This is a genomic window from Winogradskyella alexanderae, from assembly GCF_020166335.1.
GTDB lineage: Bacteria > Bacteroidota > Bacteroidia > Flavobacteriales > Flavobacteriaceae > Winogradskyella > Winogradskyella alexanderae.
The window spans coordinates 1-57,671 of the sequence record NZ_JAIUJR010000002.1 but is presented as its reverse complement, the minus strand read 5'-3'; the positions used below and the strand labels follow the sequence as shown (position 1 = coordinate 57,671).

The 57,671-nt window shown below is 34.8% G+C and carries 55 protein-coding genes and 1 other RNA gene (1 of these 56 running past the window's edge); 34 read left to right on the top strand and 22 right to left on the bottom strand.

What is annotated here, in order from left to right; genetic code table 11:
* The 3 genes in view from LBU54_RS03685 to rlmD are tightly spaced (at most 2 nt apart) and all read right to left on the bottom strand, a layout consistent with a single transcriptional unit that may run on beyond the window.
* A protein-coding gene (locus LBU54_RS03685) for a DUF6048 family protein (protein WP_224526071.1) crosses the window boundary here: on the bottom strand, positions 1–94 show its 5' end (the start). It extends 668 nt beyond the left edge of the window; 94 of the gene's 762 nt are visible here — the first part of the coding sequence; it begins with the start codon at positions 92–94; its stop codon lies off the left edge, out of view.
* Positions 60–602, bottom strand: coding sequence for a DUF6452 family protein (locus tag LBU54_RS03680; protein WP_224526070.1), 543 nt, complete (start codon positions 600–602; stop codon positions 60–62). The genes LBU54_RS03685 and LBU54_RS03680 overlap by 35 nt, the downstream gene beginning before the upstream one ends.
* Before the next feature lie 2 nt (positions 603–604).
* A complete protein-coding gene (rlmD, locus tag LBU54_RS03675; protein WP_224526069.1) occupies positions 605–2,056 on the bottom strand; it encodes a 23S rRNA (uracil(1939)-C(5))-methyltransferase RlmD in 1,452 nt (483 codons plus the stop codon).
* 230 nt (positions 2,057–2,286) lie between these two features.
* Here rlmD and rocD point away from each other — a divergent pair, with 230 nt between their 5' ends.
* Positions 2,287–3,567, top strand: a complete 1,281-nt coding sequence (rocD, locus tag LBU54_RS03670) for an ornithine--oxo-acid transaminase (RefSeq protein WP_224526068.1) — start codon at positions 2,287–2,289, stop codon at positions 3,565–3,567.
* Between the two features lie 60 nt (positions 3,568–3,627).
* On the opposite strand, the gene LBU54_RS03665 is transcribed toward rocD, so the two are convergent.
* Complete coding sequence (locus LBU54_RS03665) at positions 3,628–3,960, bottom strand: CCC motif membrane protein (RefSeq protein ID WP_224526067.1); 333 nt, start codon at positions 3,958–3,960, stop codon at positions 3,628–3,630.
* 19 nt (positions 3,961–3,979) lie between these two features.
* Positions 3,980–4,273 (bottom strand): DUF2752 domain-containing protein, encoded by a 294-nt coding sequence (locus LBU54_RS03660; RefSeq protein WP_224526066.1) that lies wholly within the window; start codon positions 4,271–4,273, stop codon positions 3,980–3,982.
* Between the two features lie 95 nt (positions 4,274–4,368).
* Here LBU54_RS03660 and LBU54_RS03655 point away from each other — a divergent pair, with 95 nt between their 5' ends.
* Both LBU54_RS03655 and LBU54_RS03650 read left to right on the top strand, forming a co-directional pair.
* On the top strand, positions 4,369–4,581 hold the full coding sequence (locus LBU54_RS03655; protein WP_224526058.1) for a hypothetical protein: 213 nt from the start codon (positions 4,369–4,371) through the stop codon (positions 4,579–4,581).
* Positions 4,571–5,128: a Smr/MutS family protein gene (locus LBU54_RS03650; protein ID WP_224526056.1), complete on the top strand. Its 558-nt coding sequence runs from the start codon at positions 4,571–4,573 to the stop codon at positions 5,126–5,128. The genes LBU54_RS03655 and LBU54_RS03650 overlap by 11 nt, the downstream gene beginning before the upstream one ends.
* Here LBU54_RS03650 and LBU54_RS03645 read toward each other — a convergent pair whose 3' ends face one another.
* Complete coding sequence (locus LBU54_RS03645) at positions 5,129–6,031, bottom strand: hypothetical protein (protein WP_224526054.1); 903 nt, start codon at positions 6,029–6,031, stop codon at positions 5,129–5,131.
* An 86-nt stretch (positions 6,032–6,117) separates the two neighbouring features.
* Here LBU54_RS03645 and LBU54_RS03640 point away from each other — a divergent pair, with 86 nt between their 5' ends.
* Positions 6,118–7,263: a cysteine desulfurase family protein gene (locus LBU54_RS03640; protein ID WP_224526051.1), complete on the top strand. Its 1,146-nt coding sequence runs from the start codon at positions 6,118–6,120 to the stop codon at positions 7,261–7,263.
* Positions 7,264–7,301: 38 nt separating this feature from the next.
* Here LBU54_RS03640 and LBU54_RS03635 read toward each other — a convergent pair whose 3' ends face one another.
* Complete coding sequence (locus LBU54_RS03635; protein ID WP_224526049.1) at positions 7,302–9,767, bottom strand: TonB-dependent receptor; 2,466 nt, start codon at positions 9,765–9,767, stop codon at positions 7,302–7,304.
* 9 nt (positions 9,768–9,776) lie between these two features.
* The gene (locus LBU54_RS03630) at positions 9,777–11,465 is read right to left on the bottom strand and encodes a M23 family metallopeptidase (RefSeq protein WP_224526045.1); all 1,689 of its coding nucleotides are present in this window, start codon (positions 11,463–11,465) and stop codon (positions 9,777–9,779) included.
* Positions 11,466–11,644: 179 nt separating this feature from the next.
* On the opposite strand from LBU54_RS03630, the gene LBU54_RS03625 reads away from it, so the two are divergent.
* From LBU54_RS03625 to rny, 4 genes are all read left to right on the top strand, one after another.
* Positions 11,645–11,935: a hypothetical protein gene (locus tag LBU54_RS03625; RefSeq protein WP_224526042.1), complete on the top strand. Its 291-nt coding sequence runs from the start codon at positions 11,645–11,647 to the stop codon at positions 11,933–11,935.
* An 18-nt stretch (positions 11,936–11,953) separates the two neighbouring features.
* Positions 11,954–12,241: a cell division protein ZapA gene (locus tag LBU54_RS03620; RefSeq protein ID WP_224526039.1), complete on the top strand. Its 288-nt coding sequence runs from the start codon at positions 11,954–11,956 to the stop codon at positions 12,239–12,241.
* Between the two features lie 59 nt (positions 12,242–12,300).
* A non-coding RNA gene (gene ssrS, locus LBU54_RS03615) (6S RNA) lies at positions 12,301–12,429 on the top strand.
* Positions 12,430–12,486: 57 nt separating this feature from the next.
* Positions 12,487–14,064: a ribonuclease Y gene (gene rny, locus LBU54_RS03610; RefSeq protein WP_224526037.1), complete on the top strand. Its 1,578-nt coding sequence runs from the start codon at positions 12,487–12,489 to the stop codon at positions 14,062–14,064.
* Between the two features lie 53 nt (positions 14,065–14,117).
* Here the strand turns inward: rny and xerA are convergent, their stop codons facing one another.
* Entirely contained in the window at positions 14,118–15,026 is a 909-nt protein-coding gene (gene xerA, locus LBU54_RS03605; RefSeq protein WP_224526032.1) for a site-specific tyrosine recombinase/integron integrase, read from the bottom strand.
* 72 nt (positions 15,027–15,098) lie between these two features.
* Positions 15,099–15,473, bottom strand: coding sequence for a TM2 domain-containing protein (locus LBU54_RS03600; protein WP_224526029.1), 375 nt, complete (start codon positions 15,471–15,473; stop codon positions 15,099–15,101).
* A gap of 129 nt (positions 15,474–15,602) precedes the next feature.
* On the opposite strand from LBU54_RS03600, the gene LBU54_RS03595 reads away from it, so the two are divergent.
* The 5 genes from LBU54_RS03595 (at position 15,603) to LBU54_RS03575 (ending at position 18,972) form a co-directional block, all read left to right on the top strand.
* Positions 15,603–16,472, top strand: coding sequence for a hypothetical protein (locus LBU54_RS03595; protein WP_224526025.1), 870 nt, complete (start codon positions 15,603–15,605; stop codon positions 16,470–16,472).
* Positions 16,473–16,603: 131 nt separating this feature from the next.
* Entirely contained in the window at positions 16,604–17,227 is a 624-nt protein-coding gene (locus LBU54_RS03590; protein WP_224526023.1) for a porin family protein, read from the top strand.
* 170 nt (positions 17,228–17,397) lie between these two features.
* Complete coding sequence (locus tag LBU54_RS03585) at positions 17,398–17,997, top strand: porin family protein (protein WP_224526021.1); 600 nt, start codon at positions 17,398–17,400, stop codon at positions 17,995–17,997.
* A gap of 75 nt (positions 17,998–18,072) precedes the next feature.
* The gene (aroQ, locus tag LBU54_RS03580) at positions 18,073–18,492 is read left to right on the top strand and encodes a type II 3-dehydroquinate dehydratase (RefSeq protein ID WP_224526019.1); all 420 of its coding nucleotides are present in this window, start codon (positions 18,073–18,075) and stop codon (positions 18,490–18,492) included.
* Between the two features lie 3 nt (positions 18,493–18,495).
* A complete protein-coding gene (locus LBU54_RS03575) occupies positions 18,496–18,972 on the top strand; it encodes an outer membrane beta-barrel protein (protein ID WP_224526016.1) in 477 nt (158 codons plus the stop codon).
* 47 nt (positions 18,973–19,019) lie between these two features.
* Here LBU54_RS03575 and lpdA read toward each other — a convergent pair whose 3' ends face one another.
* The 3 genes from lpdA to msrB are packed head-to-tail and all read right to left on the bottom strand — an operon-like array spanning position 19,020 to position 21,491.
* Positions 19,020–20,396, bottom strand: coding sequence for a dihydrolipoyl dehydrogenase (gene lpdA, locus LBU54_RS03570; protein WP_224526013.1), 1,377 nt, complete (start codon positions 20,394–20,396; stop codon positions 19,020–19,022).
* A 56-nt stretch (positions 20,397–20,452) separates the two neighbouring features.
* Positions 20,453–21,004 (bottom strand): DinB family protein, encoded by a 552-nt coding sequence (locus LBU54_RS03565; protein ID WP_224527057.1) that lies wholly within the window; start codon positions 21,002–21,004, stop codon positions 20,453–20,455.
* Entirely contained in the window at positions 20,997–21,491 is a 495-nt protein-coding gene (gene msrB, locus LBU54_RS03560) for a peptide-methionine (R)-S-oxide reductase MsrB (protein WP_224526010.1), read from the bottom strand. The genes LBU54_RS03565 and msrB overlap by 8 nt, the downstream gene beginning before the upstream one ends.
* A gap of 242 nt (positions 21,492–21,733) precedes the next feature.
* Here msrB and glgA point away from each other — a divergent pair, with 242 nt between their 5' ends.
* The 9 genes from glgA (at position 21,734) to LBU54_RS03515 (ending at position 35,677) form a co-directional block, all read left to right on the top strand.
* Complete coding sequence (glgA, locus tag LBU54_RS03555; RefSeq protein WP_224526007.1) at positions 21,734–22,936, top strand: glycogen synthase; 1,203 nt, start codon at positions 21,734–21,736, stop codon at positions 22,934–22,936.
* A 5-nt stretch (positions 22,937–22,941) separates the two neighbouring features.
* On the top strand, positions 22,942–24,210 hold the full coding sequence (locus tag LBU54_RS03550; RefSeq protein WP_224526005.1) for a glucose-1-phosphate adenylyltransferase: 1,269 nt from the start codon (positions 22,942–22,944) through the stop codon (positions 24,208–24,210).
* 126 nt (positions 24,211–24,336) lie between these two features.
* Positions 24,337–26,274 (top strand): alpha-1,4-glucan--maltose-1-phosphate maltosyltransferase, encoded by a 1,938-nt coding sequence (locus LBU54_RS03545; RefSeq protein ID WP_224526003.1) that lies wholly within the window; start codon positions 24,337–24,339, stop codon positions 26,272–26,274.
* Positions 26,275–26,276: 2 nt separating this feature from the next.
* A complete protein-coding gene (locus LBU54_RS03540) occupies positions 26,277–27,908 on the top strand; it encodes a trehalose synthase (RefSeq protein ID WP_224526001.1) in 1,632 nt (543 codons plus the stop codon).
* 5 nt (positions 27,909–27,913) lie between these two features.
* Entirely contained in the window at positions 27,914–29,824 is a 1,911-nt protein-coding gene (gene glgB, locus LBU54_RS03535) for a 1,4-alpha-glucan branching protein GlgB (protein ID WP_224525999.1), read from the top strand.
* A gap of 152 nt (positions 29,825–29,976) precedes the next feature.
* Entirely contained in the window at positions 29,977–32,385 is a 2,409-nt protein-coding gene (locus tag LBU54_RS03530; protein ID WP_224525997.1) for a glycoside hydrolase family 31 protein, read from the top strand.
* Between the two features lie 78 nt (positions 32,386–32,463).
* Positions 32,464–33,294, top strand: a complete 831-nt coding sequence (locus tag LBU54_RS03525) for a M48 family metallopeptidase (protein WP_224525995.1) — start codon at positions 32,464–32,466, stop codon at positions 33,292–33,294.
* Positions 33,295–33,361: 67 nt separating this feature from the next.
* Positions 33,362–34,705: an MFS transporter gene (locus LBU54_RS03520; RefSeq protein WP_224525993.1), complete on the top strand. Its 1,344-nt coding sequence runs from the start codon at positions 33,362–33,364 to the stop codon at positions 34,703–34,705.
* A gap of 39 nt (positions 34,706–34,744) precedes the next feature.
* The gene (locus LBU54_RS03515) at positions 34,745–35,677 is read left to right on the top strand and encodes a hypothetical protein (protein ID WP_224525991.1); all 933 of its coding nucleotides are present in this window, start codon (positions 34,745–34,747) and stop codon (positions 35,675–35,677) included.
* 54 nt (positions 35,678–35,731) lie between these two features.
* On the opposite strand, the gene LBU54_RS03510 is transcribed toward LBU54_RS03515, so the two are convergent.
* The 4 genes from LBU54_RS03510 to LBU54_RS03495 are packed head-to-tail and all read right to left on the bottom strand — an operon-like array spanning position 35,732 to position 38,668.
* On the bottom strand, positions 35,732–36,457 hold the full coding sequence (locus LBU54_RS03510) for a head GIN domain-containing protein (RefSeq protein WP_224525989.1): 726 nt from the start codon (positions 36,455–36,457) through the stop codon (positions 35,732–35,734).
* A gap of 19 nt (positions 36,458–36,476) precedes the next feature.
* Positions 36,477–37,565 carry a hypothetical protein gene (locus tag LBU54_RS03505; RefSeq protein ID WP_224525987.1) on the bottom strand — a complete coding sequence of 363 codons (1,089 nt, stop codon included), beginning with the start codon at positions 37,563–37,565 and terminating at the stop codon, positions 36,477–36,479.
* A complete protein-coding gene (locus tag LBU54_RS03500; RefSeq protein WP_224525985.1) occupies positions 37,543–38,106 on the bottom strand; it encodes a hypothetical protein in 564 nt (187 codons plus the stop codon). The genes LBU54_RS03505 and LBU54_RS03500 overlap by 23 nt, the downstream gene beginning before the upstream one ends.
* A gap of 10 nt (positions 38,107–38,116) precedes the next feature.
* Positions 38,117–38,668, bottom strand: a complete 552-nt coding sequence (locus LBU54_RS03495) for an RNA polymerase sigma factor (RefSeq protein ID WP_224525983.1) — start codon at positions 38,666–38,668, stop codon at positions 38,117–38,119.
* Positions 38,669–38,897: 229 nt separating this feature from the next.
* Here LBU54_RS03495 and lon point away from each other — a divergent pair, with 229 nt between their 5' ends.
* From lon to cmk, 4 genes are all read left to right on the top strand, one after another.
* Positions 38,898–41,351 carry an endopeptidase La gene (gene lon / locus LBU54_RS03490; RefSeq protein WP_224525980.1) on the top strand — a complete coding sequence of 818 codons (2,454 nt, stop codon included), beginning with the start codon at positions 38,898–38,900 and terminating at the stop codon, positions 41,349–41,351.
* Positions 41,335–42,069, top strand: coding sequence for a LysM peptidoglycan-binding domain-containing protein (locus LBU54_RS03485; RefSeq protein WP_224525977.1), 735 nt, complete (start codon positions 41,335–41,337; stop codon positions 42,067–42,069). Before lon ends, LBU54_RS03485 begins: the two co-directional genes overlap by 17 nt.
* Positions 42,070–42,141: 72 nt before the next feature.
* On the top strand, positions 42,142–43,161 hold the full coding sequence (gene porQ, locus LBU54_RS03480) for a type IX secretion system protein PorQ (protein WP_224525974.1): 1,020 nt from the start codon (positions 42,142–42,144) through the stop codon (positions 43,159–43,161).
* Positions 43,161–43,862, top strand: a complete 702-nt coding sequence (cmk, locus tag LBU54_RS03475) for a (d)CMP kinase (RefSeq protein ID WP_224525971.1) — start codon at positions 43,161–43,163, stop codon at positions 43,860–43,862. The genes porQ and cmk overlap by 1 nt, the downstream gene beginning before the upstream one ends.
* Positions 43,863–43,898: 36 nt before the next feature.
* On the opposite strand, the gene LBU54_RS03470 is transcribed toward cmk, so the two are convergent.
* Entirely contained in the window at positions 43,899–44,276 is a 378-nt protein-coding gene (locus tag LBU54_RS03470) for a LysM peptidoglycan-binding domain-containing protein (RefSeq protein WP_224525956.1), read from the bottom strand.
* 194 nt (positions 44,277–44,470) lie between these two features.
* Between LBU54_RS03470 and LBU54_RS03465 the strand changes: the two genes are divergently transcribed.
* Together LBU54_RS03465 and rpsA are read left to right on the top strand one after the other, a co-directional pair.
* Complete coding sequence (locus tag LBU54_RS03465) at positions 44,471–45,076, top strand: hypothetical protein (protein ID WP_224525954.1); 606 nt, start codon at positions 44,471–44,473, stop codon at positions 45,074–45,076.
* A gap of 247 nt (positions 45,077–45,323) precedes the next feature.
* Positions 45,324–47,159, top strand: coding sequence for a 30S ribosomal protein S1 (gene rpsA, locus LBU54_RS03460; RefSeq protein WP_224525952.1), 1,836 nt, complete (start codon positions 45,324–45,326; stop codon positions 47,157–47,159).
* 76 nt (positions 47,160–47,235) lie between these two features.
* Here rpsA and glgP read toward each other — a convergent pair whose 3' ends face one another.
* Positions 47,236–48,879 (bottom strand): alpha-glucan family phosphorylase, encoded by a 1,644-nt coding sequence (gene glgP, locus LBU54_RS03455; protein ID WP_224525949.1) that lies wholly within the window; start codon positions 48,877–48,879, stop codon positions 47,236–47,238.
* A 194-nt stretch (positions 48,880–49,073) separates the two neighbouring features.
* Here glgP and pyrR point away from each other — a divergent pair, with 194 nt between their 5' ends.
* From pyrR to LBU54_RS03425, 6 genes are all read left to right on the top strand, one after another.
* Positions 49,074–49,613: a bifunctional pyr operon transcriptional regulator/uracil phosphoribosyltransferase PyrR gene (pyrR, locus tag LBU54_RS03450; RefSeq protein ID WP_224525946.1), complete on the top strand. Its 540-nt coding sequence runs from the start codon at positions 49,074–49,076 to the stop codon at positions 49,611–49,613.
* Between the two features lie 24 nt (positions 49,614–49,637).
* On the top strand, positions 49,638–50,561 hold the full coding sequence (locus LBU54_RS03445) for an aspartate carbamoyltransferase catalytic subunit (RefSeq protein WP_224525944.1): 924 nt from the start codon (positions 49,638–49,640) through the stop codon (positions 50,559–50,561).
* Positions 50,562–50,571: 10 nt separating this feature from the next.
* On the top strand, positions 50,572–50,904 hold the full coding sequence (locus tag LBU54_RS03440) for a ribonuclease Z (RefSeq protein ID WP_224525941.1): 333 nt from the start codon (positions 50,572–50,574) through the stop codon (positions 50,902–50,904).
* Between the two features lie 3 nt (positions 50,905–50,907).
* Positions 50,908–51,816, top strand: coding sequence for a ribonuclease Z (locus tag LBU54_RS03435; RefSeq protein WP_224525932.1), 909 nt, complete (start codon positions 50,908–50,910; stop codon positions 51,814–51,816).
* Between the two features lie 42 nt (positions 51,817–51,858).
* Complete coding sequence (gene pdxH / locus LBU54_RS03430) at positions 51,859–52,506, top strand: pyridoxamine 5'-phosphate oxidase (RefSeq protein WP_224525930.1); 648 nt, start codon at positions 51,859–51,861, stop codon at positions 52,504–52,506.
* Positions 52,507–52,703: 197 nt separating this feature from the next.
* On the top strand, positions 52,704–53,201 hold the full coding sequence (locus tag LBU54_RS03425; RefSeq protein WP_224525928.1) for a CAP domain-containing protein: 498 nt from the start codon (positions 52,704–52,706) through the stop codon (positions 53,199–53,201).
* A 309-nt stretch (positions 53,202–53,510) separates the two neighbouring features.
* Here the strand turns inward: LBU54_RS03425 and LBU54_RS03420 are convergent, their stop codons facing one another.
* The 3 genes from LBU54_RS03420 to LBU54_RS03410 form a co-directional block, all read right to left on the bottom strand.
* Positions 53,511–55,415 carry an OmpA family protein gene (locus LBU54_RS03420; protein WP_224525915.1) on the bottom strand — a complete coding sequence of 635 codons (1,905 nt, stop codon included), beginning with the start codon at positions 55,413–55,415 and terminating at the stop codon, positions 53,511–53,513.
* Between the two features lie 12 nt (positions 55,416–55,427).
* Positions 55,428–56,363, bottom strand: coding sequence for a PorP/SprF family type IX secretion system membrane protein (locus tag LBU54_RS03415; RefSeq protein WP_224525914.1), 936 nt, complete (start codon positions 56,361–56,363; stop codon positions 55,428–55,430).
* Between the two features lie 9 nt (positions 56,364–56,372).
* A partial coding sequence (locus LBU54_RS03410; protein WP_224525911.1) for a gliding motility-associated C-terminal domain-containing protein occupies positions 56,373–57,671 on the bottom strand: 1,299 nt, incomplete at its 5' end.

Sequence of the window (57,671 nt, the reverse complement as noted above, 5' to 3'; positions counted from 1 at the left end):
GCTGTTGCTCTTGCGCTGTCGCATATAATGAAAAGACCAAAAGCAAAATCAAGATGCACCTAGTGGAAAAGGCGAACATGTACTGTGTTTTCATTATTTACTGTTGGTTCAACGATTTCAATATTATTAATCCAAACTTCATCATCCGATTCTACAATTGAAGACAGGCCTATGAATTGACTTTTATAACCGCAGGCTCGAGATACGTAAATAAATTCTGGAGTATAGCGTATCTCTAAAATATCAACATTTGAATTTTGCGGGTTGTTTTCGTCTAATCGCCTATTGGTATCTTTCTCAAAAATATACCTCGTGGTAGTCGATACATTTTCCTCGCCAATTAACAAAGGGAGTTCTATACGATTTACATTTGAATTAAAGACTAGTGTTTCCACTGTTTCACTCGTTGGAGGCTCTAACAATAAATCTTCTCCATAGACTGTTAGTCTAGTGACGCTTTTCAGTTCTTCTGTATTTATGATGTCATAAAACTCTACAATTAATCGTGGTGTTGTTGAAGTAGTAGCTGCGCAAATATCGTCTCGCTCACACGAAAATAAAACAGTAGTAACACTGAGTATTAATAATTGTAATCTTTTCATATTTATTTTTCGAACAAAACGACAGTTTCAATATGTGCTGTATGCGGAAACTGATCTACTAAACTCAGCTTTTTTAAATTGTATCCAGCAAGAATTAGTTGTTCAGTATCTCTTGCCTGTGTTGCTGGATTGCAAGATACATAAACCAAACGTTCTGCATTGAGGTTTATTATTTTTTTAAGGGTCTTTGGTGCAATTCCTGCACGTGCAGGATCTAAAATTATAGTCCTTATTTTATTTATGTATTCAGGATGATCTGTCAGGAATTTACCTACGTCAGATGCAATAAATTTTAGACCATCTATCCCATTGCGCTTTGCATTTTTTTTAGCATCTTCAATTGCCTCACTAACTATATCTACACCCACAATTTGAGTATTTGTGGCCTTGCTTGCCAATATTTGACCAATTGTGCCTGTCCCACAAAACAGATCCAAGACCACATTGTTATCAATGGAGGATTTATCCTCTAATGCGTAATCAACCACTTTATTGTATAACTTTTCTGCACATTTTGGATTTGTTTGAAAAAAGCTTTTGATACTAATTTCAAAATTCAGGCCGCACAGTTCTTCTACAATTTTGTCATCGCCATATACCAAATTTACAGAACCAGTTGTGGCAATAGTACGGTCGCCAATCTCATCGTTTATTGTATGCAAAAAGCCTGCTACACGATTACCAAATAAGTCAACTAAATAATTTGCAAAATTGTCTAAATCAAATTGGGCTAAACTATGTGTTGTTGTAACAAGATTAAATAGAAGTCTATTTGTTTTGTATGATTTTCTTACCACAAAATAACGAAAGAATCCCTCTTTTTTAGGACCATGCCAAGGAGATAATCCGGTCTCTTTACAATATTCGCGAATGTTTTTAAGTTTATTTTCGACTTCTTCATCAAAAAGACCTGAATCTGTGTTTAGGTTTTCACCACACCACCAAAGACCACGTCTTTTAAAGCCCAAGGTAAATTCGTCCACATCTGCTTTTAAAGCGCTATCATATCCAATTGCTGAGAATCCATACTCCATTTTATTCCTATAATGAAAGGTGTTTGGCGAGCTTATAAATTCGTCAAACTTATGGTTAATGTCATGAACCTTTCCTATACGTCTAAAAAGTTCTAAGGTACTTTGTTTTTTATATTGGTGCTGTTTTTCTATTGGTAATTTAATGTAAGGAGCACCTGGTATTTCTTGGTATGGAATTTCTATTTCATCTTCTGATGGTATTATAACTTCAATTAATTTGCCTTCGGCGTATTTTTTACTCGATTTTTTTATCTGAGCTTTTACGAGTTGACCAGGAAGTGTATTCGGAACAAAAATTACAAATTCACCATATTCATTACGGATACGGCCAATTCCTTTGCCTCCAAAAGCATAATCTTCGATTCGTATTTCTATAGTCTGACCTCTTTTTACAAACTGGTTACGTTCTCTTCTAGGCATGAATTGAAAAATTAGAGTGCAAATATAGTGGCATTTTATGATTTCTTAACAGGATGAAACACATACTATTTAAAAGATATGGACACTTTTTATTATTTTTGTAGCTCCTAGGGATGATTTCTTTCCCACGCTGAATTTTCGGAACTTCTTCGAAAGGATAAAGGTAGATAAGGAATAGTTGTTTTAGATATCCAACCAATTTGGATAGTAACCTTTTAATATGATTTAAAATGGCTGTTTTAGACCACATTTCATCGCAAGAAGCGATGGCTTTAGAAAACAAATACGGAGCACAAAATTACCATCCCTTACCAGTAGTATTAAGTAGAGGAGAAGGTGTTTATGTCTGGGATGTCGAGGGAAAGAAGTATTTTGATTTTCTCTCTGCCTATTCATCTTTAAACCAAGGACACTGTCACCCAAAAATTGTTAAAGCGATGACAGAGCAAGCGCAGCGCTTAACCTTGACTTCAAGAGCATTCTATAATGACATGCTTGGACGCTATGAAAAGTATGCAACAGAGTATTTTAAGTTTGATAAAATGCTACCGATGAATTCCGGAGCGGAAGCTGTTGAAACGGCATTGAAGCTATGCCGAAAATGGGCTTATGAGGTTAAGGGCATAGACTTGAACAAAGCCCAAATAGTGGTTTGCAAGAATAATTTTCACGGCCGGACTACAACAATAATTTCATTTTCTAATGATCCTGTTGCGAGACAGCATTTTGGACCATTTACTGAAGGGTTTGTTAAGGTTGAATACGACAATCTTAAGGAGTTAGAAATAGTATTAAGCGCAAATAAAAATATAGCTGGCTTTTTGGTCGAGCCAATCCAGGGAGAAGCTGGTGTTTATGTCCCGAGCGAGAATTATTTGAAAGAAGCTAAGGCATTATGTGAGAAATACAATGTTTTATTTATTGCAGATGAAGTACAAACGGGTATAGCACGTACCGGAAGACTACTCGCAACCTGTGGTAATTGTACTTGCGAAAATAAAGACTGTTCTGGGACTCCAGATGTTAAACCAGATATTTTAGTTTTAGGAAAAGCTTTAAGTGGTGGGCTTTATCCAGTATCTGCTGTGATGGCGAGCAATGAAATAATGAATGTAATACGTCCAGGTAACCATGGCAGTACGTTTGGAGGTAACCCAATTGCAGCTGCAGTAGCTATTGCAGCCTTAGAGGTTGTTAAAGAAGAAAAGCTTGCAGATAATGCAGATTACCTTGGGAAAGTCTTTAGAGCTGAGATGAACAAATACATTAAAAATAGCAATGTGGTAAGTTCAGTAAGGGGAAGAGGCTTGTTAAATGCTATTGTAATAAATGATGAGGAGGATAGCGATACAGCCTGGAATATCTGTTTACGACTTCGAGATAATGGACTATTGGCCAAACCTACACATGGTAATGTTATTAGATTTGCACCTCCATTGGTAATGACTGAAGATCAATTGTTGGAGTGTGTAGCTATCATAACTAAAACATTAAAAGAATTCGAAGAATAAGAATTAAAACCATAAAAAAAGCGGCCAATGAGCCGCTTTTTTATTGTTAATTATTTTCAATTACTGATTTTGCATTTCTTCCATTTTCTTCATAAGTGCTTCAGGATCTTGTAAGGCTTCCCAACCCACTTGACCAATAAACCAAGCCATATATGCAGCAAATAATACTCCGAGGATAACACCAATTATACCCATTATTTTTCCGGCTTGTACATTACCGTAACCAAGATAGTTTTCAGGTTCTTCTTTATATAATTTTGTAGCCTTACTCGCTAAAATAATCGCAACTATACCAAAAATAATTCCTGGTAAGCCATAGCAACAGCATCCAACAATAGATAAAATACCCATTACTAAGGTAAGTGTTGCGTTAGGTAACATTTGTTTTTCCATATGAGTTGATTTAAAAAGGTTAAAGAGTCTTGATTAAAAAACTAATTACAATAATACTAATATTTAATATAAATAGGCCAAGAATTACCTTATGCCCATTTTTAAAATGAAATTTTAGATGAAATAATAGATAAGCAAACATTGCAATGAGTGTGTAAATTGCCGGATACATAAAAAAAGCCTCAACAAAATCACCTTTTAAGATCAGCGCAATGGCTCGTTGCATGCCACAACCCATGCAATCTACATTGAATGTTTTTTTCCACATACATGGAAGCATATATTCTTCAACGTTATTTAGAGCTAATAACATGGTGCTAATTTAAGAATTGAAATATACTTTTTTAGCAATAGCGATTTAAAAATAATCTAAGGCTGTATTTTTGTAGTGTAAATATTAATGCAATTATGAATTTTTCTAGAATTATAAACATACTAGCCATTACAATTGGAGGTGCCATTGCTATTTACGCTCAGGCTGAAGAAAAACAAGACACTTACCTCTTGATTGGTGGGATTATTTTGTTAATGTTTGGTATTTATAGAACATCGAGAAATATTCCTAGCAAATTTGAAAAACAGGAAGAAGACTCATTTATTAAATCAGAAGATGAAGATTAAAATAGGAGATACGGTTGAGACAATAGATGATAACATAAAAGGTACAGTTACAAAAATTGAAGGAAATGTAGTTTTTATTGAGGATGAGGATGGTTTTGAAGTTCAATTTCAGACAGAAGAGTTGATGCTTACCAGACCTGATAATAGCATAAGACATTCTGTTATCAATGCGGATATAGATAATATTATAAAGGAAAAATCGATAAAAAGAAAAAAACAATCCCAAGTATCAAAACCAAAACAGCGGCATGCTCCAAAAATTGTTGTTGACTTGCATATACATCAGTTAACTGATTCTACTAAGGGCATGACAAATTTTGATATGCTTAATTTACAATTAGATACCGCAAGGCGTCAATTAGAACGCGCAATAGAAAATAGAATCCCAAAAATAGTTTTTATACATGGTGTAGGCGAAGGCGTTCTTCGTCAAGAATTAGAAACGCTATTTAGGCGATACAACAATGTTGAATTTTATGATGCAGATTATAAAACCTATGGTCTTGGCGCTACAGAGGTTAGGATATTTCAAAACTTACAGCCCTAATTAATCATTTTCAATGGTATCTTCAATAATATAATTGCCCAATTGAATAACTGTTGCATCTATGATGTCCAATCCGATATCTTCTAAAACAAAATTACTGGTGGTTGTACGCTTGTAAGAATTGCCAATAAAACCAAAATCTGCAAATTCAGTGTTTGCACTAGGATGATTGTATAGATAACGCAAGACATTTATACCTTCTTCATTAGGTACAAAATCGTTTAGCGGATTAGGAGTTGGGCCCTCGTCTTCTAAACGCGTTAATGCGCCGTCACCGTCATCGTCCACATCCAAATAATTAGGACTACCGTCATTATCAGTATCGTCATTAGTTGGGTCTCCGTCATTATCAATATCCTCATTTATTGTAGGTACATTGTCATTATCGTCGTCTTTGTCCAAATAATCTGCGATACCGTCCATGTCAAAATCGTCATTTGTTGGGTCGCCATCGCCATTTCGGTCTTCCAATTCAGTTGGTATGCCGTCTTCATCATCGTCTACAATTGTAACTGTAACTTTTACGTTTCCACCATCAGTTTCGTAATCCTCAATTACAACTAAACTTGGGTCCGATAATTCATTGCACAACACATTACTGCCAATAACATTACTATATGTTCTATAATTAAAACGGATTCCGGTTCCAGGTCCAATTTCTACATTATGTGGTTCTCCTTCTGGTGTTACTTCGGTAAAAAGGTAGTCATATGTTGGTTTGGGAAGTGTGAGAATGAGTGCTTCACTGGGATCTTCTCGGGTATTGTATAGTAAGTAAACCGACTCAAAATTATCACAGCGCTCTAGTTCGTCATCAAAATCTAATGATATATTTAGTATATCACCATCATCACATGCAGAAAAAATTAGACATATAAAGACAATACAAAAACGACGTATCATAGATTCAATTTTCAACAAAAATAAATCATTTGCGAAATTATAACGCTCAAGTATTTAAATAATTTTATTTGCAATATTTTTGCACCATGAAGTCCGTTTATTTAGATAACGCAGCAACAACAGCAGTAAGACCAGAAGTTATTGAGCGAATGACAAACGTTTTAAAAGAAAACTTTGGAAATCCTTCTTCAACACACAGTTTTGGTCGTTCATCAAAAGTACTTCTGGAGCAATGCAGAAAAAACATAGCCAGTTATTTTAATGCAAGTGCACAAGAAATAATATTTACCTCTGGAGGTACAGAGGCTGATAATCTTGCAATGAGAAGCGCCGTTAGGGATTTAGGAGTAAATGAAATCATTACATCTAGAATAGAGCATCATGCGGTATTGCATACAGCCGAACAGTTAAAAGATGAGTATGGAATAAAGATCAGTATTGTTGAAATTGATAGTATTGGTTTGGTTGACTATGCACATTTGGATACGTTGCTAAAAGCTAGCGATAAGGCACTTGTTAGTCTCATGCATATAAATAATGAAATTGGAACCATGCTTGATTTAGAAAAAGTGGCTACCCTATGTCAGTCTCATGGTGCACTTTTTCATACTGATACTGTGCAATCGATCGGTCATTTTAAACTCGATTTAGAAAAGCTCCCTATTGATTTTATGGCTGCAAGCGCACACAAATTTCATGGCCCTAAGGGCATTGGATTTTGCTTTGTTAGAAAGGAATCTGGTCTTAAGCCTATAATTTTTGGAGGGGAACAAGAGCGAGGTGTAAGAGCTGGCACAGAATCTGTTCATAACATTGTGGGTATGGATGAGGCACTTAAGATTGCATATGCGAATATTGATACCGAATCCAAGTACATTTTAGGTTTAAAATCCTATTTTATCAAAAAACTTAAAACTGAGGTTCCCGGTGTAACCTTTAATGGTGCATGTTTAGATTTTGACAAGAGTACTTATACACTTGTTAATGTGTGTTTGCCAATTGCACCAGAAAAAGCGCCAATATTACAATTTCAACTCGACTTAAAAGGAATAGCATGTTCTAAAGGAAGTGCATGCCAAAGCGGTAGTGGCAAGCAATCACATGTATTAACGGCAATTCTAAGTGATGAAGACCTAAAAAAACCGTCGGTTCGTTTTTCGTTTAGTGTTTATAACACTCGGGACGAATTAGATTATGTGATTGATATTCTGAAAGAGTTTGCGAAATCCTAACAACTATATTGTAATTGTATATTTAGGCTAAGAAAAATTTATAAACGTGCAGATAATCTTATATTAAATACTCTAGGTGTAAGGAAATTAGGGATGGCAAATTGACGCTTGCTATAAACATCTCTAACCCAAGTGTTGGTTATGGTGTTTTGGTTGTTAAACATGTTGTAAATCTCAAAACCAATAGACAACTGTCTGAACGCCTTTTTCCAGTTGTTTTTGTATCTGCGTTCAGGATTAACAAGTTCATAAGAAATTCCTAAGTCAGCTCTGCGATAATCTCTCAGTCTAATTTGAAAATCGTAAGGATCTGCGTAGCTTGGAGAACCACCAGGAACACCAGTATTATAAACGAGATTTAAATACATTTTTAAATCTGGCATATTTGGTACGTAATCTTGAAACAGTGCACCAAATTTTAATCTCTGATCTGTTGGTCTGGAAATAAAGCCACGATTGTCAATATTTTCTTCGGTTTTTAAATAGCCAAAGCTGAACCAAGATTCGGTACCAGGTACAAACTCACCATTTAGGCGCATATCCAATCCGTAGGCATAAGCTGTTGCATTATTCTTTGCCCTATATCGAATTCTTACATTTTCTATAGTGTAAGGATTAACATCAGATAATCCTTTGTAATATGCTTCTGTGACAAGTTTAAATGGCCTATCCCACATTTGAAAGCTATATTCATTGCCCAAAACGATATGAAATGATTTTTGCGCTTTAACATCAGGTTGAACAACTCCAGAGGAGTCGCGTAGTTCTCTGTAAAAAGGTGGTTGATAGTATAATCCTCCGGCAACTCTAAAAAGCATGTCTTTATCCCAATTAGGTTTTATTGCAAACTGGGCCCTTGGACTAAAGACAGTTTGAGAAGTTGTTTCTATACCTTCTCCACTTACATTCCAGTTGTGTGCTCTCAAACCAGCATTATAGAATACTTCATGTTCACCCCAAGTCGTACGCTTACTATATTGGGCAAATGCCTGTATCCTTTGAATTTTTACCCTGTTTAAAGCTCTTATGTTTTCAAAAGCAGTTAATGGGCCTGAGAATGGTTCGTAAGGCTGTAGGTTAGGCAAATTAAAATTGGGAGGTCTAATGGAAAAACCAGCAGAATCAATAACTTCATACTCCACTAAACGGTCTCTAATGTCTTCATCTGTATATTTAATGGACCATTCTACAGTGCTTTCCTCATCTACGCTATAGTCACCTCGATGCTCAATATTTACAATAAAAGCATCAAGTTCATTCCTTGCGTGTGTTAATTGCGTTCCTATACCTTCGCTAAACTCTACCTCACCTAAATCATCATCGCCAATATTAGTATTTACTTCTCCTAGTCTATATTGGGCGAAAATGTCAAAAAATTCTTGTTCTGTAGTGTGATAAGCAGAACCGATTAGTTTTAGCGTTAGATCTTCACTTGCAAAGTAATTGGCTTTAAAGGCTCCAAAATAGGTCTGGTATTCGTCGTTTTCTTGCCCGTCGTAAAAAACAAGTAAGGCTACTGGCTCTTCTAGTGTACCAAAATTGGTTTGGCGATTTTGGGGTTCAAAATTATACTTGTTAAGCGAAATATTTCCTAAAAAATTGAGGTGAAATTTGTCCGAAAAACGATAGGTTAAATAAGTCTGTGCATCTGCAAATACGGGCTCTACATTACCTTCTGTTTCAAGATTATTTAGGATCAAGCTATTGTCTCGGTATCTAACACCTGCAATACCAGAGAATTTCCCATCTTTAGAGACTGTTTCTCCTGAAATACTGCCACCTAATAAACTCAGATCAGAACGTAAGCCAAAATTTACGGGATTTCTATAGGTAATGTCGAGGACAGAAGAGAGCTTATCTCCATATTTAGATTGAAATCCACCTGCTGAGAAATCGACATTGGCAACCAAATCAGTATTCACGAAACTCAGTCCTTCCTGATTACCAGAACGGATGAGAAAGGGCCTGTATACTTCAATTTCATTTACGTAAACAAGGTTTTCGTCAAAATTGCCACCACGTACCGAATATTGTGTGCTTAACTCGTTTGAAATGTTTACGCCAGGTAGTGTCTTTAGTATATTTTCAACACCAGGTTGCGCACCTTTTATGGTTCTAATTACCTTGGGGGAGATTGTGGTTACACCGTCAACTTTTTGCCTCGTACTGCTTCTTAAAACAACAGTTGCAATTTGTTCAGCCTGTAATTTCATTACAGGGTTGAACTCTATTTCTTGACCGTTTTTTAAATTAAATTTCTGTACAACGCGTTCATGTGAAATATGGGAGTACTCAACTGTAATTTCTTGTCCAGAAGGTATTTTTAATTCGTAGAAACCGTTACTATTGGTTGCGGTGCCTTCTCCGGAACTTGCTTTAATATTTACTTCACTAATTGGGTTGTTGTTTTCATCTAATATAACACCTCTTATAGTTGAAGATTGGGCAAATGATAATAGCCCTAAAAAGCATGTTAAAAATGTTATTAAACAAGTGCGTTTCAATTAGATCAATTATTTCCTAAAAAAGGTTGCTTCAAATGTAGAACTATTTCCAACATTATCCGTAACTATTATTTTTAAATCATTTTTGGTGTCTTTTACCACATTGTCATTAAAGTCATGTACGAGGGAATTAGTCTTATAGTCATATTCCATGAGTATCCACTTGCCATTAACAGTTGCCCTATATTTACTAATACCAGATAGGTCATCATCTATTTTGACTTTTAGGTATCGGTATTTGCTCAACCACTTCTTGTCCTGAAAGTTTACTGGCACAATGGTTGGAGCAATAGTATCCATTGCTAATGTGTAGGTACCGAATATTTTACTGCCAGCACTTAATGTATTTCCTTTACGGGTGGTATACACATAACTTGGTTTTTTATAATAGCCATACAGTCTTGCGATAAAAAGTTTGTTTTGGTCTGCCTTTTTATAGTTGCTGATGTCGTAATTTATGTAAAAGTTCTTTTGAAGCGGTATTTTGTCTTCATGAAGCTTAAGCGTATCGGAACTAACGCTGAAATCTATCCAAACGTCTTCATAAACGGTGTTTTCGTAAAAATTAACAGTATAATTCCCAGCAGACAATGTGGTACTTTTATTGTTGTATATAAGTGTTTTCCCCTCTATTTCATTATTACTTACTTGATTGTTCAGTTGTTGTTTGCCCACAATAGGAATATTAATCCAAGTTTCATTTTGCTTGTAATCTCTAATTCTGATTTTATAAACTGATGAGGTGCTATCCTCAATTTTAACATAACCGTTATCGTAAGCATCTTTATACAGGCTCAAAGGATTATTTGGTTGAATAAATAACTTTTGAATTCTAGATTTTTTGGTTTTCCAATATTCATAATCAATCAACCTCTTTATGTGCTTGGTTTCACTAAAGCTAAAGCGCTTAAAATCAATTTCTAAGCTCTTATTGCCATTAAAGAATGTTTGTATATTGCTAACACCATTAGTATTTGGTGCTAAATCTTGCTTGTCATAAGTCGTTACCCCAAAACCAATGTTACCTAATGCAGTAATTTTTTCAACTTCATAATCGCCACTTTTTTTTGGGATTAAACGCAGAGGAACTCTTTCGTTTTTGCCATTTATTAGTGCATTTTCGTCTTTTGGATAAGCATAAGCACCTATTACAAACGGTGCTTTTGTGTCTTTAACGTCAATACCAAAAAGCATAGGATTCATTGGTCGCTCTTGGTTGTCCCTAATCTCAAAATGAAGGTGTGGCCCACCAGAGCCACCAGTATTACCTGAATAGGCAATTACTTCTTGAGCATCAATAGGGAGCTCTTCTGGCCCAGGAAAAACCTCTACTTCAAAACTCTCTTTCTGATATTGGCACATTTTTATGTACGCCTCCAATCGTTTAGAAAACTTCTGTAAATGACCGTAAACTGTAGTATAACCATTTGGATGTGTTATGTAAATGGCTTTGCCATAACCGTAATGTGAAATTTTAATTCTGCTTACATATCCACTGGCCGAGGCATAAACTTTAAGACCTTCTTTGCCTTGTGTTTTTATATCTAAACCACCATGAAAATGAGAGGAGCGCAATTCGGCAAAAGTACCAGAAAGTACAGGCGTTATGTCCAAAGGATTCTTAAAATAATCTTGAGGGTATTCTGATTGCGAATACAATGTCGTGCTCAAAAAAAAGAGAATCAGAAATTTTTTCATTGGGTTTTCAGTAGTGGCTAAAATATTAATTTGAGTAGGAATAGCAAAACCAAAAAACAGTAATATTTTTCCTAACGCAATTAAAATTCAATTGTTATCTCAATGAAAAATAATTGCAAAAGAATTGTGTTTTTTCGATAGGTATGTTAACTTTGTTTCTGTAGTATTGAATTACTTTAATGAGCAAAATTGAAGACATTGTTGATGCTTTAGAGAATAAAATCAGTAAGGTTTTGCACAAACAAGAGGTGTTAAAACAAACCAATGCAAAGCTAGCACAGAGACTTGAACAGCAACAACAAAAACTCTTGGAACAACAAGAGGAAATTGCTTCTTGGAACGAGAAATACGAAACGCTCAAAATGGCAAATTCAATGCTTGGTGGTGACGATAATAAACGAGAAACAAAGCTCAAAATAAATGCACTTATAAGAGATATTGACCATTGTATAAGTCAACTCTCCGAATAAAGTTGTAAATTAGACTAAATGTCAGATCAGTTAAAAATTAAACTTTCTATAGCAAATAGGGTTTATCCATTGACTATAAATCCAAAACAAGAAGAAGGTTTGCGAAAAGCCTCGAAGAAGATAGAGGCAATGATAGGGCAATTTGAGCAAAATTACTCTGTGAGAGATAAGCAAGACGTATTGGCAATGTGTGCTTTACAATTTGCTGCTCAAGTAGAGCAAAAGTCGATAGATAAAGAATATGTAAACGAAGAAGTTCAACAAAAGCTAGAAGCTTTGAATGAACTTTTAAATGAGCATATCTGACTCGTACGTTCTTTAAAATAAAAAAGGTTACTGCCTACATTAGTTATATTTTTTGATAAACTCAACGTTAATTCTTTAAAAAGGGTGAGTTTAAGTTGTAAAATCGTGCTGTTAGTGCTAAACGTGTTTGGTATCTTGGACAGATTTTTGATCAGCTTGTTAGCCCTAAACTTGTTTTTAAGGAGTTTATACAAAATCCAAAACTGATGTAGGCTTTTTTTATATACTTAAACTAAACAATTAACATGGACACTAACACAATCATATATATTGTTGGAGGCGTTATATTAGGATTTATTTTAGGCCTAATAATAACAAAATCCCTCGGAAAGGGAAAAGCTTCCAAAATTATAAAGGATGCAGAAAATGAATCTAAATCCATAATTAAAAAAGCACAATCCGACGCAGAGACACTAAAAAAAGACAAAATACTCCAAGCGAAGGAGAAATTTATTGAGTTAAGGGCAGAACATGAAAAAGTAATTTTGTCTCGAGACAAAAAAATGGCTGAGGCAGAAAAGCGCATTAGAGACAAAGAATCTCAGATTTCAAACGAATTGTCAAAGGCTAAAAAATCCAACCAATCATTAGAGAGCAAAATAAAAGACTACGATTTTAGAATGGAGTTTTTGGAGAAGAAAAAAGTAGAATTAGAAAAAGCTCATAAAAGCCAAATTAAGCAGTTAGAAGTAATTTCCCAGCTCTCCGCAGAGGAGGCTAAGGAACAATTGGTAGAGTCTTTAAAAGAAGAAGCTAAGACAGATGCAATGGTTTATATCCAAGATAGGTTGGAAGAAGCTAAATTAACTGCACAACAGGAAGCCAAGAAAATAATCATTAATACCATTCAGCGCATTGGTACTGAGGAAGCGATAGACAATTGCGTTTCTGTATTTAATATTGAATCTGATGACGTTAAAGGCAGAATTATAGGTCGCGAGGGAAGAAACATTAGAGCGATAGAATCAGCAACAGGAGTAGAAATTATAGTAGACGATACCCCTGAAGCTATAATTTTGTCATGCTTTGATTCTGTAAGACGTGAAATTGCCAGGCTATCCCTTCATAAGCTTGTGACTGATGGTAGAATACATCCTGCTAGAATAGAGGAGGTGGTAAAAAAGACCCAAAAGCAAATAGAGCAGGAAATTATAGAAGTTGGTAAGCGTACTGTAATTGATTTGGGCATTCATGGCCTTCATCCAGAATTGATAAAAATGGTAGGTAGAATGAAGTATCGTTCGTCTTATGGTCAAAATTTATTACAGCATTCCCGTGAAGTAGCAAAATTGTGCGGTGTTATGGCTGCAGAATTAGGCCTGAACCCAAAACTGGCCAAAAGAGCAGGATTGTTGCACGATATTGGTAAAGTACCGTCATCTGAGGCAGATATTGAAACGCCCCATGCAATACTGGGTATGCAATGGGCTGAGAAATATGGTGAGAATAAGGAAGTGTGCAATGCAATTGGTGCCCACCACGACGAGATTGAAATGACAACACTATTGTCACCTATCATCCAAGTTTGTGATGCTATTTCTGGAGCAAGACCAGGTGCAAGACGTCAAGTATTAGATTCTTATATTCAAAGATTAAAAGACCTCGAAGATGTTGCATTTGGGTTTACAGGTGTTAAGAAAGCCTATGCCATACAAGCCGGTAGAGAACTTAGGGTCATTGTAGAAAGCGAAAAGGTTTCGGATGATCAAGCGTCAAGCTTATCGTTTGAGATTTCACAAAAAATACAAACGGACATGACTTATCCTGGGCAAGTAAAAGTTACGGTTATACGAGAAACAAGAGCAGTAAATATTGCCAAATAAAAACTGTAAATTTTTCAATAATTACAGGGCGTTCATTATAATGAACGCTCTTTTTATTTTCTAGGATGGTATTTATTGAGTACCTCGCTTAGATGCGATCTGTCTACGTGCATGTATATCTCTGTAGTGGTAATACTTTCGTGACCTAACATCATTTGTATTGCTCTTAAGTCAGCACCATTCTCTAATAAATGGGTGGCAAAGGAATGTCTGAAGGTATGAGGTGATACATTCTTTTTTAATCCTGATTTTTCAACCAATTTTTTAATAATTGTAAAAACCATGGCACGTGTTAATTTCTTACCCTTGTAGTTTAAAAATAGAATGTCCTTTGAGTTTGGTTGAACGGCGATATGGTTTCTTATGCTTTTCCATATCATAATGTAATTCTGAGTGGTTTTACCAATAGGAACAAAGCGTTGTTTGTCACCCTTACCTGTGACCTTAATAAAACCTTCATCAAAAAATAAATCAGATAGCTTAAGGTTGATTAACTCGCTTACACGCAAACCACAACTATAGAGTGTTTCTAATATAGCACGATTGCGTTCACCCAAATTTATACCTTGGTATTGGTAGCTCAAATCAATCGTGCTTATGAGGAGGTCAATATCCTCAACAGAAAGCGTATCGGGAAGTTTACGCCCAATTTTAGGAGACTCTATTAAATCAAGAGGGTTTGTGGTCCGGTAATTTTCAAAAATCAAATAATCGAAAAAATTGCGAAGACCTGAGATAAGACGTGCCTGAGATCTTGGGTTTAAAGACTTTGAAATGTGGTAGATAAATTCCTTAACTAAAGTGTCATCTATTGAAATTGGGCTTTCTGAGATTGTGTTTTCTACAAGATAATTTATGAGTTTTTTTATATCGTAACTATAGTTTTCAATAGAATTACTTGATAAACCACGCTCAATTTTAAGATAGTGTTGATAGTCTTTAAGGGCGTTATACCATTTCATTTATTAAAAATAAAAAAAACACTTTACGTTATGGGTAAAGTGCTTTTAATAATTCATTAAAAGAATTAATTTCTAAAAGAATTTGTTTTTGAAATTTGCATTAGGATAGTTCTCTGTAAAAATATCTATTAAATCAATAATTGCCCAGATACCAATACCACCTAATGTTAGAATAAATAAAATATTCCATCCCACAGGACTTTTAAGGTACCATCTGTGTGCGGCCAAACCTCCTAAAAAGAACCACAAAATCAATGCAATACCTTGACTTTGTTGTGCGGCTCTTGCTAGTGGTGTAGTTAACTCAACAGTCTCAGTCAATTCAGAGTCTGTCACAGTTTGTTCTGTTGTTGCAGGCACAGTCGTACGTTGTACAGGAAAAGAAGCGTAAGCCGAACTAATTGAAAGCATTAACGCTAATGCTGATAAGAATAGTTTAATTTTCATAAAAAAATGGTTTAAGTTTGTTGAAATTTATAAAAAATTTCTGACTTATATCGTCTATCTTAAAATCTATCATTTATTTTTTTGATTTTTGCCACAATTAATTTCTCATAACTATAAATATCAAAGCCCATGATAAAAACTTTTTTAACGAGTATTTTTTTTGTGTTTTTACTTTTTTCCTATGGACAACAGACAAATAAATTTTTGGGTTTTATAAAAATTCAGGATACACTTGTAATAACATATAAGTTGGAATTTTCTGAAAACGAGGGAAAAATTTCTGGATATAGTTTAACCGATTTTGGTGGTGAACATGAAACAAAATCTAAAATAGAAGGAACTTATGATCATAATAAAAATATGTTGGCCTTTAAGGAGTCGGAATTAATTTATACAAAATCTACATTTTCCGAAGCGGATTTCTGTAATGTACATTTAGAACCAACAAAATTCAAAATTGGAGGGAACAAATTAATGGGTTCTTTTAAAGGGTTGTTTAATGATGGTACCGAATGTATAAGTGGCGAGATCGCTATGAATTCAATAGAGCGCATTGATAAAAGAGTCACTAAATTTACAAAGCGATTGGAAAAATCAAATCGTGTACCAGATAGTATAAAGCAAAAATTAAAAAACACTAAGCTTCTAGATACGATTAATTTAAATGTTCTAAAGAAAAATGAAACTACCTCAGTACTAACAAAGGCAAATAAGGTGAAATTTTTTGTTTACGATGGAGGACAAATAGATGACGATGTAATAACAATTAAAAAGAACGGCAAAACTATTTTATCTAATTACCGTATAAGTGCCGATAAAAAAATACTTGAAGTTGATATGGATGCGAAGCAGGTACAACTCACCATTCACTCAATATCAGAAGGATCTATTGGATCTAACACTGCCATTATAGAAATCATTGATGGGGTTAATACTATAAAAACCATGACCAACTTAAAAAAGGGCGACATAACCCGTATTGATCTTATTAAAAAATAGAGTTTTTGTATTTCCTAAACTACTCATTCTAATATACTTACATAATTCAAAAAATATCGATGTTATCTTATGTTTTAATCTATTAAGAAAAGGATTACATTAGCGCCCTAAATAAAAAAATCACATTATTTATGAAGAAAGTAATTTTTACAGTCGTACTTATTGTATTAAGCTTAACTCTAAATGCTCAAAATGATAAAGGCGATTTTCAACTGGGAGCAAATGTGGGGCTTAGTATGGTTTCTGTATCAGAAATTACAGGCCAAAATGGAACAGATCCAAGATTTACAGCTAACGTAGCATTATCAGGTGAATATTTTTTGTCCGAAATGTGGGGAATAAAAACAAAATTAATCTACGACAATAAAGGTTGGGCAGACGGTTTTATTTTTAATGAAGATACTAACGTAAATACTACCACCGATTTTAAGCTTAGTTATCTCACAATACCTGTTATGGCAAATATTCATTTTGGAAGTAATTATAACTGGTATGTTAATTTTGGACCCTATGTTGGTCTGTTACTAAATGTAGAAGATACTGCTCTTGGAATGGATTTAACTGATTCCTTCAAAAGCACTGATTTTGGTTTAGCCTATGGTGCTGGATATCAGTTTGTTGCTGGTGAAACCGTAAAATTATTCATTGAACTTGAGTTTCAAACAGGATTTATAGATGTTTTTGAAATCAATGAAGGCAATGCAATCACAAATTCTCGAGTAAGCTTTAATTTTGGTGCACTATTCAATTTATAATTATAAAAAATAACAAAAAGAGAAACCGAAGCACAAAAGCTTCGGTTTTTTTATGGTCTATTGGTATTCACTCATGTTTATCTAGTAAACTGATTGTAATCATTTTACATACTCTAACCGTATAATACATTTACCAATCTAAAATGTAATTAATCAATAAACTATATATCATGAGAAAATTATTAGTATGTGGTTTGGTGGCTATTTTTAGTCTTACGTTTTTAAATGCACAAGATGAGAATACCACTATGCCAATTAGTTTTGGAGTAAAAACTGGCGTTAACTTTTCTGACATTGCAGGTGACGATGTAGAAAGTTATAATGGTAGAACTGCATTCCATTTTGGAGGCGTAGTTGAGATACCAATATGCGAATCATTTTCTTTACAGCCAGAATTAATCTATTCGGCACAGGGTTCAGATTACGAGGATCCAGGTGAATCTGGTACCGCAAAAGTGGATTATCTTAATTTACCCGTTATTGCAAAATATTATCCTATAGAAGGATTTAGTATTGAAGCTGGACCTCAGTTAGGCTATTTATTATCAGCTAAGTTTGATGTAGATGGTGAAGAATTTGATTTTAAAGATGATTTGAAGTCCATTGACTTTGGCGTAAATTTCGGTCTTGGATATAAACTTGAAAACGGATTAAACTTTTCTGCACGCTATAACCTTGGTATAACTAATGCCAATGATTCTGACGAACTAGACGGTGGTGCAGAATACAGAAATTCAGTAATTCAAGTTGGTGTAGGATTCTTCTTTTAATTAGATTAGTAAGTTTTAAAACCGAAGCTTAGTTGCTTCGGTTTTTTTATGCTCTTATTTTAATATATTTACTTTATGAAGCGACTCATTATAATTAATGGCCCAAATTTAAATCTACTCGGCAAACGTGAACCTGACATTTACGGTAAGAAAACTTTTGATGATTATTTAAAAGAATTGAAATCTAAATTCAATACTCTTAATATAGAATACTATCAATCCAATATTGAAGGCGAGCTCATTGATAAACTTCAGGAAGTTGGTTTTAGTTGTGACGGAATTATTTTAAATGCAGGCGCCTACACGCATACCTCCGTTGGCATTGGGGATGCTGTGAGTGCTATTGAAACGCCAGTGGTAGAGGTTCATATTTCAAATACGTTTTCGAGGGAAGAATTTAGGCACAAGTCCTATATCTCACCTAATGCGAAGGGTGTGATTATTGGTTTTGGACTATGCAGTTATGATTTGGCAATTGAAAGCTTTAAACTTTAGGACATGAAGAATTGCTCGCTTATTGTTTTTGCTTTATTTGTTGCTCTTCAGTCTGCATATTCTCAAGTAGACTTCGGCGTTAAGGGAGGCGTTAATATTACCTTTTTTAAAATAACTGAAGGCGATTTTGGTACAAATCCAGACACAGAAACAGGATTCTACGGTGGTTTTTTTGCAGATTTTAATATCGATGAAGGCTTTCATATTCAGCCAGAAGTTCTTTATAAAGGTGTTGGTGAATTAGAATTTATTAATGCACCGATTTATCTTAAATATGATATTAGCCGAGACTTTCATATTTTAATAGGTCCAAGTTTAAATTACTTCTTTGATTTATTTACCAACAAATTTAAGGTCAGGGCAGATGTAAGTTTAGATTACGACCTTGGAACGCGACTGAGCTTACACATGAAATACACACTAGGTTTTGAAGAGCTCTCACCTAATATACTTTTCCTAGGATTAGGATATAGACTATAAAAAAAGCGATTCAATTTGAATCGCTTTTTCATTTGTTTTATGTTTTCTTATAAATGGATAACTTCATCGTAAGCATCAGCAACAGCCTCCATTACAGCTTCACTCATAGTTGGGTGAGGGTGAACTGCTTTTAGAACTTCGTGTCCTGTAGTTTCTAGTTTGCGCCCTAGTACTGCTTCAGCAATCATATCTGTTACTCCAGCACCAATCATGTGGCATCCCAGCCACTCACCATATTTGGCATCAAAAATTACCTTCACAAAACCTTCTTTAGTACCACCTGCACTTGCCTTACCAGAAGCCGAAAATGGAAATTTACCAACTTTTATTTCATAGCCTTGCTCTTTAGCTTGGGCTTCGGTCAAACCGACACTTGCCACCTCAGGAGAACAATATGTGCATCCAGGTACGTTTCCGTAATCTAATGCTTCTACATGATGTCCCGCTATTTTCTCTACGCACAAAATTCCTTCTGCAGAAGCAACGTGCGCCAATGCTTGTCCAGGTGTTACATCACCAATCGCATAATAGCCTGGGATGTTAGTTTGATAATAGTCATTTACCATTATTTTATCTCTATCTACGGCAATGCCAACATCTTCTAATCCGATATTTTCAATATTAGATTTTATTCCAACAGCAGAAAGGACAATATCTGCCTCTAGAATTTCTTCTCCTTTCTTGGTTTTCACAGTAGCTTTAACTCCTTTACCAGAAGTATCAACGGCTGTAACTTCTGCAGATGTCATAATATTAATACCAGATTTTTTGAAACTACGTTCTAGTTGCTTTGATATTTCATCATCTTCAACTGGAACGATCTTTGGCATATATTCTACTATAGTTACTTCCGTACCCATTGAATTGTAGAAATAGGCAAATTCAACTCCAATTGCGCCAGAACCAACAACTATCATTTTTTTAGGTTGCTTATCTAAGGTCATAGCTTTACGATAGCCAATAACTTTTTTTCCGTCTTGTGGTAAGCTTGGTAGTTCGCGAGATCGTGCACCTGTTGCAATAATTATGTGATCTGCTGTATATTCTTTACCATCAACCTCAACTTTCTTTCCTGGCTTTAATTTTCCAAAGCCTTCAATGACATCAATTTTATTCTTCTTCATTAAGAATTTAACACCACTACTCATACCATCGGCTACACTACGACTTCGTTTTACTACAGCATCAAAATCGTGCTTAGCATCTTTTACAGTGAGCCCATAATCCTCTGCATGTTTTAGATATTCAAAAACTTGAGCAGATTTTAACAGCGCTTTTGTTGGAATACAGCCCCAATTTAAACAGACACCACCAAGACTTTCTTTCTCTACTACAGCTGTTTTAAACCCTAGCTGAGAAGCTCTTATTGCTGTTACGTAGCCTCCCGGACCACTTCCTAAAACTATAATATCGTATTTACTCATGCGTAATTTTTTTGTTGAAATTTGAGTGTACGAATTTACGAAACCTAAATGTAATATTAAAGGTCTTCAGTAAAATGTCTTCTGCTTTTGCCCTTTGCAAATTTCTCCTTGTTGTAAACTTTTGATTGGCCTTTAGGAACGGATAATGATTTCCATTCTTTCCCAAGAATAAGCTTCCCTATAAAAACAATTTGTCCTACGTGATATGCGTAATGCATCATTTGTCGGTTGATGGCTTCTGTAACCGTATGGCCTTGATTTCTTATGTAAATTATGCGTTCTAAATCTTTATTTGTCAAAGATTTAAGTGTATTGAAAAGACAACCCCAACCTTTGTTCCAAGCATCAATTAACTCTTCCTTGCTTAAGTATGTGCCAATAAATTCTTCATCTCTTTCCCTCCATTTCTTCTCACCGTCTTCAGTCATAAAATTTGTCCAACGACTTAGCATATTTCCAGCCATATGTTTTACGATGATTGAAATTGAGTTTCCGTCTTGGGCAAATTCTTTGTTGAGCTCATCAAAAGACAATCTTTCAATAGTATTGTCTCCTAAACTCTTATAGTATTCAAATTGCTTTAATACACTATTGAGATAGCTAGTCATTTTTGTCATTGGAAGCTATAAATTTTAAGGCCACACCATTTATACAATGACGTTTTCCGGTAGTTTCTCTAGGCCCATCGTTAAACACATGACCCAAATGTCCACCGCAAGTTGCGCAATGTTCCTCCGTACGTGCATAACCAATATTATAATCAGTTGAATAAGCAACATTGCCTTTTATTTCTCTATCAAAACTTGGCCAACCGGATCCAGAATCAAATTTATGCTCGCTTTTAAATAAAGGAGTGTTGCAAGCAGCGCAATGGTAAATACCTTTTTCGTAGTTTTTGTTGAGTGGACTGGAAAAGGCTCTTTCTGTCCCTGCTTCGCGTAAGACATAGTACTGCGTCTTTGTTAGTTCTTGCTTCCATTCCGAATCAGTTTTAGTCACAGGATACGATTCTTTTTCTTTTGATTTGGTTTTTTGTGCAGATCCATTACAGCTAAAGAGAACTCCAACAATTGTAAAAATTAAAATCTTTTTCATTATTTGTTTTTTTTGTTTTTTCAAGGCTTCAAATAATTCTAGCTACCTATTCTAGAATACTTAAGCGTTATAAAATTACGAATTTTAAGATTGTTAATCAGTCGATTATCATCGCGATTTATTACAGCTAATTCTAAGTTTATTTTTTTGTTAACTATTTTGAATTTAGACTTTAAAAAACCATTTTATTTCGTTACTTTACAGTGAGTCTTACAGGCTACAGCCAGTCTTATTTTTACACTATGAAAGTATTATTTCTTACAAGAGAATTCCCACCATATGTTTATGGTGGAGCAGGAGTACATGTTGAATATCTTGCCAAAGAATTATCTGAACTAATGCAAGTAGATGTTAGGGCTTTTGGCGATCAAAATGTTACCAATACTAATCTTAGCATAAAAGGTTATCCTTTTGAAGATGGCCAGTTTAAAAATAGTGAAGAAAAGTTAAAATCAGTATTTAAAACATTAAATACAGGCTTGCATATGAGTGCAGAGCCAGTAGATGCTAATGTTGTGCATTGCCATACATGGTATTCACACTTTGCAGGGATTATGGCCAAATTATGCTATGGCATACCTTTGGTTGTAACAACCCATTCTTTAGAACCATTGCGACCATGGAAAAGGGAGCAATTGGGCAGAGGATATGATGCATCATCTTGGATTGAAAAAACAGCAATTGAGATGGCAGATTGCCTAATTGCGGTATCTGAAGAAACAAAAGAAGATGTTATTAAATATTTCAACGTTGATCCTAAAAAGATAGAGGTTGTTTACAATGGTATTGATTTGAAGGAATATGTTGTTATTGAGGATGCAAATGTATTAGACACCTATGGAATAGATAAGAACAAACCTTATGTATTGTTTGTTGGAAGAATAACACGACAAAAGGGAATTGTACATCTGGTAAATGCTATAAAATACATCGACCAAGAGACGCAAATTGTACTTTGTGCCGGTGCACCAGACACGAAGGAAATCGCCAAAGAAATGGAGGATGCTGTCGCAGAGGCCTCTAAATCGAGAAATAATATATTTTGGATCGATAAAATGTTGGACAAGAAAGATGTCATTCAGTTATATTCTCATGCAGATGTATTTTGTTGTCCTTCTATTTATGAACCATTTGGCATAATTAACATTGAAGCTATGGCGTGTGAAACAGCTGTAGTAGCAAGTGCTGTGGGTGGCATAAAAGAAGTAGTGGTTGAGGGCGAAACGGGTTTACTAATCAACTTGGAACAACAGAATGTTGCACCGTTTGAACCGGTTGATCCGGACAAATTCTCTCGTGATTTGGCAGATGGAATTAATAAGTTAATCAAAGACGATGTTCTAAGGAAAAATATGGCAAAAAAGGGTAGACAGCGCGTTGAAACATTTTTTGACTGGAAAGCTATAGCCAAGCAAACAAAATCAATATATCAATCATTAATTTAATTTAAATGGTAAACGATAAAGTCTTAAGTATTATTTTAGGGGGTGGTCAAGGATCACGTCTTTATCCACTCACTGAAAGTAGATCTAAACCAGCAGTACCAATTGCTGGTAAATACAGATTAGTAGATATTCCAATATCTAACTGCATAAACTCTAGTATTAAGCGTATGTATGTGCTAACGCAGTTTAATTCTGCTTCGTTAAATCGACATATAAAAAATACTTACCATTTTAGCTTTTTCAGCTCAGCTTTTGTAGATGTGTTGGCGGCAGAACAAACTATTGCTAGCGACAAATGGTTTCAAGGTACAGCAGATGCCGTTAGACAAAGTCTACACCACTTTTTAAGACACGAATTTGAATATGCACTTATTCTTTCTGGTGATCAACTTTATCAAATGGATTTTAATGAAATGCTTGAAGCTCATGTTTCAAGTGGCGCTGAGATTTCTATTGCTACGCAACCTGTTAACGCAAAAGAAGCAACATCCTTTGGCATTCTAAAAACCAATGAAGATAATTTCATTTCGTCCTTTATAGAAAAACCAGATGCTTCTTTATTACCAGATTGGACATCTCCAGTTAGTGACGAAATGAAGAACGCAGGTAGAAATTATTTGGCATCTATGGGTATATACATTTTCAATAAAGATTTGCTTGTAAGTCTTTTAAAGGATCCAAATACCGTAGATTTTGGGCGGGAAATAATACCAGAAGCCATTAAAAATCACAAAACTTTAAGTTACCAATTTGAAGGTTATTGGACAGATATAGGAAATATTGATAGCTTTTTTGACGCAAATCTTGGTTTAACAGACGAAATACCAAAGTTTAATTTGTACGATAACGAAAAACGAATTTATACCAATGCCAGAATTCTACCAACCTCAAAAATATCAGGTACTTTATTGGATAGAACGGTAATTTCAGAAGGATCTATTATCCACGCAGCAAAAATTGAGCGTTCGGTAATTGGAATTCGCTCCAGGATCGGCGCAGAGTCAACAGTTATTAATTGCTATATGATGGGAAGCGATCGATATGAATCCTTAAAAGAAGTAGAGGCTAAAAAAATCAAAATATACATGGGCATTGGAGAGCGTTGTTTTATAAAGAATGCCATTTTAGATAAAAATTGTAGAATTGGTGACGATGTGCGTATTAATGGAGGTAAACAACTGGCAGATATTGAGACAGACAGTTATTTAGTCAAAGACGGTATAGTTGTAGTCAAGAAGAATGCCGTTATACCATCAGGAACAATTATTCAGTAAAATCCTCAAATAAAATTGGAAGAGTTATTCAATTCAAACGATATAGTTTAATTATCCCAATGTTATCTTTTTATTTGTCGTTAGAGTATTTTACTTTCGCCATATAATCAACAATCAATCAACAGTATGCAAAACCAAAAGCGCGTAGTCATTGATGCAGTTAGTCCTCAGATTAATTGTGGTGAATTTTTTATAAAACGAGTTGTAAACGAATTAGTAAATGTAGGTGCACATGTCCTCGTAGATGGCCATGATGTAATTGCAGCTTCAGTATTATTTAAGCACGAAAAAGAACGTAAATGGAGTGAGATAAGAATGCATCATGTAATGAATGATGAATGGGAGGCTTCATTTAGTGTTCGTAAGCAAGGTTTTTATGCATACAAAGTGCAAGGCTGGGTAGATCATCCACTTAATTGGCAACATGGTATTGAACGAAAAATAGATGATAACCAACATGTAAAATCAGAATTGTTGGAAGGGGTTACTTATTTAAAACCTTTATTGACAAAAGTTACAAAAGAAGAAAAGGACTATTTAATTTATTGTATTGATTGCTTTAACGATGAAGCAAAATATAATGACGCCATACAAGAAGCCAGATCGCAGAGTTTGCATGACATTTTTGTGAAATATCCAGAAAAATATGACGCAAATGAGTCTAGAGAACTTCAAATTTATGTAGACAGAAAGAAAGCTTTATTTAGCACTTGGTACGAGTTCTTCCCTAGATCTTCATCCGAGAAAGAAGGAGAACATGGCACCTTCAAGGATTGTGAGCGATTGTTGCCGCGAATTGCGCAAATGGGATTTGATACACTTTATTTTCCGCCAATCCATCCAATTGGAGAGGTAAATAGAAAAGGTAGAAATAATACGACTGATGCGAAAGAAGGCGATGTTGGATCGGCTTGGGGAATCGGATCAAAGCATGGTGGCCATAAAGATATTCATCCACAGTTAGGAACTGTCGAAGACTTTAAAGCATTAGTTAAAAAGGCCAAAGATCATAACATCGAAGTAGCTATGGACTATGCACTTCAAGCAGCACCAGACCATCCTTGGGTTAAGGAACATCCAGACTGGTTTAAATGGAGACCAGACGGAACAGTGCAATATGCCGAGAATCCACCTAAAAAATATCAGGACATTTTACCAATCTATTGGGAAGGTAATAATTATAAAAACCTTTGGAAAGAATGCTTGGATATATTGCTGTATTGGATTGATTGTGGTGTAAACATATTTAGAGTTGACAATCCTCATACAAAACCTTATTATTTTTGGAATTGGGTCATAGCAGAAGTAAAAAAGAAGCATCCAGATGTAATATTCCTGGCGGAAGCCTTTACAAAACCAAAGGTAATGCAGCAACTGGCAAAACAAGGATATACGCAATCTTATACCTATTTTACCTGGAGAAACTCTAAGCATGAGTTAATGGAGTATGTTTCTGAATTGACTCAAACAGATCAACGAGAATACATGCGTCCTAATTTTTGGCCAAATACGCCAGATATTAACCCGTATCATTTACAAGGAGCTAATGAGTCTAAATATATTCAGCGATATGTTCTTGCAGCTACCTTAAGTTCTAATATCGGGATATATGGCCCTGTATTTGAGCAACAATTAGATGAGGCTATTCCTGGAAGAGAGGAATACTACATGTCTGAGAAGTTTGAAGTTAAACACTATAACTGGAACGTACAAAATAAATTAACTGCTATAATTGCGAAAGTAAACGCAATTAGGCACCAACACGAAGCACTGCAACAAACAAATAACATTAAGTTCTGTCACATTGAAAATGACAATTTAATGGCTTATTACAAATGGAATGATGACAAAACAGATGAACTTCTCATAATAGTTAGTTTAGAACAATATTATGCACAACAAGGCACGGTACAATTACCATTGGCCGATCTTGGTGTGCATGCTGGTCATCAAATAACAGTAAATGATTTAGTTACAGGAAGTAGCTATAATTGGTACAACGAATGGAATTTCGTTGAGTTGCATCCAACCCTACCATTTCATATATTTAAAATAAATAAGTAAAAATGACCAAGAAAAAATCCCCTGCCGTTAATCTTTCGACACCTTATAATTTTGATGTGCCGTGGGAACAATTAATGGAGAATAAGGATTTTGTCAAGACGTTTCTCTCGGATGTCCTAGAAGAGTACATTGTAAAGCAACGCTGGTATGGTGGAAAATCAAGTAGATTAAAGTATATCGAACTTGCAGAGTATTTTAGAATACAGCAAAATGAAGAGGTTTACTATGGTCTAATCCTAGAAGTTAACTTTTACGAAGCATTTTATCAGCACTACTTTTTACCAATAGCTTTTGTGTCTGACGAGTCATTTGCAAAAGATGATCGTATTCTACCAATAAGCATTCAAAATCAGGAAGGATTTATCATTGATGCCGTAAATCTTGAGGCGTTTAGAAAGGTAGTTTTTGAACGTATATTATCTGCGCTGCCCAAAGACAGAACACGTGTGCAATACAAAAAGAGCCCAGTTTTTAAGGATTGTCAATACGAGTCTTCTCGATTTATGGGTATGGAACAAAGCAATACGTCCATAATTTATAATGAGAAGTATGTGCTAAAGTTTTATCGTAGAATTTATGCAGACCGTAATCCTGATTACGAAATGAGTCGGTTCCTGTCCGAAAAGAAAGATTTTAAAAATACACCAGCATATTTAGGAAGTGTACAAATAAAAGACCAGGAAAATACCAATATAACCATTGCTTTGATGAATGAATTGGTTCCAAATGATGGAGATGCCTGGGACTATATGCTTAAAGAACTTCATAAGGTGTTTTCAAACTTAGAGTATAAGAATATTAGAATAGACCGATTGCCACGTACGGAGCTTTTCTTACGTTTGGATATTCGAGATATCCCGCCACAGATTATAGATTGGGTAGGATTAAATATTTTTACCAAAATTCAGACTTTAGCTAAAAGGACCGCAGAAATGCACATCGCATTAGGTTCAGAGTTTGAGGATACAGCCTTTACACCAACACGATTTAATGGTGACTACACAGTATGGTTAAAAAATAGATTGTTGTATCAATTTCAAAACAGACTTAATGCTGTAGAAAATAATTTGCATAAGCTAGATGGATTGGCACTTGAGTTGGCAAATGAATTTCTAGAGAAGAAAAATGAAATTAGAAAACGATTTGTGAATTTTGATTGGACGAAGTTGAAAGGTGAACGTTTAAGGGTTCATGGAGACTATCACTTAGGTCAAATCTTGGTTAAAGACGATGATTTCTACATATTAGATTTTGAAGGCGAGCCAGAGAGCACTATCAGGGATAGAAAGGTAAAACAACCACCACTAAAGGACGTGGCAGGCTTGTTTAGATCGTTTCATTACGCTATATATGCTACTATCTTCAATAATCAGGAAAAATACAAACAAGAACAAGAAGCACTTTTTGAGGCAGGCGAAATCCTTTATCAATATTTTATAGGATTATTTTTAGGAACCTATATCGTAGAAATTCAAGATGCAAACATTAATATAGGCTATCAACAAGAGCGTGTCTTTTTATTAAAATATTCATTGCTAGAAAAAGCAGTTTATGAATTAGGTTACGAACTTAATTCACGTCCTCGTTGGGCAGTAATTCCATTAAAAGGAATTTCAAATATTATCAATCATTAAAATATATGGCAGAAGTAATTGCACACAGTTTGTTTACAGAGTTTGATATTAACTTATTCAAATCAGGAAAACACTATAAACTATATGAAAAGTTTGGTTCTCATATCATCAAAGTAAATGGTGTTGAGGGTACGTATTTTGCGGTTTGGGCACCTAGTGCAAAGTCTGTATCAGTTGTCGGTGATTTTAATTTCTGGTTAGAAGGCGATCATAAACTCAATGTGCGATGGGACCAAAGTGGTATTTGGGAAGGTTTTATCCCAGGTGTGGGCAAAGGAAATATTTACAAATACAAAATTCATAGCCACCATAATGATATCAAGACAGAGAAAGCTGACCCATATGCTAGACGTTGTGAGCACCCACCAAATACGGCATCTATAGTTTGGGAGGATAATTACAAATGGAAGGATAGCAAATGGATGGAGAATCGCAAAGATAACAATAAGTTAGATGCGCCTTTCTCTGTCTATGAAGTGCACTTAGGGTCTTGGAAAAAACAAGTTGAAGAAAATAGGTTTTTGTCCTACACAGAAATGGCGGACGAGCTCGTCTCTTATGTCAAAGAGATGAATTTTACTCACGTTGAGTTAATGCCAATAATGGAGTATCCGTACGATCCGTCTTGGGGTTATCAGTTAACTGGATATTTTGCACCAACATCGCGTTTTGGCTATCCGGAAGAGTTTAAACTTTTAGTTGATAAAATACACCAAAATGATATCGGAATTATTTTAGATTGGGTGCCATCACATTTTCCTGAAGATGCTCATGGACTGGGATTCTTTGACGGTTCTGCATTATACGAGCATCCTGATAGGCGCAAAGGGTATCATCCTGACTGGAAGAGTCTAATATTCAATTATGGACGGAACGAGGTGAAATCATTTTTAATAAGCAATGCCTTGTTTTGGTTGGATCAATACCATGCAGATGGTTTAAGAGTTGATGCGGTGGCTTCGATGCTTTTCTTAGACTACAGTAGGGAGGATGGTGAATGGGAGCCAAACATGTTTGGCGGCAGAGAGAATTTGGAAGCTATATCCTTTATGCGCGAGATGAATGAAGCCGTATACAGTGCATTTCCTGATGTTCAGACCATTGCAGAGGAGTCTACATCATTTCCTATGGTTTCTAAACCAACTTTCATTGGTGGATTAGGATTTGGAATGAAATGGATGATGGGATGGATGCATGATACCTTGCAATATTTTGCTAAAGAACCTATTTACAGAAAACACCATCAAAATGATTTAACTTTCAGTATGACCTATGCCTTTACTGAGAATTTTATGTTGCCCTTAAGTCATGATGAGGTGGTATATGGTAAGCAGTCCATTTTAGGGCGTATGCCCGGTGATGAATGGCAACGATTTGCGAATCTTAGATTATTATATTCTTATATGTTTACACATCCTGGAACAAATCTATTGTTTCAAGGTGCAGAATTTGGGCAAAGTGAAGAGTGGAATTTCCAACAAAGTTTAGATTGGCATTTGTTACAATATGCACCACACAAGGGAGTACAAACCTTAATAAAAGATTTGAATAGCTTTTACAAGAACGAACCTGCACTTTACGAAAAGCAATTTACAGGTGATGGTTTTGAGTGGATAGACTATAATGATGCCGAAAATTCAGTTTTGGTATACATCCGTAAAGGGTATGATGATAAAGATGATATCATTGTTGCTTGTAATATGACCCCTGTACCACGTGAAAACTATAAAATGGGTGTGCCTAGAAAAGGAAAACTTAAAGAAGTATTTAATAGCGATTTGAAGAAGTATTTCGGTTCAGGTGAGTATAAAAATAAAATGCAGTCTACAAAAGCAGAGCCTTGGCAATTCAGAGATGATTCAGTTGAGATAAACATACCACCTCTTGGTATGGTTGCGTTCAAGTATTCCAAATAAATGTTTCTTTTGTAGGAAAAATATTTGTCGTTTAACTAATATTTTGGTTCGAAATCGATGTAGTTAACAATTCTGCATAAATAGACCTTGGCGCACTTTCTTAAGTTCTATTTTTTCCTTTCTTTTACGTGATTTTTTAATGAAATCACGCTATGATTACAAATACTGAATTAGAAAATAAGGGAAATCAGTTTCCTTCACGCATAATAGGCTTTGAAAAAGATGTTGATAAACTATATTTTTCAACCGAGAATAATGTTGTTCTTCAATTAACTGTAGTAAGAGATAGTCTATTACGTTTTAGATACACTACTGTTGGCAATTTCGAGAAGGATTTTTCATACGCTATTACTAAATATGCAAGTATAGGTTATAATGAATTAGAGATTGAGGAGAGCGAGGATTGTTATGTGGTCATTACTTCAAAATTACGCTGCGAGATTTCCAAAGAAAGTTTGAGAATTTCAATTTTCGATGTAAAAGATGGTCTTTTAATAAATCAGGATGAAATTGGTTTCCACTGGGAGGAAAGCTATCATTTTGGTGGTAATATTGTAAAAATGAGTAAAGTCTCGAATGACGGCGAAAGTTACTATGGTCTGGGAGACAAGCCAAATCATTTGAATTTAAAGGGAAAGCGTTTTGATAATTGGGTAACAGATTCTTATGCCTATGGCAAGGACACTGACCCTATTTATAAAGCAATACCATTTTATACCGGTTTGCATCACGGCAAAGCCTATGGGATTTTCTTTGATAACTCTTTTAAATCATCTTTTGATTTTGCACAAGAGAGACGTAATGTTACAAGTTTCTGGGCTCAAGGAGGTGAGATGAACTATTATTTCTTCTATGGACCTAAAATGAATGATGTTGTTGAGAGCTATACGGATTTAACAGGTAAGCCACATCATTTACCTCCAATGTGGGCATTAGGCTTTCATCAATGTAAATGGAGTTATTACCCTGAGAGTAAAGTAAAGGAAATTACCTCTAAGTTTAGAGAGCTAAAGATTCCTTGTGATGCCATCTATCTAGACATTGATTACATGGATGGTTTCCGCTGTTTTACGTGGAATAAAGAATACTTTCCAGACCCTAAGGTAATGGTAAAAGAACTTAAAGAACAGGGTTTTAAAACTGTTGCAATTATAGATCCAGGCATCAAAATAGACAACGACTATTCTGTTTTTAAAGAAGCACTGGAAAAAGATTATTTCTGTAAAAGGGCAGATGGACCTTATATGAAAGGAAAAGTCTGGCCAGGGGAATGTTATTTTCCTGATTTCACGAATCCGGAGGTTAGAGATTGGTGGTCGAGTCTTTTTAAAGAATTAATTGAAGATATTGGCATCAAGGGTGTTTGGAACGATATGAATGAGCCTGCCGTTATGGAGGTGCCAAATAAAACATTCCCAGATGACGTTCGCCATGACTATGATGGTAATCCATGCAGCCACAGAAAAGCCCATAATATATATGGTATGCAAATGGCACGTGCTACCTATCAAGGTCTTAAAAAATACTCATTTCCTAAACGTCCATTCGTAATTACACGTGCAGCTTATTCTGGTACGCAACGCTACACATCAACATGGACTGGAGACAACGTAGCAACCTGGGAGCATTTATGGATAGCGAATATTCAAGCACAGCGATTAGCTATGTCTGGTTTTTCATTTGCTGGAAGTGATATAGGAGGTTTTGCAGAACAGCCACAAGGCGAACTATTTGCACGTTGGATTCAGTTAGGGGCTTTTCATCCTTTCTTTAGAGTACATTCTTCTGGTGATCACGGTGACCAAGAACCTTGGGCTTTTGATGAAGACGTTACAGATATAGTTAGAAAATTCATTGAATTAAGGTATCAGTTATTACCCTATTTGTATACAGCCTTTTGGAATTACGCAGATCATGGTACACCTTTATTAAAATCATTAGTGCTATATGATCAGGATGATGTTCATACACATTACAGAACGGACGAATTTATTTTTGGTGAACAAATATTAGTTTGTCCAATTTTAGAGCCTAATGCTAAAGGAAGACGAATGTATCTTCCAAGAGGTAATTGGTACAACTATTGGACCGATGAGGTTATAAAAGGTGGTAAAGAAATGTGGGTAGATTCCGATATCGATAGTATGCCAATCTTTATAAAGGAAGGTGCAATTATCCCAAAATATCCCGTTCAACAATATGTTGGCGAAAAAGAAATAGATGAGATCACTCTAGATGTTTACTATACCAAAGGGAAAGAAAAGAGTGAACTTTATAGTGATGCCAATGATGGCTACGATTATACAAAAGGTAGATATAGCTTGAGAAACTTTAATCTAACTGGTAGAACCAATGAGTTAATAATTAACCAACATAAGGAAGGGCGTTATATTACGCCATATGAAACCTTTAAAATTAGGATTCATGGTTTACCATTTGAGATTGGTGAAATTCAACTTGATAACCAAAAGATATCGAGAGAACATCTTAAATCTAATGGCACAACTTCCTTTGTTGTTGACAAGAATTTTTCAGAGCTTCACATCATAGGTAAAAAATAGTGACCAATTAGATTTGTTAGGGTCTTATTGATGAATTGATTTTTGTAAATTAGTGTTTATTAATTTAAAATTTAGGTTATGCGACTTAAAAAAATAATTTTAATTGTAGGTGTAATTGCTGTAATTGTATCCTGTGCTACAAATCCATTCACAGGAAAAAAGACTATGGCATTTGTATCCAACGATCAATTATTTCCTGCATCATTTGCACAATATGGCCAAGTTCTGAGTGAGAATAAAGTTATTACCGGAACATCAGACTCAGAAATGATAACACGAGTAGGGCAGCGAATTGCAATTGCTGCTGAACGATGGTTAAATGCTAACGGTTACCAAGGTTATTTAGACGATTATAAGTGGGAGTATAAGTTAATAGAATCAGAGCAGGTTAATGCTTGGTGTATGCCGGGAGGAAAAATCGCCTTTTACACTGGGATTTTACCAATAGCACAAAATGAAACAGGTGTAGCTGCAATTATGGGACATGAAGTTGCTCATGCATTGGCCAATCATGGACAACAACGAATGAGTTCGGGAATATTGCAACAGGCAGGTGGTGTTGCTGTTGCTGTTGCAACAGGTAATGAAAGTCCCGAAAAGCAACAAATGTGGATGCAGGCTTATGGCTTGGCTAGTAATGTAGGCGGAATGTTACCTTTCAGTAGAGCACATGAAACAGAAGCCGATAAAATAGGCCTATATTTGATGGCCATAGCTGGTTATAATCCAGATGAAGCTGCTGAACTTTGGAAGCGCATGAAAGCCAATAGTGGCGGCCAAGCACCGCCAGAATTTATGAGTACGCACCCAAGTAATGACTCAAGAATTCAAAATTTAATGGCACTGTCGCCAAAGGCAAAAGCGGAGGCACGCAAATTTGGAGTAACTTCTTTTAGACCTATAAATTAAGTTTCATAAATAATATTTGATTACTTTAGAAGCTGTTCTTTGGAACAGCTTTTTATATTACGTATCTATGAGCGAACTCAAAAAGGGAAGTAAAAAGCTTCTTCATGCATGGGCCTTTTATGATTGGGCTAATTCTGTTTACCCATTGGTTATTTCTTCAGCAGTATTTCCGATATTTTATGGTGCACTAACAATAATTAAAGACGAAGAGACAGGCAAAATACTAAATGATTCAGTCTACTTTTTAGGTTATGAGTTTAACAATGATTCTTTGATAAGTTATGTTACTGCATTTAGTTTTTTAATTGTGTCGTTTTTGTCACCAATCTTGTCAGGCATATCAGATTATGTTGGCAACAAAGAATCGTTCATGAAGTTTTTCTGTTATTTAGGTGCACTCTCATGTATTGGTTTATACTGGTTTTCCTTGGAAAATATTGTCTTTGGGATGATTTGTTATGTGCTTGGTCTAGTTGGTTTTTGGGGTAGTTTGGTGTTTTACAACTCATACTTACCAGATATTGCTTACCCAGAACAACAAGATAAAGTTAGCGCCAAGGGTTTTTCACTGGGCTACATTGGTAGTGTACTATTGTTATTACTAAACCTTGTTATGATATTAAAATACGAGTGGTTTGGTTTTGAAAACGAAGCGCAGCCAACACGTATTGCATTTATCCTAGTAGGAGTATGGTGGATATTGTTTGCACAGTATACATTCAAGTATCTACCTACTGGAACACATGAAGGTCATAAAGTAACAAAAACTGTATTAATGTCCGGTTTTAATGAGTTAAAGAAGATTTGGATCGCCTTGAAGTCTAACAAGATTTTAAAACGCTATTTATCTGCGTTTTTTATTTACAGTATGGCTGTTCAAACTATTATGATAGCAGCAACTTACTTTGCGGTTGAGGAATTAGACTGGGGAAAACAAGACTCCACGACAGGCTTAATTATAAGCATTTTATTAATACAATTAATAGCTGTTGTTGGCGCCAATTATACCGCTAAGCTTTCAAAGAAAATAGGTAATATTAAAGCCCTTATTTGCGTGATATGTATTTGGATACTAATATGTGCTTTTGCTTACTTTGTAACGACACCTACACACTTTTATATTACCGCCGCTTCAGTTGGTTTGGTAATGGGAGGCATACAGTCACTATCAAGATCTACTTACAGTAAATTAATTCCGCGTGGAACTGAGGATACGGCATCTTACTTTAGTTTTTATGATGTAGCGGAAAAGATTGGTATTGTGATAGGAATGTTCTTATATGGCTTTGTTGCAAGTATTACCGGGAGCATGCGCTATTCAATATTATTTTTAATAACATTTTTTATCATAGGACTAATCATTTTAGTCAGACTTAAAGGTATAAAAATTGTTGGGCAGGAAGTTTCTTAGAGTTTTTAACTCATGGAAATTCCTTAACTTTACCTTGCTATGATAAAGAAAATATTCGCACTATTATCCTTTCTTATTTTGTTTATTGCAGTCACATGTGATAATGAACCTTATGAAGGCGACATTATTATTGATACTAATGATGAATGTCTTATTGTCGCTGAATTAGCAGAACAAGCTTTAATTGATTTTACGAACGCGGATGATGAAGATTTCAATTTATTTTGTCAAGTTTATCGCGATGCTTTACAAGAACAGATTGAGGTTTGTGGAGATGAAAATGGTGACCTACAAGCCACTATTGATAGTTTAGGCGAATGTATTCCAGAAAATAATACAACAGCATGTGAATTGGCTATAGCAGCAACAGCATTGGCACTGGAAGATTTAGAAGATGCAATCACTCCAAATTATCAAGTTGCATGCATTTCATATCGTGAAGCTTTACAAAACCAAATTGAAGTGTGTGGCGACGATGGTACATTACAAGGCTTAATAAATGATTTGGGTAATTGCGAACCTGTAGTATTTAACGTTGTTGGGGAATGGAAACTCCTTGGATGGCAGTCTGACATCCCGAGGGATATTGACAATGACGGCATAGAAACAAATGACTATTTAATGGAGATTGACTGTTTTGAAAATGAAACAGCATCTTTTAATGCAGATGGAACAGGGGCATTATATTATAGAGAATCAATGCAAGTTCAGGTTAGTTCACCAACGAATAACCCTAATGATCTTGATTATTCAGTTGAATGTTTTGAGGATGTTAGAACATTTGATTTTACATGGACTCAAGAAGGTGATGCCATCACTGTGACATTAGATAGTGATGGATCAGTATTGGATTTTTTTAGAAATGGCGATCTTATATTTATAGCTATGCGAGACTTTTTTGTTGCAACAAGCATAAGCTCGAATGTTGAAGATATTGTCCAGGACATTATTTGGGGATATGTGAGATACTAGAAAAAAACCACTACATTAAGAATAGTGGTTTAATTTTTTTGATTGGTATTTCAATTAGTTACTAATATCTCCAGAACCTGAAACTTTGGTGTCTTTTGAAGTAGGCTTACCACTATAGGTGATATCTCCAGATCCTGATACCCTTGCTTTCAATTTACCATTGCAAACAACGCTTACATCGCCTGAACCTGACACCGAAGCATCTACATTTATACTTTCTAATCTGCTGCCGTCAAAATCACCAGATCCGGCTACACTTGTTTTAAGATTGGTGCTATTTCCTTTAAGTTCAATATCACCAGAACCAGCTAAACTGCTTTGAGTTGATGTTGCAGAAATATTTAATATTACATCACCCGAACCTGCTAGGGCAACGTCAAAATCCTTTGCTTTTATAATGCCTTCATTATAAATATCACCCGAACCTGCTAATGACACTTGGGAGATGTCTTTATAAGGAATTGTTATTAAAATGGATTTAGTTGGTTTTAAATTAGCCTTGTCTTTAACTTTAACAACCAATTTATTATCCTTTACTTCAGTAATAATGTATTCCATTAGGTTAGAATCTCCTTTAATTGTGATTTTACCCTCAGTTCCTGGTACAAGTTTAAAATCCATAGGCCCTTGAGCCTTAAGTCCATCATAATCACCAGTTGTTCTGGAAATGGTTGTGATTTCGCCATTACCTTTTATTTTCTTCCATTTTCCCCATTGTGCACAAGAAACTGTCGTGCTCAATAATAATGTAATTAATACGAATGATTTTAATTGTTTCATAATTATTTTTTTGATTGGTTTATAATTTTTTAAATGTAATACTGCCGTATTCAGCTTCGATATTTATGAGATTTCCGGAGTTATCTTTGCCTGAGTAGCCACTAAAGTATTTCTCAGAACCGTCTATCTTTTTATTAGTAAAGTTGAATTCCTCGTCACCTTTTAGAGATGCGTACTCAAGATCAATATCAAAATCAAAACTGTATCCAGGATCATAGCCAATGGTTACACCAACAAATTCTGTGTTTATGTTTACATTATTAGCGTTAGACGCTAATCGGTCTATTTTTATAGCACCATAATCTGCCTTTAAATCAGCATTTTTAAAAACATTACCTAGTCTCAAGGTCAAGTAATCTGCGTTTCCTTCAATATTATTCACATTATCAACTTTTAAGGAACCGTAATCACAGTTGTACTTTATATTTTCTGATATTTCGATTATTGATTTGGTATAATCTGCGTTTAATTCAAGATTTTTTGTTTTTCCTACGGTAAAACTGCTGTAATCTGCTGTAATCTTACCACCGTTTATATATTCAAAATAGCTATTGTTAGTGTAGTCAAAGTTTAGTACGTTGTCTTTGGCCATTAATTCTTGAGTAGTAACCTTGCCATAATCACAATTTATAGTGGCGCGTCCTTCAAGCTTATCTACATTTATTGAACCATAGTCATTATCTAAAATAACATTATTAGTAATTGGAACTTTAACACGATAATTCACTTCTACCTTTAATCTATTATTGTTGCCCCAATTCCACCATGACTTACTCTTTTTACCAAATTGCGTTTCTGCTGCAACCCATCCGCTTGATGTAGAAAATTTAACGTCAATATCCTCGAGTCGATCTTCTACTTTATCAGGGTTATTACCCGTAACTTTTATTATAATGTCAAATTCAATGCGGTTTTCATCCCATGTTACAATATCAATATTACCGTAGCTATTATTGATTTTTAATGTAGAATTAGCATTTACATTAAACGATTTTTTAATTTGCTTTTCTCTGGTAGACTTCGCAATTTCAGAAATACTATTGCCCATTACAAGGGTTGGCAACATGAATAAAATTGCGATGAGTTTAAATTGTATTAGTGTTTTCATCAGTGTTGGATTTAAATTGTTTTACATTTTCAATCTGTTCTAAAACGTTGTTTAGAATTTCAATTCTACTTTGAAAGTTAGAGATCATCGCGTATATAACACGCTGGTCTTCATTGCTTTCGGTTAAATCGATTTTTAAGTTTGTGTATTCGTTTTCTAACAACTGTAGTTGTTTTAAGGCATCATCAATAATTTGTTGAGTGAGTGGTGAACGTTCGTCATTTAGTTTTTTTAACTCATTCTCAATCGTTGTTGTAAAGAAGTCTTGTGTATTAGACATCTCTGGTGATATACTGGCTAAGTCAAGCAATTCAGGATCGTTGGGTATAGAAAAGAATATACCAAGACAAACAATTATTGAGGCGGCAACAGCCATTAATGGTTTCCAGTTTAATCGCCAAACACTACCGCTTTCAGCACTGACGTTCTTGGACTCATTTAACTTATCCAAAAAACGTAATTGATGGCCTAGTTTTGGCTTGTTTATATCAAACCTACCTTGTAAGTCCTCAAATAGTTTGTCAATATTTTTGTTGTCCATATTCAATTTTTTAAGCCGTTTGCATTAATTTTTTTCTAAGGCTTTCTTTTGCCCTGGATATAAGTGTTCTGCAATTAGCGTAGGTGATATTCATAATTTCACATATTTCTTCATAATCATAGCCTTCAATAAGATGCAGTGTGAGCCCTAGATTGTAATTTGGTTTTAAGGATTTCATTGCATTCATTATTTCTCTTACTTTTTTTGAGTTTTGATCATTTTCTTCTATACCACTTGTGTCTTCTACTTTGTACAATACTGTTTCTAAGGGGACTTCTTTTTGCTTGGCAGATTTGTTGTAGTCTGCAATACTATTGTTTACAACAATTCGTTTTAACCAGGCGCCAAATAATCTGGTGTCCTCTAATGTATTCAGTTTTGTAAAAGCCGTTAAAAAAGACTCTTGCATAATGTCTTCAGCTTTAAAAGAATCTTTTACGATCCTAAATGCTGTGTTATACATTGCTTTGTTATATCTGTTATAAACCTCTAATTGTGCACGTTGGTTTCCAGAATTGCATTGCAATAGTAACTGTTCGATATTTTGATTGGTCGGTTTCAATAAAACAATTGCTTCGGTATATAGATAAATCCTTTTTTCATGTGTTACAGTTTTTTACAAAAAAAGTTTTAATCTCTTAAAAGCTAATGGCATAAGAATTGAACATTTATTGATATGTAAGACTTTGAATGTCCTGTAAACTACTGATATTCAGTATAAAGTTAATTATTAATAGTTTTAAAGAATTGCTATTCTTGAATATTTAATGACAGAATGGCTTATAAATAGTATGAAAAAATCAAATTTTTTAAGTCTTGACAGTTTGTCATTTCAAGATTTTGATGAGAATTCGGAGTTGATTCCTTTAATGACGCCAGAGGATGAAGAATTAATAAATAACGAAACCCTCCCGCAATCATTACCAATTTTACCATTACGGAATACAGTATTATTCCCCGGTGTGGTTATACCTATAACGGCAGGAAGAGATACTTCCATTAAACTAATTAATGATGCAAACAAATCTGGAAAAGTAATTGGTGTTGTTGCACAAAAGGATGAAGCTGTTGAAAATCCTGCTGCAAAAGACATTTACAAGACAGGAACCGTTGCTAGAATACTCAAGGTTTTGAAAATGCCAGATGGTAATACCACTGTTATCATTCAGGGTAAAAAGCGTTTTGAGATCAACGAAATAATAGCGGAAAAACCTTACTTGTCTGCAACAATTTCAGATTTACCGGAAACAAAACCTGTAAAAGGTAATGAAGAATTTGCTGCTATAATTGATTCCATTAAAGACCTTTCGTTAGAAATAATTAAGGAAAGTCCCAATATACCAACCGAAGCAACTTTTGCCATTAAAAATATTGAAAGTAGTTCTTTCCTAGTAAATTTTGTATCCTCAAATATGAATTTAAAAGTTGAGGAGAAGCAAAATTTATTAAAGATTAATGATTTAAAGGAACGTGCACTTGAGACGTTGCGGTATATGAACATTGAATATCAAAAGCTAGAACTTAAGAATGATATTCAGAGTAAGGTTCAGAGTGATATGAACCAACAGCAACGTGAATACTTTTTGCACCAGCAACTCAAAACCATTCAAGAAGAACTAGGTGGCGCAACAACTTCTGGTCAAGAAATTGAGGAAATGAAGACTAGAGCCAAAGAAAAAAAATGGGATACTAAGGTTAAAACTCATTTTGACAAGGAATTGGCGAAGATGCAACGCATGAATCCACAGGTAGCCGAATATTCGATACAAAGAAATTATTTAGATCTTTTCCTTGATTTGCCTTGGAACGAGTTTAGTGAAGATCAATTTGATTTAAAACGTGCAAAGCAAATCCTGGATCGCGATCATTTTGGACTGGATGATGTCAAAAAACGAATTATAGAATATTTGGCAGTTTTAAAACTTCGTAACGATATGAAGTCTCCTATTCTATGTTTATACGGACCTCCTGGTGTGGGTAAGACCTCGTTAGGTAAATCAATTGCTGAGGCATTAGGACGAGAGTATGTAAGAATTTCACTTGGTGGATTACGCGACGAGGCAGAGATTAGAGGCCACAGAAAAACATATATTGGAGCAATGCCTGGTAGAATAATGCAAAGTTTGAAAAAAGCTGGGACTTCCAATCCTGTTTTTGTATTAGATGAGATTGATAAACTCTCATCAGGACACCAGGGTGATCCATCTTCTGCAATGCTAGAGGTTTTAGATCCTGAGCAAAATAGTGAGTTCTATGATAACTTCTTGGAGATGGGCTATGATTTGTCTAAGGTAATGTTTATTGCAACTTCTAATAGTTTAAATACAATTCAGCCTGCATTGTTAGACCGAATGGAAATTATTAATGTTACAGGTTATACCATTGAAGAAAAAGTTGAAATCGCCAAACGTCATTTATTGCCAAAGCAACTTAAAGAACACGGTTTGGATTCTAAAGCGTTAAAAATTGGGAAGCCACAACTTGAAAAAATAGTTGAAGGCTATACAAGAGAATCTGGCGTTAGAGGGCTTGAAAAGCAAATTGCAAAAATGGTGCGTTATGCGGCAAAAAATATTGCAATGGAAGAATCTTACAATGTAAAGGTGAACAACGACAACATAATTGAAGTTTTAGGAAGCCCACGTTTAGAACGGGATAAATATGAAAACAACAACGTTGCAGGTGTAGTAACAGGCCTAGCATGGACACGAGTAGGCGGTGATATTTTATTTATTGAATCGATTTTATCTAAAGGTAAAGGGAGTCTTACCATAACTGGAAATTTAGGTAAGGTAATGAAGGAGTCTGCAACAATTGCAATGGAGTACATTAAAGCAAACGCAGACAAGCTCAATATTGATCCTCAAGTATTTGACAAATACAATGTACATATACACGTACCAGAAGGCGCTACACCTAAAGATGGACCAAGCGCAGGTGTTTCTATGTTAACATCTTTAGTTTCTTTATTTACCCAACATAAGGTAAAAGAGAGTTTAGCCATGACAGGAGAGATAACCTTGCGTGGTAAAGTGCTACCCGTGGGAGGAATTAAAGAAAAAATATTAGCAGCAAAGCGTGCAAGAATAAAAGAAATATTACTTTGCGAGGATAATAAACGCGATATTGACGAAATTAAGCCGGAGTATCTGAAAGGATTGACCTTTCACTATGTAAAGGAAATGAGTGAAGTTATAGATATTGCTATTACAGATCAAAAAGTGAAGAATGCCAAAAAGCTTTAAACCTCTTTTAATAACTATAACAATCTTATTCAGCTTATCGTTATCATATGCTCAGAAGGCCGAATATAAGGATGTGGTTTTAGATGGAAAACCCGCGAAATTAAATTTAGCTACCGGCGAAATTAAATTAGTAAAGAAGACTACTTCAAAAAAACCAGATTCATTAAGAAAACAACTTATTAAGATTTCTGACAGTTTAAATAGCAAATCTGATTTTCATATTGTAAAAAAAGGTGAAACGTTATTGGATATTTCAGAGATGTACGGTATTTCAATAAATCAATTGAAAAAAGCAAATGATTTAGAGACAACATTAGTGGATTTAGGTGAAAAATTAAGGATAAACAACTTTAATCAAGCTAGTTCAGAAAATTCAAAAACAAAAGAGAAAAGGGTTCACAATTTCAATTCAGATTATCATATTGTAAAAAAAGATGAAACTCTTTTTAGTATTTCCAAACGTTATGCTCTTAAGGTAGCAGATTTAAAGAATGAGAATGGTTTAATCTCCAATACAATTAAGATAGGGCAAAAGCTTAAAATTAGGAATTTTGATTTGTCAAATAACCTGAATTCAATTCGGATTTGGGTAGTCAAGGAGGGTGACACGCTTTACAGTATTGCAGAGAAAACCGGAACAACTGTTTCTCGGCTAAAACACTTAAATGGCCTAAAGAATGACATCATTAAAATAGGGCAAAAGCTCACCCTAAAGTAGAATAAACTAGACCTAAAAAATAAAAATTACATACTCTCGTTTTAAGATAGATTTAGTTATTTTGCAAAATCTATGAACAAAGGGATTACCAGCTTTTTTTTAATGCTATTTGCATTACCATTATTTGGGCAATTGGGTGGTGAATCTACATATCAGTTTTTAAATTTGGTCTCTTCTCCAAGACAGGCTGCATTAGGAGGTAAGATTATTACGAACTTTGATTATGATGTTACTGAAGCATTATATAATCCAGCCTCAATTAATGGTGAGATGCATAACCAATTAGCAGTTAACTATTCAAGTTATCTTGGAGGCATAAGCTATGGTACTGCTGCCTATGCATACACTTGGGACAGGCGCGTACAAACCTTTCATTTTGGAATAACCTATATAAATTATGGCACTTTTGATGGTTATGATGTTAATGGTGTTTCTACTGGTACTTTTAGCGGTAATGAGGCAGCAATATCCTTAGGTTATAATTACAATATTCCTTACAGTGATTTTTATATTGGTGCGAATCTTAAAATAATAACATCTTTATTAGAGCAATACAATTCCGTTGGTGGTGCATTAGATATAGGAATAATGTATATTAATGAAGATTTGGATTTTCATGCCGCGCTCACAGTACGAAATTTTGGCACGCAGTTTACTACATATGCTGGTCAAAATGAGCCACTTCCATTTGAGGTGAATTTTGGTATGTCCCAAACATTAGAAAATGTACCATTACGTTGGCACCTAACCCTAGAAAACTTACAACAATGGCCAATAGGTGTTGAGAATCCCGCTAGGGCCACGACAGATTTAGATGGTAATCAAACCCAAGAAAAGGTTAGTTTTTTCAATAATGCTTTAAGACATTTGATTTTAGGAGCAGAATTATTTCCGCAAGGTAGTTTTAGTTTAAGATTAGGTTATAACTTTAGACGGTCAGAAGAATTGAGAATTGTTGATCAAAGAAATTTTTCGGGTATTTCAGTCGGTGTTGGTTTAAGATTAAACAAAATAAGGTTTAGTTACACCCATGCAAGATACACGAGTGCGTCGAACACTAGTTTTTTTGGATTGCAAATAGACTTACAATAATGAGCAGAAAAATAATTATTGCAATAGATGGTTTTTCGTCAACTGGAAAAAGTACCATAGCCAAAAAATTGGCTCAGATACTTAACTACATCTATGTAGACACAGGCGCAATGTACAGGGCTGTAACTTATTACGCGCTTCAAAATGGTTTAATTGTAAATAAGAAACTAAAAGAAAAAGCACTAATAAATAAATTAGACGATATCAATATTTCCTTTAAGTATAATGATAAGTTAGGTTATGCGGAAGTTTATCTAAATGGGAAAAATATCGAATCTGAAATTAGAACTTTGGAGGTATCGCAATTTGTTAGTCCTGTTGCAACAATTTCTGAAGTAAGGCGGAAATTGGTACAACAACAGCAGTTAATGGGCAGAGATAAAGGTATTGTAATGGATGGCAGGGATATTGGGACAGTAGTTTTTCCGAATGCTGAATTAAAACTATTTATGACAGCTAGCGCGGAGACGAGAGCTAAAAGAAGATATGAGGAGTTACTAGAACGTGGACAAAATTTAAGTTATGATGAAGTTCTCGAAAATGTCACTTCTCGAGATAAAATAGATTCGACAAGAGAAGACTCTCCGTTGCGAAAGACAGAAGATGCGGTTGTAATTGATAATTCTAACCTAACAATTAATGAGCAAGTAAATTCCATTCTGGCTATGATTGATAGATTAATAAAAAAAGACCCTGCTTAATAAAGCAAGGTCCTGGTTGTTCTTTCAATTTTTATACTATAGGTTTGGTATAATCAGTTCTTGATCAGGATAAATTAAATCAGGATTCTTTAAAATATCAGAATTTGCCTTGAATATTTCTTTGTATTTCATGGCATCACCATAATAATGCTTAGCGATTTTACCTAATGTTTCTCCTGAAGCAACTGTGTGTCTAGCATAAACAGTTTCATCAGCAACTTTAATGTCTGCCATTATATCGCTTGGATTTTCGCCTCCTATTTCCTTGATTTTATCCCAAAGAAGGTTTTTCTCGTATTGAGTAGCTGCTGTACCCCAAACTTTTAATTTCCCGTTTGACTCTTCAACTTTACCGTTTTGAATATTTAACTCTTGTCCTAAGTCCAGTACCTCTTGGTATTTTGCCTTTACCATAGTTATATGATTTTAATTGTTAATAGTTATGTAAAGATATCAAATTTTAACACCAAATAATAAGATAGATTGCACCAATTTGATATACTATTAATTAGGACACAATTATTTTTATTTAGTCACCAAATCCAATAAATTTCGCTTTTCGGAGTTACCTATTTTGATTTATATTTACGATAAGAAAAATAACAACTATGAAAAAAATCATTTATTTTTTGTTGCTATTATCGCTAATCATTGTTTCATGTGATTTTGGAAATGATGATGGTCAACAAGAACCACCGGTTCAATCTACCATTAGACCAGATATCAGGGTAGAATTTGATGAAATATTAAATAGACCTCCTGGATCTGACATTACAGATTTGGTTGATTTTGGTCAAGAAAATGGTATTTCTTCTTCAGATTTTACTGTAGAATTACAATTTGGTCAAGAGTTAGTACTCGATCAACCAACGGTAGGCGTTGGTTTAAACCAAGGCATTCTATATTCTAGATTAGCCTTTTTTGAAGAGAATCCTGGTAATCCAGGAGTCTTCGATATTCCTGTAGATACGTTAAATTTGTATGGTTCGCTTTTCGATAAATCAGTGGCAGATCCTGGCTCAAGTAACTCGGTAGAGTTTCCGGATGATGATGACAGAAGCTTATCAAGTTTCTTAAATTTAGAAGTAATAGGTCAAGACAATACTGAAGATTTAGAGTATAAATATGAAATTGAAGTGGCCATACTAGATGACGGAAATGTTATTGGATACTACGTAATTGATCCAAAACTAATTATAAGAGCTAACGATTAGTAATATCAAAATCGTAAATAAGGCTTTGAAAGCAGATATCGCAGCTGCTATCAAAGCTTTGTTGTTTAATAGATATTCGGTTAAAAAAATGGCACCTGGTTTTGCAATAGTCTGATTTTATTGTACTTTTGCAGACCTTTTTGGCGGTCTTTGGAAAGAAAAAAGGAATTAAAATTAATTAAAATCACTTCTGCAACTTTTCCGCCACGCTTTCAAAAGATGTAGAATACAAATTTAAATCAGCGCAATGGCTGAAAAGAAAACAAAAAAAGCTGAAGTTGAAGCAACTGAAGCTACTACAGTTGAAGCTCCGGTAGTCTCTGAAGCTCAAGCAAATCCAGAAAAATTCTTAAAAGAGTTCGATTGGCACAATTACGAAGAAGGTATTGAGCAAGTTGCGGACAAAAAACTAGAAGAATTTGAAAAGTTAGTATCAGAAAACTTCGTAGACACTTTAGATGATGAAGTTGTAGAAGGAGAAGTAATTCACATTACTGATAGAGATGCAATCATAGACATCAATGCAAAATCTGAAGGTGTAATTTCACTTAATGAGTTCCGTTACAATCCGGATTTAAAGGTTGGTGATAAGGTTGAAGTATTAATTGATGTTCGTGAAGACGCAACAGGTCAATTAGTATTATCTCACAGAAAAGCTCGTGTAATAAAAGCATGGGATAGAGTAAACAAAGCGCATGAAACAGGTGAAATCGTAAATGGTTTTGTAAAATGTAGAACAAAAGGAGGTATGATTGTAGATGTATTTGGCATCGAAGCATTCTTGCCAGGTTCTCAAATTGATGTAAAACCAATTAGAGATTACGATCAGTATGTAAATAAAACTATGGAATTTAAGGTTGTTAAGATCAACCATGAATTCAAGAACATCGTTGTTTCTCACAAAGCACTTATCGAGGCAGACATTGAGGAACAAAAGAAAGAGATCATTGGTCAATTAGAAAAGGGACAAGTATTAGAAGGTGTTGTTAAAAACATTACTTCTTATGGTGTCTTTATTGATTTAGGCGGTGTAGATGGTTTAATCCATATTACTGATTTATCATGGTCTCGCATCAATCATCCAAATGAGATTGTAGAATTAGACCAAAAACTTAACGTAGTTATTTTAGATTTTGATGAAGATAAATCTAGAATTCAGTTAGGTCTTAAGCAATTGTCTAAGCATCCATGGGAAGCATTAGGCGAAACGGTTAAAGTTGGTGACAAAGTAAAAGGTAAAGTAGTTGTTATTGCTGATTACGGTGCTTTTGTTGAAGTTGCTGATGGTGTAGAAGGCTTGGTACATGTTAGTGAAATGTCATGGTCTACGCATTTACGTTCTGCACAGGATTTCGTTGAGGTAGGTGATGAGATAGAAGCTGTAATTTTAACATTAGATCGAGAAGATCGTAAAATGTCTCTTGGCATTAAGCAATTGACACCAGATCCATGGACTGATATAACAGCCAAGTATCCTGTAGGTTCTAAGCATACTGGTATTGTGCGTAACTTTACTAACTTCGGTGTGTTTGTTGAATTAGAAGAAGGGATTGATGGTTTAATCTATATATCAGATCTTTCTTGGACTAAGAAGATTAAGCACCCATCAGAATTCTGCAATGTTGGTGATAAACTAGAAGTTGTAGTATTAGAGTTAGACGTTGAAGGTCGTAAGTTGTCAATTGGACATAAGCAAACTACAGAAAATCCTTGGGATAAGTACGAAACAGAATTCGCGTTAGGAACGTCTCACACTGCCCCAGTGACTGAAATTGTTGACAAAGGAGCAACAGTTAAATTTAACGATGATATTGTTGCATTTATTCCGTCTCGTCATTTAGAGAAAGAAGATGGTTCTAAACTCAAAAAAGGTGAGGAAGCAGAATTTAAGATTATTGAATTTAACAAAGAATTCAAAAGAGTAGTTGCTTCTCATACAGCTGTTTTCAGAGAAGAAGAAGCAAAAATCGTTAAGAAAGCTGTAAAAAGAGCAGAGGCTCAAGCGGCAGAAGCTAAGCCAACATTAGGTGACGCCAATGATGCATTACAAGCGCTTAAAGATAAAATGGACGGAAAGAAATAATATTACTTTCTATAAATAAAAAAGGCCTTTCACTATGAAAGGCCTTTTTTATTGTTATACAATATGAGTTTTATTATCAATTGAATAGTTCTTTATAATATTGATCGGCCATCCTATGGCTTGAAAATTCAGGTAAAACATCACTAATCCCATTAAAAACAATTTCTTGCCATTTATGCGGTTTGTCATAATAAGTAGGCAGAACCTTGTTTTCGAGAATATCATACAAGTTTTCAGCATCGAGTTTATCCTGTTCCCAAACTGGCATTTTATAGTCTTGCTCGGGTAGTATAAAACTGTTTTTGTTATTCCGTTGAAACTCAGGTATCCATCCGTCGTTTATTGACACATTAACAGAACCATTCATTGCTGCAGACATACCACTGGTTCCAGACGCTTCGCGTGTAATGCGCGGTGTATTTAACCAAACATCAGATCCTTCTTTTAATTTTCTCGACAATCTCATTTCATAACCTATAAGTACAGCTAAATTTGGTCTGTACTTAGAATAGTGAACGAGTTTGTTAAAAATATCAATTCCTGAAAAGTCACGCGGATAAGGTTTTCCCGACCAAATTATCTGTACTGGATACTTTTTGTTATTTATAAGCCGTTCAAATCGTTCAATGTCATGTAATAATAAATCTGCACGCTTATACCCTGCAAATCGTCTGGCCCAAACAATTGTCAAAACCTCTGGGTCAAACAGTTTTTGTGTTTGGTCCAAAACATCTTTAAACAGTTCTGATTTTAACGCCTTTTTTCTATTTACAAAAGTGCGTTCCTTTTTATCTTCCCATGCTTTTTTGAGCTTCTTATCTTGCCAAAAATTTTGATTTTGTGCATTAGTTATGGGTACTATTTTACAGGTTCTATCGAAACCTTTCCACATGTCTTTAGACACCTTGGCATGTAACTTTGAAACCGCATTTGCCTTTTTTGCCATACGTAGAGCTGCAACTGTGTAATTTAGTTTGTTGCCGTTTACGATTTCTTGAGAAAGCTCTTCGTTTGATAGTTTACGCCCAAAAAAACCAAAGTTGTTTAAATAATTTGCATCTCGCTCTTCATTACCCGCTTTTTCTGGTGTATGCGTTGTAAAAACGAAATTATTCTTCTTAACACCTTTACTTTTTAAGTAGTAAAATGCAGGTAAGGCATGTCCTTCATTAAGATGATATTTGTCTGCACCTCCTAGAGCTTCAACAACTTTTGCGCCACCTATTCCTAATACAATACTTTGTGCAATTCTTGTATTTTCATTTGCATCGTATAATTTGTCTGTAATAGTGCGTGATAAGTGGTCATTGCCTTCTATATCTGTACTAAGTAAATAGATTGGCACACTACCAAATATTTCTGGTTTTAGAACAAAAGCTCTGACTTTTACATTTGGATTGTTATGTATTTTTACAGTGACTTCAATTCCAGTATCCTCTAAAAAATTATATGTTTTTTCGATAAAATCTGTTCTTAGCGTTTTATCCTTGTTTCGCGCTTGGTCATAGTAGCCATATTTCCAAAGCATACCAATTCCGATAACATTCTGCTTTAATTCAAAGGCAGATCTCATATGAGATCCTGCTAAAAAACCCAGTCCTCCAGAATAAATCTTTAGACCTTGATGGATACCAAATTCCATGCTGAAATACGCTACTTTGTTAGAGTATTTTTTATCAACTTTATAAGGGTGATACCATGTATTATATTTAGTGTTCATGTAGATTACTTTTTGGTTACAAAGCGCCAAATATAGTAATTACTAACCTACTTAAAATGTGATATTTGTCATTAAAATAATTTTATTTTAAGAATTATCAATGTCTCATAATTTAGTGGAGATTAATGAAGATTGTTTAATTTGATACTCAAATTATTTAACTTAACTTTGCCATACAAATGTTTGGAAACTAAATGAGTCAAAAAGTTTTACTAAACGCAAAAGAAGTCAGTATAATTCTGCACCGACTGGCTTGCCAACTCATTGAAAACCACGATGATTTTTCCGAAACAGTTTTAATTGGAATACAACCAAGAGGTAAGTATCTTGCCGACCGTTTGGCAAAAATGCTTATGGAGGATTATGGCATAAAGAATATTAAGCTGGGTCATTTAGATATTACTTTTTTTAGGGATGATTTTAGAAGGGGTGACAAACCTTTGGCAGCAAATACTACGGAAATAGATTTTATTGTAGAAAATAAGAATGTTGTATTTATTGATGATGTGCTTTATACAGGCAGAAGTATTCGTTCTGCATTAACTGCTATTCAGTCTTTTGGTAGACCGGATAATATCGAATTACTAACATTAATAGATAGAAGATTTAGTAGGCATTTACCAATTCAGCCAAATTATAAAGGAAGGCAGGTTGATGCTATAGATAATCAAAGGGTAATCGTGAATTGGATAGAAAACCAAGGTGAAGATGCAGTGTATTTAATTGATAAATAATACTGTAAATAGAAATAGAACATTATGAGTGAGTTAAGTGTAAAACACTTATTAGGTATAAAATATCTCAATAAACAGGATATCGAATTAATATTTGAAACTGCAGATCAGTTTAAAGAAGTTATTAATCGACCTATCAAAAAAGTACCTTCACTGAGAGACATAACAATAGCCAATTTATTTTTTGAAAACTCAACGCGAACTAAGCTCTCTTTTGAGCTGGCGGAAAAAAGACTTTCTGCAGATGTAATAAATTTTTCGGCTTCACAATCTTCTGTCAAGAAGGGAGAAACGTTGGTAGATACTGTTAACAATATTTTATCAATGAAAGTAGACATGGTTGTAATGCGTCATCCTAACCCAGGAGCTGGTGTATTTTTAGCCAAACATGTAAATGCAAGTATAATCAATGCTGGTGATGGAGCACACGAGCATCCAACTCAAGCACTTTTGGATACTTATTCAATAAGGGAAAAGCTTGGTAAAGTGAAGGGTAAGAACGTTGTAATTGTTGGCGATATTTTGCATAGTAGGGTAGCACTGTCAAATATCTACGCCCTTCAACTACAAGGCGCAAATGTAATGGTATGTGGTCCAAGAACACTCATACCAAAGTATATTAAAGAGTTGGGTGTAACAGTTGAAACCAATCTAAAGCATGCTCTAGAGTGGTGTGATGTTGCAAATATGTTGCGTGTACAGAATGAACGCATGGATATAAGTTATTTTCCATCTACAAGAGAGTACACCCAACAGTATGGAATAAACAAAGAGCTTCTAAACAATCTAGCAAAAGATATTGTTATTATGCATCCAGGCCCAATAAATAGAGGTGTAGAAATTACAAGTGATGTCGCGGATTCTAAGCAGGCGATTATCTTAGATCAAGTTGAAAATGGTGTAGCCATAAGAATGGCCGTAATTTATCTTTTAGCATCAAAAATATAGCAGTAGTCCTATGATAATAAGCAGAGACGGCAATATTACCATAATCACTCAAGAAAAAGGTTCAGTAAAAACACTTGTTAGTAATATAGAACAGGCTTATTATAAGTTCAAGAACGACCACATAATTGTAAATCTTACTAGTATTGGTAAAACCACATTAGAGGATATCGTTGAGTTTCTTCGTGTTAGTAATAAACATAGAGGTGATAAAAAATCTTTCGTTGTAGTTTCCGATAGAGCAGATTTAGATGAAATGCCAGACGAGATTGTTGTAGTACCAACTTTACATGAGGCCTACGATATCATTGAGATGGAAGATATTGAGCGCGATTTAGGTTTTTAATTCATGAGACTTACCATTTTAGGCTGCCATAGTGCCACTCCAAGAACTAATACCAATCCTACATCACAGGTATTAGAACTAAAAAACCATATGTTTCTTATAGATTGTGGTGAAGGTACTCAGGTAGAATTACGTCGGCATAAAATAAAATTTTCTAGAATAAAACATATTTTCATTTCACACTTGCATGGCGATCATTACTTCGGACTAGTGGGTTTAGTAAGTACATTTAGACTGCTGTCACGTGAAAATGAACTTCATATCTATGGGCCTAAAGGCATTAAGGAAGTTATAACCTTACAGCTTAAGTTATCAGATTCATGGACTAATTATCCATTAATCTTTCACGAACTTCAGTCAAAAGAATCCCAATTGATTTTTGAAGATGACAAGGTCGAAGTACATACTATACCTCTTAAACACCGCATATATACAAATGGATTTCTGTTTAAAGAAAAAATAGGCGAAAGAAAATTGGATATAAATGCAGTTCAAAAAGCCAATATTGATAAGGCATATTTTAGAAAACTAAAGCAAGGCGCTGATGTCTTTAGCGAGAATGGTAAATTAATAAAAAATAATGCCGTTACTCTAGATCCTAATCCTCCTAAAAGTTATGCCTATTGCAGTGATACTGCTTATGACGAATCAATTGTTCCAATAATTAAGAACACAGATGTACTTTACCATGAGTCCACGTTTTTAAATGTGAACGAAGATTTATGTGACCTAACAAAGCATAGTACAGCCGAACAGGCAGCAACAATTGCAAGAAAAGCGGATGTGAAAACGCTCATTTTAGGGCATTATTCAACGCGATATAATGGTTATGACCTCTTTAAAAAAGAGGCAAAACAAGTATTTGACAATGTACTCCTCGCACAAGATGGCAGGTCATTTGAGTTTTCTTAGCTTTTTTAGAATAATACAAAATTGAAGTATCTTCGCATAACTATGGAGAAAGATTTAAGTGATTACAGAAAAACATACGAAAAGGGAGAACTTCTATTAGAAAATGTCCCCGAAAATCCCTTAGAATTATTTAGAGACTGGTTTATCGAGGTAGATACACATTTTAATGTAGATGAAACAAATGCTATGACAATTTCTACCATTGGTTTGGACGGCTATCCAAAAAGTAGGGTAGTGCTGCTTAAAAAATATACCTATGAGGGTTTTATTTTTTACACCAACTATAAGAGTGAGAAAGGAAAAGCCATAGAAGTAAATCCTAATGTGTGTTTGTCATTTTTTTGGCATGCAGCAGAACGTCAAATTATAATTAAGGGTCAGGCAGAAAAGATAGCCGAAAATTTAAGTGACGGCTATTTTGAATCTAGACCGAGAGGTAGTCAGCTTGGGGCTATTGTTTCAAATCAAAGCGAACCAGTTGAGAACAGGCAAGTATTAGAAGATAAACTAAAACAACTCGAAGCCAATTATGAGGGTAAGGAGATTGAAAGGCCGAAAAATTGGGGAGGGTATATTGTAAGACCCACAGAACTTGAGTTTTGGCAAGGAAGACCTAATAGACTACATGACAGAATTAGATATAAGCTACAAGAGGATTTCAACTGGAAGATAGACCGTTTATGCCCATAATCCTTCGACATATTATCGACTAAAAGCAAATTTAATCAGGTGAAATACTTAAAATTTTGAATTTAAAGTGCATTTCATCGATTATTTGCAATAAATATCGACAAAATGCATGTTTTTTATCGATTTTAACATTTGTTTAACGTAAACAACATAAGTAGGCTTTTACTTTAGTAATCCCAAACTAAAATAACCTACTTATGAAAGCATCTAAAATACTGCCTTTCTTGGCTTTAGTGACATTTTTAGGCTTTACGTCTTGCTCTACTGAAACTGTAGCAGAAGATAGCATAAACTCCATTGAGGTCCCTGTTGCGCCAGAAGCGAAACAAATTGAAATTGAAATAATGGAGTTAATAAATCAACATAGAATTTTAGAAGGACTTAACCCATTAAACGATCATAGAACTGTAAAAGCAGTTGCTTTTACGCATACGGATTACATGATTGAAGTAGATAATGTCTCTCATGATAATTTCTTTCAAAGAAAACAAAGTTTACAGTCAAACGCATCGGCAGCTGTAGTTTCTGAAAATGTAGCTTACGGATTTAGTAATGCAGAATCTGTTGTTGGTGCTTGGTTAAACAGTCCTAGCCATAGAGAAAATATAGAAGGTAATTTTACCGATTTTGATATTTCTGCAGAACAGAACAGTGAAGGTAAATGGTACTTCACTAATATCTTTATAAAGCGTTAAACCGCTCAAAAAGTTGATTAATAGCAAGATTAAGCCACAGAAATGTGGCTTTTTTTTAACCAATAATTATAAGTGTTGACCTTTATCTGTTGAATATTCAAAATATCCAAGATTATTAGAACCTGTTATAGGTAATTATACGCTTTATTTTAAATGGAATTGATTTGAATTAGACAATATCTACAATTATATGCTTAAATTCATAAAAGTGGTCCTATGATGCGAAAAAAAGTATTGTGGGATAGGGTAAAAAAAAAGAGGAGGCAATTAATTAATTGCCTCCTCTTTTTTTATTTATAACACTAAAGCTTATTCTTTTACAATATAGAAGTAAGACCTTCTGTTCAACTGGTGTTCTTCTTCTGTACATTCAATTCTATTTGCACACTTATTAAGCAGTTGTGTTTCACCATACCCAATAGCGCTTTCAATACGGTCTTTACTTATTCCTCTAGAGATTATATAGTCACGTGTAGCTTTTGCCCGTCTATCGGATAGCTTCATGTTGTATCTATCACCACCGCGACTATCGGTGTGAGATTCAATTTTTATAACCATATCCGGGTGCTTTCTTAAAACATCTACAATATTCTCTAATTCATATTGTGCGTCTGTTCTTATATTCCATTTGTCAAAATCGAAGAATATTGGGTTGATTACAATTTGATTATCAATAATTAAAGGAACAAGATTTAAGTCGGCCTGATTCACTTTGTCATTTGTGTTATCCGCAGTTATAGTTTGTTTGTCTTCTTTGTAATCAAGTTTAGTTGCAACCACAGTGTAAGTTTGATCACAATCTACAGTAAACTCATAATCACTTTTATTTTCTGTGTTGAGCTCTTCAATGACCTTGCCCGTTTCATCTATTAGTCTGATGTTTACTCCAGTTAATAATGTCCCTGAGTCAAGATCTTTTATGGTACCAGTAATTATTTGTTCACACTCCGTGATGTTGAAACTATAAATATCGTCACCTCCTTTTCCATCTGGCCTATTTGACGAGAAATAGCCTTTTTCGGTTTCCGAATCTATAAAGAATGCAAAATCGTCATAGCCACTATTATAGGGCGCACCTAAGTTTTCTGGTTCTTTGCGTTCACCTTTGAGTTTATTAGATTTAAAAATATCCAATAATCCAAGGTTTAAATAGCCATCTGACGAAAAATAAAGCGTATTGTCTTTAGCAACAAAAGGAAACATTTCGCGACCTTCAGTATTAACCATTTCTCCCAGATTTTCAGGCTCACCGTAGGTCCCGTCCTCATTAATGCTCACCGCGTAAATGTCAGTTTGGCCCAGACCGCCTTCGCGATCAGAAACAAAATATAGTGTTTTATTGTCTGGGCTTAAAGTTGGGTGTCCTGTAGAATAAATTTTATCGTTAAACGGAAGTTCTTCTACATCCGTCCACTCATTATCGATACGTGTAGCCTTATAAATTTTAAGATGAACAGTACCTTTTTTATCATAAGCTAATTTATTCCTTTTGGTAACGTTGTCTCTGGTAAAATACATGGTTTTACCATCATTGGTAATAGCGACTGAAGCCTCATGAAAATCAGTATTAATATTATCTGAAGATATTTTTGAAACGGACCCATATGTTGTAGCATTAGCCGTATCTGAAACAGAAATTTGATACAAATCTAAAAAAGGTTCCTTATTCCAGCTGTATACTTCACCATTATCGCTTCTTGCTGAGGCAAAGTATAAAACATTATCTTTTATATAAGCACCAAAATCTGAATTTTCAGAATTAAATGGTACATTTTCAACATTTACAACAACTTCGTACTTTGTTGTTAGCATATTGTAAAGGTCTACTTCATCTGGGTTATAACCTTTTAATCTGCTGTCACCTTGTTGAATAAGACTAAGTTCTTTAAACCATTTATCTGCCTCATCGTAATTACCAATGCTTCGAAGGGATTGTATATATTTAAATATGTACTCTGGTTCAATTTGCTTATGTTCTTTCAACGCTTCACCATACCAATAAGCGGCTTTATCGGACTCTGAATTATTGTAGTAAGCATCACCTAGTCGAGTTAAAATATGGGCACTGTTATCACCTTTTTCAACTGCTTTTTCATAAAGTTCAATAGCTTTATAGTAATTAAAATTCTCAAAAAACTTGTCGGCCAACTTCTTTTGCGCAAAAGATAACGAACAACTTAACGTAAGAATGAGAATTGATATTCGTGTTTTCATAATGCGATTCTTTTAGAAGTATCTTGGTGATTTAATTCGTTTACTTTTAAAGACTTCAAACATAAGAAGTACTTCGTGGGTACCACTCGTATATGGTCTAATATCAGAAATTGGGTATTCATAGGCATATCCAATCCTTAATTGTTTTGACACTTGGAAATCTGCGATTCCGCCAATGGCAGCAGCAGATTGATTAATCCTGTATCCTCCACCTATCCAGAAGGTTTCATTAAACAAAAAGTTCGCTGAAATATCAAAGGATAAGGGTGCACCATTTGTAGCTTTTAACAAAACAGAAGGTTTTAACTTAGTAGTTTCGCTCAAATTAAGGACAACACCACCAGTAAAATAGTAACTAACACGCTCCAAGGCGACATAGTCAATATTTCCACTTCCACCATTATTATAATCAGTATTAAGTATCCTTGGTGCAGAAAGGCCCAAATACCACATTTGTGAGTGCCAGTAAATACCTGCGCCAACATTTGGACTCCAACGGTTTGAAACATCATTAAAAAATGGATCATTTACAACAGATGGATCATTTAAGAGTTCTTCATCCAAACTATAATGAGTAAAACCACCCTTGATACCAAATGCTAATTTTGAATTCACACCGGTCGGAATTGTATATGAAAAATCACCATATATATATGAAAAATTTTCATACCCTAATTTATCGTTAATAAAAGATAGACCTAATCCAACCTGTTCATTACGCAAAGGAGAATGAAAGGAGAGGGTTTGTGTTTCAGGACCACCTTCTAGACCAACCCATTGACTTCTGTGCAAACCAACTGCACTAAAAGTTTCCCTACTTCCTGCATATGCCGGATTTATGGAGATGGTATTAAACATGTATTGTGTAAACTGTGGCAATTGCTGTCCAAATGAGGCAGAGATACCCAGTAAGAAAACTACAATACTTAAAAATCTATTCAGTTTCATCGGTTAAGTTTATTTATCTGTTGCTACATAGATAGGACCAGCAAAAGGTTCCAATCCACTATTTCTTAAATTAATAACGTAGTAGTAAGTTCCTGTTGGGACTTTTCCAGAACTTCCTACCGCAGAATTATGAGAGAATCCATTCCAATCATTTTGATAATTATTTGATTCAAATATTTTCGCTCCCCATCTATTGAAAATTTGCAATTCTATTACAAATCCACATTCTTCTACACCTGTTATTGTAAAGAACTCATTATAGTTGTCGCCATTGGCCGTAACTGTTTTCGATATAACAACATTGTCCTTACCACATGCCAAAACAACACAATCGTCATCAATTGTAAGATTTACTTCAACTTCTTTTGGACAAGGTCCTTCAGTAATTGAATACATAAATGTATACATACCTACTTCCACAGATGATGGATCAAAGAAACTGCCGTTCAATGAAGCATTACCAGAGACCACACTCCATGTACCATTCATATCAAAATCACCAGATAGTAAGTCAAATAAGTCAAACTCTGCATCTAGAATACAACGCGTACTGTCAAATGCATTAATAACATTACTTATCTCTACAATAACATTTTGAGTGAAAATTGCTTCATTTCCACAATCATCTACAACAGTCCAGGTTCTTATAATTTCATAATCTTCAAAGTCGTTTGCTTGAGTTGAGACCTCCTCAAAAGTTACTTGAATGTCTGTTGAGCAGGCGTCTTCAAACACTAATTCTGGAACCTCAGGAATATCATCACATGCAACTGTAACGTTCTCATCAAAAGGTGTTACTAATGCTGGTGGTGTAGTATCTTGTACTGTGATAATTTGCGTATGTACAGTCGAATTATCACATGCATCAGTAGCAGTCCAAGTTCTAGTGATTATGTAATCACCAACACAAGCACCATTATCAATTATTTCTTCAAAAGTTACTTCTACATTGCCACAGTTATCTGTTGCCAATAATTCTTCTGCATCAGGAACTGCGTCACATTCTACTTCAATATCATTTGGCAAATCAGATGTAAAAGTCGGCGCAGTAGTATCCACCACGGTAATGGTCTGAACAAGTGTCGTGTTGTTGTCACAGGCATCGGTCAAAGACCATGTACGCGTGATTATTGATTCGTTATCGCAAGCGCCATCAGCAATGCTGTCGGTGTAGACGGCATCCAGTCCAGTCGAACAGTTGTCCGCTTCGTCGGTTACGTCACCGGTAATGGACAGATCCGTTACGTCCACGTCACATTCCACGGTCAGGTCACCAGGAACAGTAAACGTTGGCGCAGTAGTATCCAC

Bases quoted from the DNA above. Each gene is read 5' to 3' on its own strand.
- LBU54_RS03435 (WP_224525932.1), top strand. From the start codon at position 50,908: ATGAGACTTACCATTTTAGGCTGCCATAGTGCCACTCCAAGAACTAAT.
- LBU54_RS03650 (WP_224526056.1), top strand. From the start codon at position 4,571: ATGAAGATTAAAATAGGAGATACGGTTGAGACAATAGATGATAACATA.
- cmk (WP_224525971.1), top strand. From the start codon at position 43,161: ATGAGCAGAAAAATAATTATTGCAATAGATGGTTTTTCGTCAACTGGA.
- LBU54_RS03625 (WP_224526042.1), top strand. From the start codon at position 11,645: ATGAGCAAAATTGAAGACATTGTTGATGCTTTAGAGAATAAAATCAGT.
- pyrR (WP_224525946.1), top strand. From the start codon at position 49,074: ATGAGTCAAAAAGTTTTACTAAACGCAAAAGAAGTCAGTATAATTCTG.
- LBU54_RS03680 (WP_224526070.1), bottom strand. From the start codon at position 602: ATGAAAAGATTACAATTATTAATACTCAGTGTTACTACTGTTTTATTT.
- LBU54_RS03510 (WP_224525989.1), bottom strand. From the start codon at position 36,457: ATGAAACAATTAAAATCATTCGTATTAATTACATTATTATTGAGCACG.
- LBU54_RS03595 (WP_224526025.1), top strand. From the start codon at position 15,603: ATGATAAAAACTTTTTTAACGAGTATTTTTTTTGTGTTTTTACTTTTT.
- LBU54_RS03465 (WP_224525954.1), top strand. From the start codon at position 44,471: ATGAAAAAAATCATTTATTTTTTGTTGCTATTATCGCTAATCATTGTT.
- glgP (WP_224525949.1), bottom strand. From the start codon at position 48,879: ATGAACACTAAATATAATACATGGTATCACCCTTATAAAGTTGATAAA.
- LBU54_RS03660 (WP_224526066.1), bottom strand. From the start codon at position 4,273: ATGTTATTAGCTCTAAATAACGTTGAAGAATATATGCTTCCATGTATG.
- LBU54_RS03620 (WP_224526039.1), top strand. From the start codon at position 11,954: ATGTCAGATCAGTTAAAAATTAAACTTTCTATAGCAAATAGGGTTTAT.
- rocD (WP_224526068.1), top strand. From the start codon at position 2,287: ATGGCTGTTTTAGACCACATTTCATCGCAAGAAGCGATGGCTTTAGAA.
- LBU54_RS03645 (WP_224526054.1), bottom strand. From the start codon at position 6,031: ATGATACGTCGTTTTTGTATTGTCTTTATATGTCTAATTTTTTCTGCA.
- LBU54_RS03655 (WP_224526058.1), top strand. From the start codon at position 4,369: ATGAATTTTTCTAGAATTATAAACATACTAGCCATTACAATTGGAGGT.
- LBU54_RS03425 (WP_224525928.1), top strand. From the start codon at position 52,704: ATGAAAGCATCTAAAATACTGCCTTTCTTGGCTTTAGTGACATTTTTA.
- porQ (WP_224525974.1), top strand. From the start codon at position 42,142: ATGAACAAAGGGATTACCAGCTTTTTTTTAATGCTATTTGCATTACCA.
- LBU54_RS03505 (WP_224525987.1), bottom strand. From the start codon at position 37,565: ATGAAAACACTAATACAATTTAAACTCATCGCAATTTTATTCATGTTG.
- LBU54_RS03525 (WP_224525995.1), top strand. From the start codon at position 32,464: ATGCGACTTAAAAAAATAATTTTAATTGTAGGTGTAATTGCTGTAATT.
- rpsA (WP_224525952.1), top strand. From the start codon at position 45,324: ATGGCTGAAAAGAAAACAAAAAAAGCTGAAGTTGAAGCAACTGAAGCT.
- LBU54_RS03485 (WP_224525977.1), top strand. From the start codon at position 41,335: ATGCCAAAAAGCTTTAAACCTCTTTTAATAACTATAACAATCTTATTC.
- glgA (WP_224526007.1), top strand. From the start codon at position 21,734: ATGAAAGTATTATTTCTTACAAGAGAATTCCCACCATATGTTTATGGT.
- rlmD (WP_224526069.1), bottom strand. From the start codon at position 2,056: ATGCCTAGAAGAGAACGTAACCAGTTTGTAAAAAGAGGTCAGACTATA.
- LBU54_RS03420 (WP_224525915.1), bottom strand. From the start codon at position 55,415: ATGAAAACACGAATATCAATTCTCATTCTTACGTTAAGTTGTTCGTTA.
- LBU54_RS03540 (WP_224526001.1), top strand. From the start codon at position 26,277: ATGACCAAGAAAAAATCCCCTGCCGTTAATCTTTCGACACCTTATAAT.
- LBU54_RS03550 (WP_224526005.1), top strand. From the start codon at position 22,942: ATGGTAAACGATAAAGTCTTAAGTATTATTTTAGGGGGTGGTCAAGGA.
- LBU54_RS03445 (WP_224525944.1), top strand. From the start codon at position 49,638: ATGAGTGAGTTAAGTGTAAAACACTTATTAGGTATAAAATATCTCAAT.
- LBU54_RS03600 (WP_224526029.1), bottom strand. From the start codon at position 15,473: ATGAAAATTAAACTATTCTTATCAGCATTAGCGTTAATGCTTTCAATT.
- LBU54_RS03575 (WP_224526016.1), top strand. From the start codon at position 18,496: ATGAAGAATTGCTCGCTTATTGTTTTTGCTTTATTTGTTGCTCTTCAG.
- LBU54_RS03585 (WP_224526021.1), top strand. From the start codon at position 17,398: ATGAGAAAATTATTAGTATGTGGTTTGGTGGCTATTTTTAGTCTTACG.
- LBU54_RS03590 (WP_224526023.1), top strand. From the start codon at position 16,604: ATGAAGAAAGTAATTTTTACAGTCGTACTTATTGTATTAAGCTTAACT.
- LBU54_RS03545 (WP_224526003.1), top strand. From the start codon at position 24,337: ATGCAAAACCAAAAGCGCGTAGTCATTGATGCAGTTAGTCCTCAGATT.
- lpdA (WP_224526013.1), bottom strand. From the start codon at position 20,396: ATGAGTAAATACGATATTATAGTTTTAGGAAGTGGTCCGGGAGGCTAC.
- LBU54_RS03440 (WP_224525941.1), top strand. From the start codon at position 50,572: ATGATAATAAGCAGAGACGGCAATATTACCATAATCACTCAAGAAAAA.
- LBU54_RS03470 (WP_224525956.1), bottom strand. From the start codon at position 44,276: ATGGTAAAGGCAAAATACCAAGAGGTACTGGACTTAGGACAAGAGTTA.
- LBU54_RS03500 (WP_224525985.1), bottom strand. From the start codon at position 38,106: ATGGACAACAAAAATATTGACAAACTATTTGAGGACTTACAAGGTAGG.
- pdxH (WP_224525930.1), top strand. From the start codon at position 51,859: ATGGAGAAAGATTTAAGTGATTACAGAAAAACATACGAAAAGGGAGAA.
- LBU54_RS03515 (WP_224525991.1), top strand. From the start codon at position 34,745: ATGATAAAGAAAATATTCGCACTATTATCCTTTCTTATTTTGTTTATT.
- LBU54_RS03640 (WP_224526051.1), top strand. From the start codon at position 6,118: ATGAAGTCCGTTTATTTAGATAACGCAGCAACAACAGCAGTAAGACCA.
- aroQ (WP_224526019.1), top strand. From the start codon at position 18,073: ATGAAGCGACTCATTATAATTAATGGCCCAAATTTAAATCTACTCGGC.
- rny (WP_224526037.1), top strand. From the start codon at position 12,487: ATGGACACTAACACAATCATATATATTGTTGGAGGCGTTATATTAGGA.
- LBU54_RS03415 (WP_224525914.1), bottom strand. From the start codon at position 56,363: ATGAAACTGAATAGATTTTTAAGTATTGTAGTTTTCTTACTGGGTATC.
- LBU54_RS03520 (WP_224525993.1), top strand. From the start codon at position 33,362: ATGAGCGAACTCAAAAAGGGAAGTAAAAAGCTTCTTCATGCATGGGCC.
- LBU54_RS03530 (WP_224525997.1), top strand. From the start codon at position 29,977: ATGATTACAAATACTGAATTAGAAAATAAGGGAAATCAGTTTCCTTCA.
- LBU54_RS03565 (WP_224527057.1), bottom strand. From the start codon at position 21,004: ATGACTAGCTATCTCAATAGTGTATTAAAGCAATTTGAATACTATAAG.
- glgB (WP_224525999.1), top strand. From the start codon at position 27,914: ATGGCAGAAGTAATTGCACACAGTTTGTTTACAGAGTTTGATATTAAC.
- lon (WP_224525980.1), top strand. From the start codon at position 38,898: ATGAAAAAATCAAATTTTTTAAGTCTTGACAGTTTGTCATTTCAAGAT.
- xerA (WP_224526032.1), bottom strand. From the start codon at position 15,026: ATGAAATGGTATAACGCCCTTAAAGACTATCAACACTATCTTAAAATT.
- LBU54_RS03665 (WP_224526067.1), bottom strand. From the start codon at position 3,960: ATGGAAAAACAAATGTTACCTAACGCAACACTTACCTTAGTAATGGGT.
- msrB (WP_224526010.1), bottom strand. From the start codon at position 21,491: ATGAAAAAGATTTTAATTTTTACAATTGTTGGAGTTCTCTTTAGCTGT.
- LBU54_RS03630 (WP_224526045.1), bottom strand. From the start codon at position 11,465: ATGAAAAAATTTCTGATTCTCTTTTTTTTGAGCACGACATTGTATTCG.